Origin of the sequence: Flavobacterium fontis, assembly GCF_900129405.1 — a bacterium.
Lineage (GTDB): Bacteria > Bacteroidota > Bacteroidia > Flavobacteriales > Flavobacteriaceae > Flavobacterium > Flavobacterium fontis.
This window is the reverse complement of record NZ_FQVQ01000016.1, coordinates 1-57,671: the sequence shown is the minus strand read 5'-3', so window position 1 is coordinate 57,671 and position 57,671 is coordinate 1. Positions and strand designations below refer to the sequence as shown.

The 57,671-nt window shown below is 42.7% G+C and carries 54 protein-coding genes and 1 rRNA gene (1 of these 55 running past the window's edge); 24 read left to right on the top strand and 31 right to left on the bottom strand.

Translation table 11 applies throughout. The features are described from left to right. The 4 genes from BUC17_RS12120 to BUC17_RS12105 all read left to right on the top strand — a co-directional run. A protein-coding gene (locus BUC17_RS12120; RefSeq protein ID WP_234977713.1) for an alpha/beta hydrolase crosses the window boundary here: on the top strand, positions 1–27 show its end. The gene continues 783 nt to the left of window position 1, outside the view; only the last 27 of its 810 coding nucleotides appear in the window; the start codon falls outside the window, past its left edge; it ends in the stop codon at positions 25–27. 202 nt (positions 28–229) lie between these two features. Next, a complete protein-coding gene (locus tag BUC17_RS12115; protein ID WP_073364872.1) occupies positions 230–634 on the top strand; it encodes a DUF1456 family protein in 405 nt (134 codons plus the stop codon). 92 nt (positions 635–726) lie between these two features. Next, a complete protein-coding gene (locus BUC17_RS12110; RefSeq protein WP_073364870.1) occupies positions 727–927 on the top strand; it encodes a YgaP family membrane protein in 201 nt (66 codons plus the stop codon). Positions 928–1,038: 111 nt separating this feature from the next. Further along, the gene (locus BUC17_RS12105) at positions 1,039–1,995 is read left to right on the top strand and encodes a hydrolase (RefSeq protein ID WP_143161799.1); all 957 of its coding nucleotides are present in this window, start codon (positions 1,039–1,041) and stop codon (positions 1,993–1,995) included. Positions 1,996–2,224: 229 nt separating this feature from the next. Here BUC17_RS12105 and sucC read toward each other — a convergent pair whose 3' ends face one another. After that, the gene (sucC, locus tag BUC17_RS12100) at positions 2,225–3,418 is read right to left on the bottom strand and encodes an ADP-forming succinate--CoA ligase subunit beta (RefSeq protein WP_073364866.1); all 1,194 of its coding nucleotides are present in this window, start codon (positions 3,416–3,418) and stop codon (positions 2,225–2,227) included. Between the two features lie 338 nt (positions 3,419–3,756). Here sucC and lysA point away from each other — a divergent pair, with 338 nt between their 5' ends. Then, positions 3,757–4,962: a diaminopimelate decarboxylase gene (gene lysA / locus BUC17_RS12095; RefSeq protein ID WP_073364864.1), complete on the top strand. Its 1,206-nt coding sequence runs from the start codon at positions 3,757–3,759 to the stop codon at positions 4,960–4,962. 35 nt (positions 4,963–4,997) lie between these two features. On the opposite strand, the gene BUC17_RS12090 is transcribed toward lysA, so the two are convergent. The 6 genes from BUC17_RS12090 to BUC17_RS12065 form a co-directional block, all read right to left on the bottom strand. After that, on the bottom strand, positions 4,998–5,906 hold the full coding sequence (locus BUC17_RS12090; protein WP_073364862.1) for a YitT family protein: 909 nt from the start codon (positions 5,904–5,906) through the stop codon (positions 4,998–5,000). Positions 5,907–5,983: 77 nt separating this feature from the next. Further along, the gene (pafA, locus tag BUC17_RS12085; RefSeq protein ID WP_073364860.1) at positions 5,984–7,591 is read right to left on the bottom strand and encodes an alkaline phosphatase PafA; all 1,608 of its coding nucleotides are present in this window, start codon (positions 7,589–7,591) and stop codon (positions 5,984–5,986) included. A gap of 3 nt (positions 7,592–7,594) precedes the next feature. Further along, on the bottom strand, positions 7,595–8,533 hold the full coding sequence (locus tag BUC17_RS12080) for an NAD(P)H-dependent flavin oxidoreductase (protein WP_073364858.1): 939 nt from the start codon (positions 8,531–8,533) through the stop codon (positions 7,595–7,597). Between the two features lie 12 nt (positions 8,534–8,545). Further along, positions 8,546–10,144: a S8 family serine peptidase gene (locus tag BUC17_RS12075; RefSeq protein ID WP_073364856.1), complete on the bottom strand. Its 1,599-nt coding sequence runs from the start codon at positions 10,142–10,144 to the stop codon at positions 8,546–8,548. A 55-nt stretch (positions 10,145–10,199) separates the two neighbouring features. Then, on the bottom strand, positions 10,200–11,390 hold the full coding sequence (gene mnmA / locus BUC17_RS12070; protein ID WP_073364854.1) for a tRNA 2-thiouridine(34) synthase MnmA: 1,191 nt from the start codon (positions 11,388–11,390) through the stop codon (positions 10,200–10,202). A gap of 271 nt (positions 11,391–11,661) precedes the next feature. Further along, positions 11,662–12,375: a toxin-antitoxin system YwqK family antitoxin gene (locus tag BUC17_RS12065; protein WP_073364852.1), complete on the bottom strand. Its 714-nt coding sequence runs from the start codon at positions 12,373–12,375 to the stop codon at positions 11,662–11,664. A 267-nt stretch (positions 12,376–12,642) separates the two neighbouring features. On the opposite strand from BUC17_RS12065, the gene BUC17_RS12060 reads away from it, so the two are divergent. After that, positions 12,643–13,653 carry a fasciclin domain-containing protein gene (locus tag BUC17_RS12060; protein WP_073364849.1) on the top strand — a complete coding sequence of 337 codons (1,011 nt, stop codon included), beginning with the start codon at positions 12,643–12,645 and terminating at the stop codon, positions 13,651–13,653. Positions 13,654–13,930: 277 nt separating this feature from the next. Here BUC17_RS12060 and yidC read toward each other — a convergent pair whose 3' ends face one another. The 7 genes from yidC to BUC17_RS12025 form a co-directional block, all read right to left on the bottom strand. Then, entirely contained in the window at positions 13,931–15,820 is a 1,890-nt protein-coding gene (gene yidC / locus BUC17_RS12055; RefSeq protein WP_073364847.1) for a membrane protein insertase YidC, read from the bottom strand. A 36-nt stretch (positions 15,821–15,856) separates the two neighbouring features. After that, positions 15,857–17,467, bottom strand: a complete 1,611-nt coding sequence (locus BUC17_RS12050) for a CTP synthase (protein ID WP_073364843.1) — start codon at positions 17,465–17,467, stop codon at positions 15,857–15,859. 98 nt (positions 17,468–17,565) lie between these two features. Next, complete coding sequence (locus BUC17_RS12045; RefSeq protein ID WP_073364841.1) at positions 17,566–17,790, bottom strand: DUF3820 family protein; 225 nt, start codon at positions 17,788–17,790, stop codon at positions 17,566–17,568. Continuing rightward, positions 17,787–18,194: an OsmC family protein gene (locus BUC17_RS12040; RefSeq protein ID WP_073364839.1), complete on the bottom strand. Its 408-nt coding sequence runs from the start codon at positions 18,192–18,194 to the stop codon at positions 17,787–17,789. The genes BUC17_RS12045 and BUC17_RS12040 overlap by 4 nt, the downstream gene beginning before the upstream one ends. Before the next feature lies 1 nt (position 18,195). Next, on the bottom strand, positions 18,196–20,133 hold the full coding sequence (locus BUC17_RS12035; RefSeq protein WP_073364837.1) for a LysM peptidoglycan-binding domain-containing protein: 1,938 nt from the start codon (positions 20,131–20,133) through the stop codon (positions 18,196–18,198). Between the two features lie 21 nt (positions 20,134–20,154). Beyond that, entirely contained in the window at positions 20,155–21,684 is a 1,530-nt protein-coding gene (gene guaA, locus BUC17_RS12030; RefSeq protein ID WP_073364834.1) for a glutamine-hydrolyzing GMP synthase, read from the bottom strand. 157 nt (positions 21,685–21,841) lie between these two features. After that, entirely contained in the window at positions 21,842–22,408 is a 567-nt protein-coding gene (locus BUC17_RS12025; RefSeq protein WP_073364832.1) for a class I SAM-dependent methyltransferase, read from the bottom strand. Positions 22,409–22,960: 552 nt separating this feature from the next. Here BUC17_RS12025 and BUC17_RS12015 point away from each other — a divergent pair. The 5 genes from BUC17_RS12015 to BUC17_RS11995 all read left to right on the top strand — a co-directional run bounded on the left by BUC17_RS12015 (position 22,961) and on the right by BUC17_RS11995 (position 28,367). Then, on the top strand, positions 22,961–24,463 hold the full coding sequence (locus tag BUC17_RS12015; protein WP_073364830.1) for a rhomboid family intramembrane serine protease: 1,503 nt from the start codon (positions 22,961–22,963) through the stop codon (positions 24,461–24,463). A gap of 108 nt (positions 24,464–24,571) precedes the next feature. Continuing rightward, positions 24,572–25,576, top strand: a complete 1,005-nt coding sequence (locus BUC17_RS12010; RefSeq protein WP_073364917.1) for a DHH family phosphoesterase — start codon at positions 24,572–24,574, stop codon at positions 25,574–25,576. A gap of 10 nt (positions 25,577–25,586) precedes the next feature. Continuing rightward, the gene (gldI, locus tag BUC17_RS12005) at positions 25,587–26,150 is read left to right on the top strand and encodes a gliding motility-associated peptidyl-prolyl isomerase GldI (protein WP_073364915.1); all 564 of its coding nucleotides are present in this window, start codon (positions 25,587–25,589) and stop codon (positions 26,148–26,150) included. Next, the gene (locus BUC17_RS12000) at positions 26,150–27,265 is read left to right on the top strand and encodes a peptidylprolyl isomerase (RefSeq protein WP_073364828.1); all 1,116 of its coding nucleotides are present in this window, start codon (positions 26,150–26,152) and stop codon (positions 27,263–27,265) included. Before gldI ends, BUC17_RS12000 begins: the two co-directional genes overlap by 1 nt. A gap of 13 nt (positions 27,266–27,278) precedes the next feature. Beyond that, positions 27,279–28,367 (top strand): peptidylprolyl isomerase, encoded by a 1,089-nt coding sequence (locus BUC17_RS11995; protein WP_317044520.1) that lies wholly within the window; start codon positions 27,279–27,281, stop codon positions 28,365–28,367. Positions 28,368–28,418: 51 nt separating this feature from the next. Here the strand turns inward: BUC17_RS11995 and BUC17_RS11990 are convergent, their stop codons facing one another. After that, positions 28,419–28,805: a hypothetical protein gene (locus BUC17_RS11990; protein WP_234977712.1), complete on the bottom strand. Its 387-nt coding sequence runs from the start codon at positions 28,803–28,805 to the stop codon at positions 28,419–28,421. A gap of 45 nt (positions 28,806–28,850) precedes the next feature. Then, entirely contained in the window at positions 28,851–30,032 is a 1,182-nt protein-coding gene (locus BUC17_RS11985) for an AIR synthase related protein (RefSeq protein WP_073364824.1), read from the bottom strand. Between the two features lie 414 nt (positions 30,033–30,446). On the opposite strand from BUC17_RS11985, the gene BUC17_RS11980 reads away from it, so the two are divergent. From BUC17_RS11980 to BUC17_RS11970, 3 genes are all read left to right on the top strand, one after another. After that, positions 30,447–31,112: a hypothetical protein gene (locus BUC17_RS11980; protein ID WP_073364822.1), complete on the top strand. Its 666-nt coding sequence runs from the start codon at positions 30,447–30,449 to the stop codon at positions 31,110–31,112. A gap of 11 nt (positions 31,113–31,123) precedes the next feature. Continuing rightward, positions 31,124–31,333 carry a hypothetical protein gene (locus BUC17_RS11975; protein ID WP_073364820.1) on the top strand — a complete coding sequence of 70 codons (210 nt, stop codon included), beginning with the start codon at positions 31,124–31,126 and terminating at the stop codon, positions 31,331–31,333. A gap of 255 nt (positions 31,334–31,588) precedes the next feature. Then, positions 31,589–32,731, top strand: coding sequence for a poly(ethylene terephthalate) hydrolase family protein (locus tag BUC17_RS11970; RefSeq protein ID WP_073364818.1), 1,143 nt, complete (start codon positions 31,589–31,591; stop codon positions 32,729–32,731). Positions 32,732–32,776: 45 nt separating this feature from the next. Here the strand turns inward: BUC17_RS11970 and BUC17_RS11965 are convergent, their stop codons facing one another. From BUC17_RS11965 to BUC17_RS11950, 4 genes are all read right to left on the bottom strand, one after another. Beyond that, on the bottom strand, positions 32,777–33,562 hold the full coding sequence (locus BUC17_RS11965) for an OmpA family protein (protein ID WP_073364816.1): 786 nt from the start codon (positions 33,560–33,562) through the stop codon (positions 32,777–32,779). A gap of 5 nt (positions 33,563–33,567) precedes the next feature. Beyond that, positions 33,568–34,422 (bottom strand): OmpA family protein, encoded by an 855-nt coding sequence (locus BUC17_RS11960; protein ID WP_073364813.1) that lies wholly within the window; start codon positions 34,420–34,422, stop codon positions 33,568–33,570. Further along, entirely contained in the window at positions 34,423–35,277 is an 855-nt protein-coding gene (locus tag BUC17_RS11955) for an OmpA family protein (RefSeq protein ID WP_073364811.1), read from the bottom strand. It abuts the gene before it with no gap. A gap of 92 nt (positions 35,278–35,369) precedes the next feature. After that, positions 35,370–37,559 carry a glutamine synthetase III family protein gene (locus BUC17_RS11950; RefSeq protein ID WP_073364800.1) on the bottom strand — a complete coding sequence of 730 codons (2,190 nt, stop codon included), beginning with the start codon at positions 37,557–37,559 and terminating at the stop codon, positions 35,370–35,372. 183 nt (positions 37,560–37,742) lie between these two features. On the opposite strand from BUC17_RS11950, the gene BUC17_RS11945 reads away from it, so the two are divergent. Continuing rightward, the gene (locus BUC17_RS11945) at positions 37,743–38,720 is read left to right on the top strand and encodes a TerC family protein (RefSeq protein ID WP_073364785.1); all 978 of its coding nucleotides are present in this window, start codon (positions 37,743–37,745) and stop codon (positions 38,718–38,720) included. A 67-nt stretch (positions 38,721–38,787) separates the two neighbouring features. Here the strand turns inward: BUC17_RS11945 and BUC17_RS11940 are convergent, their stop codons facing one another. Together BUC17_RS11940 and BUC17_RS11935 are read right to left on the bottom strand one after the other, a co-directional pair. Next, positions 38,788–39,294, bottom strand: coding sequence for a hypothetical protein (locus tag BUC17_RS11940; RefSeq protein WP_073364783.1), 507 nt, complete (start codon positions 39,292–39,294; stop codon positions 38,788–38,790). A 148-nt stretch (positions 39,295–39,442) separates the two neighbouring features. After that, positions 39,443–41,014 (bottom strand): PKD domain-containing protein, encoded by a 1,572-nt coding sequence (locus tag BUC17_RS11935; protein ID WP_083544970.1) that lies wholly within the window; start codon positions 41,012–41,014, stop codon positions 39,443–39,445. Between the two features lie 164 nt (positions 41,015–41,178). Between BUC17_RS11935 and BUC17_RS11930 the strand changes: the two genes are divergently transcribed. Next, positions 41,179–41,499 carry a hypothetical protein gene (locus tag BUC17_RS11930; protein ID WP_073364779.1) on the top strand — a complete coding sequence of 107 codons (321 nt, stop codon included), beginning with the start codon at positions 41,179–41,181 and terminating at the stop codon, positions 41,497–41,499. Between the two features lie 129 nt (positions 41,500–41,628). Here BUC17_RS11930 and BUC17_RS11925 read toward each other — a convergent pair whose 3' ends face one another. From BUC17_RS11925 to BUC17_RS11915, 3 genes are all read right to left on the bottom strand, one after another. Continuing rightward, a complete protein-coding gene (locus tag BUC17_RS11925; RefSeq protein WP_073364777.1) occupies positions 41,629–42,096 on the bottom strand; it encodes a GyrI-like domain-containing protein in 468 nt (155 codons plus the stop codon). Beyond that, complete coding sequence (locus BUC17_RS11920) at positions 42,096–42,614, bottom strand: hypothetical protein (protein WP_073364775.1); 519 nt, start codon at positions 42,612–42,614, stop codon at positions 42,096–42,098. Before BUC17_RS11920 ends, BUC17_RS11925 begins: the two co-directional genes overlap by 1 nt. 63 nt (positions 42,615–42,677) lie before the next feature. After that, positions 42,678–46,145, bottom strand: coding sequence for a methylmalonyl-CoA mutase family protein (locus BUC17_RS11915; protein WP_073364773.1), 3,468 nt, complete (start codon positions 46,143–46,145; stop codon positions 42,678–42,680). 127 nt (positions 46,146–46,272) lie between these two features. Between BUC17_RS11915 and BUC17_RS11910 the strand changes: the two genes are divergently transcribed. Continuing rightward, positions 46,273–46,983, top strand: coding sequence for a DUF4197 domain-containing protein (locus BUC17_RS11910; RefSeq protein WP_073364771.1), 711 nt, complete (start codon positions 46,273–46,275; stop codon positions 46,981–46,983). A gap of 171 nt (positions 46,984–47,154) precedes the next feature. Here BUC17_RS11910 and pyrF read toward each other — a convergent pair whose 3' ends face one another. After that, positions 47,155–47,967 (bottom strand): orotidine-5'-phosphate decarboxylase, encoded by an 813-nt coding sequence (gene pyrF / locus BUC17_RS11905; RefSeq protein WP_073364769.1) that lies wholly within the window; start codon positions 47,965–47,967, stop codon positions 47,155–47,157. Positions 47,968–48,016: 49 nt separating this feature from the next. After that, on the bottom strand, positions 48,017–49,090 hold the full coding sequence (gene prfA / locus BUC17_RS11900) for a peptide chain release factor 1 (RefSeq protein ID WP_073364768.1): 1,074 nt from the start codon (positions 49,088–49,090) through the stop codon (positions 48,017–48,019). Between the two features lie 131 nt (positions 49,091–49,221). On the opposite strand from prfA, the gene BUC17_RS11895 reads away from it, so the two are divergent. Together BUC17_RS11895 and BUC17_RS11890 are read left to right on the top strand one after the other, a co-directional pair. Continuing rightward, positions 49,222–49,683 carry a DUF6265 family protein gene (locus tag BUC17_RS11895; RefSeq protein ID WP_073364766.1) on the top strand — a complete coding sequence of 154 codons (462 nt, stop codon included), beginning with the start codon at positions 49,222–49,224 and terminating at the stop codon, positions 49,681–49,683. Next, entirely contained in the window at positions 49,680–50,207 is a 528-nt protein-coding gene (locus tag BUC17_RS11890; protein WP_143161798.1) for a DUF6265 family protein, read from the top strand. The genes BUC17_RS11895 and BUC17_RS11890 overlap by 4 nt, the downstream gene beginning before the upstream one ends. Before the next feature lie 83 nt (positions 50,208–50,290). Here the strand turns inward: BUC17_RS11890 and BUC17_RS11885 are convergent, their stop codons facing one another. Continuing rightward, on the bottom strand, positions 50,291–51,757 hold the full coding sequence (locus BUC17_RS11885; protein ID WP_073364761.1) for an aminoacyl-histidine dipeptidase: 1,467 nt from the start codon (positions 51,755–51,757) through the stop codon (positions 50,291–50,293). 98 nt (positions 51,758–51,855) lie between these two features. Here BUC17_RS11885 and BUC17_RS11880 point away from each other — a divergent pair, with 98 nt between their 5' ends. The 4 genes from BUC17_RS11880 (at position 51,856) to BUC17_RS11865 (ending at position 55,059) form a co-directional block, all read left to right on the top strand. Continuing rightward, positions 51,856–52,920, top strand: coding sequence for a DUF3810 domain-containing protein (locus tag BUC17_RS11880; protein ID WP_083544967.1), 1,065 nt, complete (start codon positions 51,856–51,858; stop codon positions 52,918–52,920). Positions 52,921–53,086: 166 nt separating this feature from the next. Further along, a complete protein-coding gene (locus BUC17_RS11875) occupies positions 53,087–53,581 on the top strand; it encodes an RNA polymerase sigma factor (protein ID WP_073364759.1) in 495 nt (164 codons plus the stop codon). A gap of 3 nt (positions 53,582–53,584) precedes the next feature. Then, complete coding sequence (locus tag BUC17_RS11870) at positions 53,585–54,208, top strand: hypothetical protein (protein WP_317044519.1); 624 nt, start codon at positions 53,585–53,587, stop codon at positions 54,206–54,208. After that, entirely contained in the window at positions 54,208–55,059 is an 852-nt protein-coding gene (locus BUC17_RS11865; protein ID WP_073364757.1) for a TraB/GumN family protein, read from the top strand. Before BUC17_RS11870 ends, BUC17_RS11865 begins: the two co-directional genes overlap by 1 nt. Before the next feature lie 4 nt (positions 55,060–55,063). Here BUC17_RS11865 and BUC17_RS11860 read toward each other — a convergent pair whose 3' ends face one another. Both BUC17_RS11860 and BUC17_RS11855 read right to left on the bottom strand, forming a co-directional pair. Beyond that, positions 55,064–55,867 (bottom strand): lysophospholipid acyltransferase family protein, encoded by an 804-nt coding sequence (locus tag BUC17_RS11860; RefSeq protein ID WP_073364755.1) that lies wholly within the window; start codon positions 55,865–55,867, stop codon positions 55,064–55,066. Between the two features lie 32 nt (positions 55,868–55,899). Beyond that, positions 55,900–56,541, bottom strand: coding sequence for an NUDIX hydrolase (locus BUC17_RS11855; protein WP_073364753.1), 642 nt, complete (start codon positions 56,539–56,541; stop codon positions 55,900–55,902). Between the two features lie 38 nt (positions 56,542–56,579). On the opposite strand from BUC17_RS11855, the gene BUC17_RS11850 reads away from it, so the two are divergent. Beyond that, entirely contained in the window at positions 56,580–57,023 is a 444-nt protein-coding gene (locus tag BUC17_RS11850) for a DUF4268 domain-containing protein (RefSeq protein WP_073364907.1), read from the top strand. 556 nt (positions 57,024–57,579) lie between these two features. Here BUC17_RS11850 and rrf read toward each other — a convergent pair. Next, positions 57,580–57,671, bottom strand: a 5S ribosomal RNA gene (gene rrf, locus BUC17_RS11845); the annotation flags it as partial.

The window sequence follows — 57,671 nt, the reverse complement described above, 5'->3', positions numbered from 1 at the left end:
GAAAAAGCGTACCTTTGGCTGTTTTGAGTTTAGTGACTAGTGATTAGTGACTAGTGATTAGTGACTAGTGATTAGTGACTAGTGATTAGTGAACACTGATTACTGATCACTGAATACTGATTAGTGAACACTGATTACTGATCACTGAATACTGAACACTGAACACTGAACACTGCACACTGAACACCGAACACTGAACACTGAACACTGAACACTGAACACTGAAAAAATGAACAACAACGATATTTTTAAAAAACTCCGGGTAGCCTTACAGTTGCGCGATGACCAGATTGTAGCAATTTTGGACTTGGTGGATTTCCGCATTTCGAAAGGCGAATTGGGTAATTTTTTCCGGGATGCGGAACACCCGAAGTACATGGAATGTGGCGATCAAATTCTGCGCAATTTCTTAAACGGACTAATCATTCACTTACGGGGCACAAAAGACGCGCCTAAGAATCCGCTGGAGGTCATTGCCACACACAAGAAAACCCCACCCAAGCAGGAAGTCAGCGACAAACCAAAAGGGCCGACGCCCAAATCCTACGGCAAAAAACCCGTAAAAAAATTCAATGCCAAACCCGTTATTGTGGAGAAAGTCAACTACAAAAACGGCAAGAAGAAAGAAAAGTAACACTTTCGTTTACAACGGTTTGTAACCTAGGTCACGTTTTCCTGTTTTTTATACAATTACCTTTACTTAGAAAATTTAAAAAAACAAAAACGATGAAAAAAAATATGGGTTTTGCAGACCGTGCCATTCGATTAATTATTGCCGCTGCGTTGGTTTTACTTTATACTAAAGGGATTATTTCAGGAACATTAGGGACTCTCGGCTTGGTTTTCGCAGGAGTATTTGCGCTAACGTCGTTGGTGCGATTTTGTCCTTTGTACACATTACTCGGCATACAAACAAGCAAAAAATAATTAACCAATTGTGAATAACTATTGTTGGATTAATACAAAATCAGTGCTTTGCAGCTGATTTTTTTTATACGTTTGATTTTCAAACAATAATGCTACTCTAAAATGAAAATGATGACTAAATCGTTGCTTTTCGTTGCAGCTGTAATTGCCTTTGGATGCAATACAGAAAATGAGGCAACGTCCACTGCAAACGCTCGGGTAGGAACAACTACTACGACTTTAGCAACTACCCCTAAAAAATTCTTATTTGACGCTACCAAAGCGCAAACTGCTGGAAATGCCGATTGGATTTTGGATGCAGATTCGAATCCACAGCGCTTTCCTACACCCGCACAATCGGGTATTACCGCGACAACCCCCGAAAATTTTTGGCGTGGCGGATTATCGGCTTGGGGAGTATCTTTGGTTAAATTGGGCCATACCGTTGAAACTTTACCTTCAGGAACCCCCATTACTTATGGAGGAACGGGTGCGCAAGACTTACGCAACTATGATGTTTACGTGGTAGCGGAACCCAATATACGTTACACCGCAGCGGAGAAAACAGCAATTTTGCGTTTTGTACAAAATGGTGGCGGATTATTTATCATTGGGAATCATAATGGTGCCGACCGAAACAATGACGGTTATGATGCCGTTCGCGTTTGGAACGATTTGATGAGCACAAACTCCGTCAAAACCAATCCATTTGGATTTACCTTTAACACCACCAATATTTCAGAAACCTCCTCCAACCGTTTGAGCGCCACAACAGATCCGATTTTGAATGGAACACAAGGAGTGGTAACCAATATGAAATTCTCAGCAGGTTCTACCTTAACGTTAAATCCCACGGCAAATGCGACAGTTAAAGGATTAATTTGGCGTTCTACTTCAACCCAAGGAAACAGTAATGTAATGTGTGCAACTTCAACTTTTGGAACGGGGCGTGTGGTTGTGATTTGTGATAGTTCACCCGCCGACGACGGTACGGGTACCCCTGGTGATACTTTATACCCAGGCTGGACAGAATTGGTTTCACATTCCCGCTTTCACATGAATGCTTCCCTTTGGCTGGCCAAACTCTAATCGAAGTACTATCCCGCACTAAGGATAGCAGTGGAAAGCCCGGATGCCGGAGTTTACGAAGGCAACGGACTTGCAACGGATAGCCTGACCCCGAGGGCTTAAAACAAGCTTGAAAAGCGTAGTTTTTACCCTTCGGGGGAGTGCCCAAAAAGATAAATGAACCCTTGATACCATAAAAAAATCCCGATACTTTAGGAGCATCGGGATTTTATTTTTTGGCTGTATTTTGTTACGACAAAGCGGCTTTCACTTGATCGGCTGCTTCTTGGAATTGTACGGCCGATAAAATAGGCATTCCAGAGTTGTCGATTAATTCTTTGGCCACCTCAGCGTTGGTTCCTTGTAAACGAACAATGATCGGCACTTTGATATCGTCACCCATATTTTTGTAGGCATCTACTACCCCTTGCGCCACACGGTCACAACGAACGATACCCCCAAAAATATTGATTAAAATCGCTTTTACATTGGGATCTTTTAAGATGATACGGAAGGCGGTTTCCACACGTTTTGCATCGGCAGTTCCCCCTACGTCCAAGAAGTTTGCAGGCTCAAAACCGGCATACTTAATTAAGTCCATCGTGGCCATGGCCAATCCAGCTCCGTTTACCATACAACCTACAGTTCCGTCCAAATCCACGTAGTTTAATCCAGCTTCTTTGGCTTCCACTTCGATTGGATTTTCCTCACGAACGTCGCGCATTTCGGCAATCGCTGCTTGACGGTACAACGCGTTATCATCGATATTTACTTTGGCGTCAACCGCTAAAATTTTATTATCGGATGTTTTTAATACCGGGTTGATTTCAAACAAGGACGCATCGCTGTTGACATAAGCCGTGTATAATGAATCTACGAACTTCACCATTTCTTTGAACGCGTTGCCCGACAACCCTAAATTGAAGGCAATACGACGCGCTTGAAAACCTTGTAATCCAATATTCGGATCGATTTCTTCGGTGAAAATCAAATGAGGCGTTTTTTCAGCCACTTCTTCAATATCCATTCCCCCTTCGGTAGAATACATAATCATATTACGTCCTGTACCACGGTTTAACAATACCGACATGTAGAATTCAGAGACTTCACTTTCGCCTGGGTAATACACATCTTCAGCAATCAATACTTTGTGTACTTTTTTCCCTTCTGGTGGGGTTTGTGGAGTGACCAACATCATCCCGATGATTTGTTCTGAAATTTCGGTAACTTGGTCTAAGTTTTTAGCCAATTTCACCCCGCCTCCTTTTCCGCGGCCTCCAGCGTGAATTTGCGCTTTAACCACATACCAGGACGTTCCGGTATCGGCCGTTAATTGTTTGGCAGCTGCAACCGCCTCTACTGGATTGTTTGCAACGATACCGCGCTGAACGCGAACGCCGTATTTTGCCAAAATCTCTTTCCCCTGATATTCGTGTATGTTCATAGTACTGTAATAAGTTTAGTTGCGCTCGGACACTGTCCGAAATTAAGTGCCACAAATGTAAAGAAATCGCCCCAAACAAAAAAGAAATGTATACTAATTTAGTAAGTTTTTTGGAGCTATTCCCGCTTTCGCCTTTATCTATTTTTTGGCCCCAATCGCAGCGTCGAAAAAGCCAAAAAAATAGGATATCGGCTCTATTGGGGCTAAAAAAATTTCGTTTTCCTAATCCCGCCCATCCTTTGTTAAAAAATTCCCATAAATCCGCACTGTGCTTGACTTCCCGGGAGGTTTACGGTATCTTTGTAAGGTATAATTTAAAATCTATTTTTTTGAACAGCATGCAAACTACAGAGTTACTCGCATTGGCTCAAACCTACGGCTGTCCGCTGTATGTGTATGATGCCGCCAAAATTGAACACCAATACCAACGCCTCACCAATGCCTTTGCCAAGGTAGAATCATTACGCATCAACTATGCGATGAAGGCATTGTCAAACATTTCAATTTTGAAGCTGTTCCGAAAGATGGGGTCCGGACTGGACACCGTTTCGATTCAAGAGGTGCAACTTGGACTACATGCGGGGTTCACGCCCGATAAAATTATTTTCACCCCCAATGGCGTTTCGTTTGAAGAACTCGAACAAGCCGCGGCCTTAGGGGTGCAAATCAACATCGACAATTTATCGGTTTTGGAACATTTTGGCACCAAGCACCCTAAAACGCCGGTATGTATTCGCATCAATCCACATGTTATGGCAGGAGGAAACGAAAACATTTCTGTGGGCCATATCGATAGTAAATTTGGAATTTCAATTTACCAAGTGCCGCATATTTTGCGCATCGTAGAAAATACGGGCATGACCATCAACGGGATCCACATGCACACGGGTTCGGATATTTTGGACATCGAAGTGTTTTTGTATGCCGCTGAAATTCTTTTTGATACTGCCAAACAATTCCAAAACTTGGAATTCCTGGATTTCGGTTCGGGCTTCAAAGTCCCTTACAAAAAAGGCGATATTGAAACCAATATTGAAGAATTGGGGAAAAAGTTGACCAAACGCTTTTTGGCCTTTGAAAAAGAATACGGGAAACCGCTGACCTTAGCGTTTGAACCGGGAAAATTCTTGGTGAGTGAGGCCGGGTATTTCTTGGCCAAAGTCAATGTCGTCAAACAAACCACTTCGACCGTATTTGCGGGAATTGATACCGGTTTCAACCATTTAATTCGTCCGATGTTTTATGGCGCCTCGCACAGCATTGAAAACATTTCCAACCCCAAAGGCAAGGAACGTTTTTATACGGTGGTGGGTTACATTTGTGAAACGGATACGTTTGCCAATAACCGTCGCATCGCCGAAATCAACGAAGGCGATGTGTTGTGTTTTAAAAATGCAGGAGCCTATTGTTTCTCGATGGCTTCTAATTACAACTCGCGATTTAAACCCGCCGAAGTCTTATGGAAAGACGGTCAAGGCCACTTGATTCGGGAACGGGAAACGTTTGAGGATTTACTCCAAAATCAAATTCTTTTGGACTTATAACAAAAAGGCTGTCACGATCGACAGCCTTTCTTTTTTTAATGCAACGGACGTTTTTTGATCATCCCTCCTTTGGTATCTTTGATGGCATGTTGTACAATGAAAGCCCCCTCGTCGACTTTTTGGATTTCCAAGATTAACTTCGTCACCTCCAAACGAGTAACGACGCAGTAAATCACTTTATTTTTATTGGGATCCAAGCCACGACGCCCATAGCCGCTATCGGTATTGTATACGGTAACGCCATGTTGTAAATTGTCGATGATGGCTTGTTTGATTTCCATGGATTTACTCGATACTACGGTCACTCCGATATATTCCTCAATACCATTGATGATAAAATCAACCGTTTTGGAGGCTGCAAAGTAGGTTAACATACTATACATTGCCGTTTCTACACTGAACAAAAAAGCGGCAAAAGCAAACAAAATGACATTAAATACCGAAATAAAATCGCCTACCGTGAGACTTGTTTTTTTACTTACATAGATGGCCATAACCTCAGTGCCATCAATCACCGCACCACCCCGAATGGTGAATCCAATGCCTGCGCCCAAGAAGAAGCCTCCAAAAACGGAAATTAAAAGTTTATCTTGAGTAATCACTTTGAAATCCACAAAATGCACTAAAAGCGACAAGGCTACTATGGCAAGTATGCTTTTTAGGGCAAATTCCCATGAAATCTGACGGGCGCCAACCAAAATAAAGGGGAAATTGATCACTATAATCCACAGCGATAGATTAATTCCTGTAGCCCGCTCGGTCAACAAAGACAAGCCCATAGCGCCTCCATCTAGAAAGTCGTTGGGCAGTAAAAATTGCTTTAATCCAATGGTCGCCATGGCTACGCCGATGGAAATTAAAATCATGTCTTTCACATGACGTTGAAAAACTAGTTCTTTGATGCGTGAACTCTCGTGGTATAGATTTTTAATCAGAACTTTCATAGACGTACTTTTGACCCAAAATACAAAAAAAAGCCCTTTGAATAAAGGACTTTCATGCGTTTAACATCAATTTATGACTAGCGAAAAAGTTCGGGTAAGACTTCGCAACTGGTACCGTTGGGAAACGTAATTTGCAACTTCTGACTCAAGGTTGGAGCGATTTGAGTGATGTATCGTTTTTCATAACTCTGCCCTTGGGGTATTTTCCACCCGAAAAACAATAAGGGCACGTGTGTATCATAAGCATACGGCGTTCCGTGGGAAGTCCCCGTAGGACCATATTCGATAAATCCCGGTTCGTCCAAGACCACAATTTGACCGTTTTCTCTAGGATCATAGCCGCGCGCAATCATCATTTTATAATAATCCCCTTCACAAGCTCCCTGTATATCCTGCTGATTAAAAACGGCTTTTACATGAGGCTGCAGGCGTAAATAGTTCATAAATTGCGTTTCTACGACGGCATAGTCCAAACCTTTTTCTCGAATTTTAACTTCGTCCAAATACACATTGAAATTGGAGTAATTCAAAACAAAATTCTCCCCAAAAGTCGCTTGGGAAAAAGCTTTGAGTCCCGCACCGATTGCCTTATAATCCAAATTAGTTACCGCATACTGCTTGTTGCGCAAAAAAACAGCATTCTCGGCACAAGCGTGGTCGGCAGTGAGGAACACGAGGTATTGATTTTTACCCACGGTTTTATCTAAAAAATCCAAAAAATCGGCAATCGTCTGATCTAAGCGTAAGTAGGTATCCTGCAATTCCATAGAACGCGCCCCCATAATGTGACCCACATAATCGGTAGACGAAAAACTAACGGCGAGGAAATCGGTAATGGCGTCTTTGCCCAGGTTTTCATTTTCAATGGCTTTTTTGGCAAACTCCGCTAAATAATCATTTCCAAACGGAGTAGCGCGCAACACCCCGGCATCATTTTTTTCATACATTGCCTTCAAATCGTAGGGAAAAATGGGCTTCTCCACTCCATACAATTTGCCTTCATATGGGGAATCGTCGGGATCACTTTCATTATACACCTCGGGAGCTTTGTAAAGTTTCCAACCCGCATTGAGGTATTTCATATAGCCTTTTTGCGCATTAAATGCCGTTACCCAATTGGGTAGTTGTGCCCCGTAAAAAGAACTCGAAATAAACTGTCCCGATTTATTATACCAAAACGCCCAATTGGCAAAATGACCCGCTGGTAAAATAGCACCGCGATCTTTAATACTGAGTCCGATAACCTTCCCTTGAAATTGGGTCGCCATACGCAATTCATCGGTAATGGTAGTCGCTTTTAAATTTTTGGGCGACATTAACCCTTCTTTTCCAGCGCCTTCACCCAAAGGGGTCACCGACGCATCATCGGTGCAATAACGCTCTTTTCCGGTGCTACGACTAAACCACTCATTGCTCACAATACCGTGTACAGATGGCGTAGTGCCCGTATACACACTGGCATGTCCGGGCGCGGTGTAAGTGGGCATGTAGTTGAAATGAGCGTTGTGAAAGGTGTAGCCTTGGCGCATCAAGCGTTTGAAACCCGTTTCGGTAAAATCGTTATGAAATCGGTATAAATACTCCATGCGCATTTGATCGACGACGATCCCGACCACCAACTTTGGGCGTTCTTGAGCGTGAAGAGTTCCGATCATTCCAATAATAATTATAATGTATTTTTTCATCGGTTAAAAAAGTATACGTTCTTGTTGCGCCGCCTTAAAATCGCGGATGATTTCGTCTATAATTTCTGCTACGGGTTTGATCTCGTTGAGCAACCCTGCGATTTGTCCAATTTCTAATTCGCCTTCCACCAAGTCACCTTCAAACATCCCGCGTTTGGCACGTGCCCGACCCAATAACGCTTTTAATTCTTCCTCTGAAGGACATTGTTTGTACAAAGCTTGCAAATCGGCATAAAATTTATTTTTCAACAAACGTACCGGCGCTAATTCTTTCAAGGTCAGCACAGTATCACCTTCTTGTGCGTTTATAACGGTTTGCTTAAAGGCATCATGCGCCGAACTTTCGACGGAGGCAACAAATCGACTCCCCATTTGCACCCCATCGGCACCCAAGATCATGGCCGCCAACATTCCTCGTCCCGTAGCTATACCGCCCGCGGCAATTAAAGGAAGTGAGAGTTGGGCCCGTACCATAGGAATCAAGGTAAACGTTGTGGTCTCCTCACGGCCGTTATGTCCCCCTGCCTCAAAACCTTCAGCAACAATCGCATCAACACCCGCCTCTTGGGCTTTGAGGGCAAACTTGGTACTACTCACCACATGTACTACCGTGATCCCGTGTTCTTTCAAAAATGCAGTCCACGTTTTGGGGTTTCCTGCCGAAGTAAATACAATTTTCACACCTTCTTCGACAATGATTTGCATGATCTCTTCAATATTGGGGTAAAGTAACGGAACGTTAACCCCAAAAGGACGATCGGTGGCTTGTTTGCACTTTTGAATATGGGTACGCAGTACATCGGGGTACATCGAACCCGCACCGATAAGTCCCAGTCCGCCAGCATTACTCACGGCACTGGACAATTTATATCCTGAATTCCAAATCATTCCCCCTTGAATGATGGGATAATTTATATTAAAAAGTTGGGTAATACGATTCATTGAAAATGCTAATTACGGTTTTATAAGTTTCCCTGTGATCGTTTGGGTTCCCTCTTGCAACAGGTAGGTGTACCAACCGGCGGGAAAGTCGGCTACGTCAACCGTGGCCTGGTTTGGTGTGAGACGTGTTTCTCGCACTAATTGCCCCAAGGCATTAAAGAATTTTAAAGTGGTAGTTCCAGTTAAATCGCCTTGGAAAGTAACCTCATAATAAAAAGGATTGGGATACACTTTTACAGAAGATTTTCCCCATGACGTTAGTGATAGGGCATTGGATAATGCGGCGGCAAAGTCAGGCACGCCATAACCGTACTCCATCGTAGGATTGGTAAAACGATCGGCAGATTGCTTTACTAAGTCCACGACTTGCTGGTTGGTTAATTGAGGCGCTGCGGCCCAAAAACAAGCAATCGAGCCCGAAATTAGGGGACACGACAAAGAGGTGCCGCTCACATACGTAAAATCGCCTTGGGGAGTGCAAACTGCTGCACCTAGGCCGCGAGCCATCAAGTCGGGTTTTACACGTCCGTCGAAAGTAGGGCCTATCGAGCTAAAACTGGCTCGAAACTCCATCGAGTCCACAGCACCGATGGCCAAGGCATGCGTGGCTTCGGCGGGAACGGCGACATAGGGAGCGGTAGAATTCCCCGAATTACCGGCGCTCACCACGACAACCATTCCTTTGGAAAAAGCTTTATTGGCCCCTTGGGATGCAAAGGCTTGATTGCCCGTAAGGTTGCTGTAGGTGTAACTGTAAGCGGGATTATCATAGCCATAATACCCCAGCGAACTGCTGATGATATCGCAGCCCAATCGATCGGCTTCTTCGGCGGCTTGCACCCAATAACTCTCCTCTACGGGATTCTCCTCCATGACGTCTTCGGTGATAAACAGGTAATAACTCGCTGTGGGCGCTGTACCCACCAATGTCCCGTCGGTAACGGCTGCCATTGAAGAAAGCACTAAAGTTCCATGGTGGTGTAAATCGAATACATTGGTCGATTGCGATACATAATTATAGCCGCCGAGATAGCGATTTTGATTAAATAACGATTGAAAAGGCGGTGCGGTGTCGACCCCCTGAAAACCTGAATCCAATACGGCTATGATTTTCCCAGCCCCGGCATGATTTTGTTGATGCAACAAATGCGTGTTCAACATCGTGACTTGGTTTTGGGCATTTCCATACGAATAAGTGGTTTGCAACGCCATCGTCTTGGGCTGTGCGGTGGGCACTTGTGGGGTGCTTTTGGCATTGAGTTGCGGGTTGGCAAAAACGATGCGCTCTACAAATGGGAAGGAGGCCAAGCCTTGAATCGCCGCCACAGAGCCTCGCACATGAATGCAATTCATCCATTTGGATTGGGCTTTATAAGTGATTCCCGGCACGTTAGAAATAGTTTCAATATAATTGGCGTCAACAGGAACGTCATCGATCGATAACGGAATATTTTGTTGGATTCTTCGGTCCAAAGCGCGCTGCGTTAACATGGTCAAAGGCGCGTCAAAATAAGCTTGGGCATTGGGTTTGTCTATAAAATACACACGAGCATCTTCTTGTGTCCATCCCAACGTTGAGACCCAAAATAGAAGAAGGAACAGGTTTCGCATAGCAATTAGGCTTTGGAACCAAAAATACAAATAATTGCGCGGGACGAATGTTAATTTAAGAAGAAATTACCCCTGAACCAAGTAATTCCTCACCATGATACCACGCCGCGAACTGTCCTTGGGTAATGGCGGATTGCGGTGTTTCAAAGGCAATGTATAGGCCCGATTCAAATTGGTACAAAGTTGCCTTTTGCAACGGCTGACGGTAGCGAATTCGGACTTCAACAGGCATCGATTCTCCGTGGTTTAAGGACAAATCCTCGCGAATCCAATGCACTTCGTGGGGTTGAATGTGAAGCGCTTGACGAAACAAACCGGGATGTTGCTGTCCCTGACCGGTGTAAATTATGTTTTCTTTCACATCGGTGGCGATGATAAATAAGGGTTCGGCGGTACCCCCAACATTCAAGCCTTTACGCTGACCGATAGTAAAATAATGGGCCCCTTGATGTTGTCCCACTATTTTCCCTTGACCGACCATGTAGGTAAACGGTTTCGCTTGCAATTGCAATAACTCCTCTTGGGAAAGTCCTTCAGGTAGGGTTTGTTGGTAACACGGATCGGTGGCTGGAATTTCAACAATCGTCCCTGTCTTGGGTTGCAACTGTTGCTGTAAAAATTCGGGCAAACGCACTTTTCCAATAAAACATAGGCCTTGCGAATCTTTTTTTTCAGCGGTTACTAAGTCCATTTTTGTGGCTATTTCGCGTACTTCGGGTTTGGTCAAATGGCCAATAGGAAACAACGCCTTGGCCAATTGCGCTTGCGAGAGTTGACAGAGGAAATACGATTGGTCTTTATTGCCATCGACACCAGCCAACAATTGGTGGACTTCTTTGCCATTGATGTCAATAGTAGCTTTGCGGCAATAATGACCTGTAGCGACAAAATCGGCGCCCAAATCAAGGGCAATGCGCATAAAGACGTCGAACTTGATTTCGCGATTACATAAAACGTCGGGATTGGGTGTACGTCCGTTTTCGTATTCGTTGAACATGTAGTTTACAATACGCTCTTTGTACTCGGCACTGAGGTCTACGGTTTGAAAGGGAATACCCAGTTTTTCAGCGACCAATAAGGCATCGTTGCTGTCTTCCAACCAAGGGCATTCGTTGGAAATGGTAACAGAATCATCGTGCCAATTTTTCATAAAGAGACCGATGACGTCATACCCTTGTTCTTTCAATACGTAAGCGGCTACGCTGGAATCGACTCCTCCCGACAAACCCACTACCACACGTTTCATAACTATTTTTTTTTGCAAAGGTAACGGAAAAGTTATGAATTACGAATGCTAGGTTAGGGAGCCGTTTTCCTGAAGAAGTTGCCTAGCGTCAAGCAGGGAAAAGCGAAAAATCTAAAGCGGTGTGAAACAGCACGCGGACTTTTGGCGGATAGACCTTTATGAAATTTTGAATTATTAATTATGAATTATAAATTAAGAATTACGTGTTCATTTAAAATAGACGCAATTGCGAGAAGGTAGTCTGAGATTTATAATTTGGGATTTAAAAATTTTACTCTCGATCTTCTTCGCGGGTGATGGGCTTTTTGACAAATTTGCGAACTTTTTGTTTACCCATATCTTTTTTGACCAGTTTGCCTTTTTCCAAAACCTCCCAAATCCCCTCTTTTTTGCCTTTGACAAAGGTTCCTCGGGCAGCAATTTTGTTTTCAGCGGTTCGAAACACTGCGGGTCCGTCGTATTCCCCATTTTTATAATTACTTTCTTCCAATACCAATCCTTGTTCGGTAATTTTGCGATACACTCCTTCACGAAGTCCGTTTTTATACCCACATTCCTCGGCTAGGGCCCCACTTTTGTAAAAAACTTTTCGCGTACCGTTTAATTTACCTTTAACATAAAATTCTAACGTCATAATTTGAGGGGAATCTTCATGGTAAAATTTCCATTCACCTTCCTCCAAACGATTAACGAGTTTGCCTTCACTGACTTTGTTGCCTTTGGGCGTAAACACTATGGTATAACAAGAATTGTCTTTGGGGTTAAACTCGCGTGTGGCGATTACTGCACCCTCTTTAGTATTGTCAAAAAAGCGAAACGTACCCACTTCCTTACCATGTTCAAAGGTACCTTCATAGCGAGGACGACCCGTATCGGCATAAGTTCCCTTCCAAATTCCATGTTTTTTTCCTTGCGCATCCAACTGATTTATCGATTGGGCACAAACCCATTGCACACACAAACAAATGAGAAATAGATAACGCATGTTTTGATATTTTGATATGAAACGAAAAATAACCTCTTTTCGTACACAAAAGTAACAAAGTTGACTAAAATTAAGTATTTTCTTACATTTTACATTTCACATTTGTTTAACGTTAAACCTTAAACAATTCACAAAAGCGAAAACGTTTTCGGGAAACGTTAAACAAAAAAGTTAAGAAATTTACAAAATGTTCTGTTTAATCATTTCGTATTATTGCTAAACAAAATAGACGGCTTACATTCGAAAAAACTTTTTAAAAATTGTCTTATGAAAACAAACAGATTAAAACAATTCGCCTTGATTGCATTCATGGCGTTGGGTCTAACCGCTTGTAGCGATGACGACAACAACAATGCACAACCCGACAACACCATTGCCGGTATTGCTTCACGTACTACTAATTTATCTTCATTAGTAGCTGCGTTGAACCGCGCTGAGTTAACAGGAGTTTTAAGTGGAAGTGGTAATTTTACCGTTTTTGCTCCTACTAATGATGCATTTGCTGCTTTTTTAAGCGCTAACGGGTTTGCTGACGTTAATGCAGTACCTGTTCCTGTGTTAAGAAACTTGTTGTTGAATCACGTTATCGGAACCGAAATTGCGAGCTCAGCGATTCCACCAGCCGTATATGTATCAACTTTGTCTCCTATCAATTCAACTACAGGTGCACCTACCATCAGTATGTTTGTACAAAAAATTGGAACTACGGTAACCATTAACGGAGGTGCTTCTAACGGAGGAACAACGGTAGCTACAGCTGACATTGATGCAAGTAATGGTGTGATTCACGTAGTAAACAATGTAATTGCAATTCCAACTGTTGTTAACCACGTTGTTGCTAACCCACAATTTGATACGTTACAAGCCGTTGTTACCAGTGGTGCTACAGGTGCTTTTGGTGATCAATCAGCCGTATTAGCAGCGTTGAATGGTTTAACCGCTGCTGCTCCTGCTACTGTATTTGCTCCTGACAATGCTGCCTTCACAGCGGCTACTACGGGTACCGGATTTGCAGTAGGCGCTACTCCAGCACAAGTATCACGAGTTTTACAATACCACGTAACCGTTGCTGGAAATGTTCGTTCAAACCAATTGACCAACAACCAATCCATTCCAATGATCACAAATCCTGTTCAAAACACTACTGTAATATTAGGTTCTGGAACCGTTGATATTCGTGATACAGCAAACAATTTAGCCCGCGTTAACCAAGCTGATGTTCAGTGTTCGAATGGTGTTATTCACGGGGTAAACCGCGTATTGCAACCCCAGTTGTAATTCGTAAATTTTCTTCATACTTTGGAAAGACTGTCTTCGGGCAGTCTTTTTTTTTTGGCGCATGAATATCCGAAAGGAAACTACATTCTACAGAAAACATGAAGTTAAACACGCGCATAATTGTTTTACGGATAACATAAACGAAAGCTATGTTCTTGTCTTTGGGTAAAGTTTTCTTCATAAGCTTACCTCATACTTCCCTGTCGTAGAATCCTTGTTTATGGATAGCAAAAAAAAAGGTTGCCCGTAGACAACCTTTTTTCATAATCCATTGAATTTATTTCTTTCCTTTTAACTGCTTTTGTGCTTCGGCTTGTTCCATCATCTCGCGCATCTTGCGTTGAAACTTGCTCTCTTTGGCAGGCTTTTGTTTGTTCTCTTGAATTTGTGCGTGGATTTTATCGCTGTCAATAAAATATTTCTTGATCACCAACATTACCCCTATGGTCACGACGTTGGACATAAAGTTGTACAAACTCAATCCCGAACCATAACTATTGAAGAAAATCAACATCATAATCGGCGAGACATAAATCATAATCTTCATCAACTTCGCCATATCGGGCATCCCCTCTTGCGCGGGTTGAGCCATGGCGGCATTATCCCCGGAGGTCATTTTCATGTAAAAGAAAATGGCAATAGCCGCTAAGATGGGAAACAAGCTGATATGATTCCCATACAAAGGAATATAGAACGGTAATTTTACAATGGCATCAAATGACGATAAATCTTCAGCCCACAAAAAGCTTTTCTGACGCAATTCTATAGCCGCTGGGAAAAACTGAAAGGAAGCATATACAAACGGCAATTGAATCAATGCGGGAATACATCCAGCCATCGGATTGACACCTGCTTTGGAGTATAACTTCATCATCTCTTGTTGACGCTTCACCGGATCTTTATACTTCGTGTTGAGCTCGGTAATCTCGGGACGCAACACCTTCATTTTGGCTTGCGATAAGAAAGATTTGAAGGTAATCGGAGACATGGCCAACTTAATGATGATGGTAAACAAAATAATCGCCCATCCAAAAGCCATCCATCCGCCTAATAATCCGAACAAGGGGACAAAAATGAATTTGTTAATCCAACCGAATATCCCCCAACCCATGGGAACCACTTCATCTAAATTGCGATCGTAATTATTCAAAAGTTGGTAATCTGCAGGTCCGAAGTACCAATTCATTTTATAATCCAATTCGCCTTGCGCCAACTCCAAAGGAACTCGCGTGGTCAATTGCTTGGTAAACACCGTATCTTTTTCGGCATCTTTAACCAAATCATCTGAGGTAAGCTTAGCGGTTTTAAACGGTTTATTGGTCATTAACACCGAAGCAAAGAAATGCTGACGGTAGGCCACATACGTCACTGCCTCTGGATTTTCTTCTTTCCCTTGGCCTTGCCCTACATAATCGTCTTTTCCATCTTCATATTCAAAAATGGTCTCTGTATAGCGATTTTCATACGGTATGCTAATCTCGTTTCGAAAAGTTTTTAACGACCAATCCAATTGCACGGGATCATTTGGAGCCAATACATTGCGTAAACCTTGGGAACGAACATCAAAATCCAACATATAATCCTTGGCTTTCAACACATATTTATATTCCAAAAAGGCATTGGGACCCGCTTTGAGTTTCATCGATAAGACCTGATCGGCACCCACTTTGGTCAGTTGGGGTTCAAAAAACAAGTCTTTCGTTTGCAACACTCGGTTATCGGTGGTTTTGATTTCTAAATTGAATTGGGCGTTTTTCTGATCGACCAATTGTACGAGTTGCCCCGAATTTTTGCGAAACTTTTCAAATTTTTTGAGCGTTACTTGCTGTACTGCGCCTCCTTGATTGGCCACGACGATTTTCACCAAATCATTTTCCAACACAGTTGTTCCGCCTTTGGCTGCGGGCAATGTTGCGGCATAGGCAAACTTACCAAACTTCGATTCGGCTGCTTTTACGGCATTGCTATCGGTCGCCGTAGTATCGGTGGGGAGAGCTGGCGTGGCGGCTGACGTGTCTTTTTTGGGAGTGGATTTTTGAGCGGTGGTCGCTTTGCCCGTTTGGGCTTTTTGCTGCTCCTGACTGGAGTTATACATCATCCAAAGAATCAATACAAAGAGCAGGGCGAATCCGATAACCGAATTCTTATCAAACTTTTTTTCTTCCATTATAATCTACATTGCGCCGGACCTTCAAGCCACAGCTTACATTTTATTTTTTACAATTGCGGCTACAAAGCTAACAAAAATTGGCTGTGGATTTGCAACGGTACTCTTATATTCCGGATGGTATTGCACACCGATAAAGAAGGGATGGTTTTCTAACTCGACAATTTCAACCAAACCGGTTTCTGGATTGACTCCTGAACTCACCAAACCAGCCTCTTGCAGTGCCTCGGCATAACGGTTATTGTATTCATAGCGATGGCGGTGCCGCTCACTAATTTGATCTTTTCCATAAATGCGATGCGCTAAGGTTCCGGACTTCAAATTGCAGGTCCAAGCGCCCAAACGCATCGTTCCACCTTTTTCAGTCACATTTTTTTGACTTTCCATCAAATCGATCACGGGATGTGGCGTATCGGGATTCATTTCGGTCGAATTGGCTTCTGTTAAATGAAGTACATTGCGCGCATATTCAATAACGGCCATTTGCATCCCTAGACAAATTCCGAAGAAGGGCAATTGATGTTCCCGTGCATATTGAACCGTAGCGATTTTCCCTTCAATACCGCGTTCCCCAAAACCAGGTGCAACCAAAATACCATCAATATCTTTGAGCTTTTCGGCCACATTGGAAGCATCGATATATTCTGAATGAATGCTTACCACATTGACCTTCGTCTCGTTGGCAGCACCAGCATGAATAAAGGCTTCTAAAATGGATTTGTACGAATCTTGTAATTCTACATATTTCCCTACCAATCCAATATTTATGGTGTGCTTCGGATTCTTGTGCCGGGTTAAAAAAGCATTCCATTGGTCCAAATCGGGAGCCGATTTTTCGGGCAGGTTCAACTTCTTTAAGGCCACCACATCCAACCCTTCATCCAGCATCAAGTTGGGCACTTCATAAATGGTTTTTGCATCAATAGACTGGATAACAGCTTCCTTGGTTACGTTGCAAAACAAGGCCAACTTTTGCCGTAATTCTGCCGAAAGTTCGTGCTCCGTGCGGCAAACCAAAATATCAGCTTTGATTCCGCTTTCCATTAAGGTTTTAACCGAGTGCTGGGTGGGTTTGGTTTTTAATTCACCCGCAGCTGCCAAATAGGGCACCAAGGTCAGATGAATCACAATACTGTTGTGCTCGCCCAATTCCCAAACCAATTGACGTACCGATTCGATGTAAGGCAAGGACTCAATGTCGCCCACCGTACCCCCAATTTCGGTGATGATAATATCGTATTCCCCTGTTTGCCCCAATAGCTGCATACGGGATTTAATTTCATTGGTAATGTGCGGCACGACTTGTACCGTTTTGCCTAAAAACTCACCGCGACGCTCTTTTTCAATTACCGAAAGATACACCCGACCGGTCGTTACATTATTGGCTTGGGACGTGGGAACATTCAAAAAACGCTCATAATGCCCTAAATCCAAATCGGTTTCCGCGCCATCATCAGTCACAAAACATTCACCATGCTCGTAGGGATTAAGCGTCCCTGGATCGACGTTGATGTAGGGGTCAAATTTTTGAATGGTTGTGCGGTAACCGCGGGCTTGCAATAGTTTGGCTAACGAAGCCGCAATAATTCCTTTACCCAACGAGGAAGTAACCCCGCCGGTGACAAAGATGTACTTTGTAGTATTCATTCGTGGTGTGTTGTGTTGTTGTAATTTTCGGCCAAAAATACAAACTTATCCGCCAATCTGAAAATGGCAAGTCATGCATTTTATCAGGAGTTATCAACCTAACGCGAAGGGGTGCGCAACCGTCGTACTAAATCTTCTAAGCCGTTGACTTTCAATTCATGAACCAAACGCAATTGGGTCCCGAGGGTTCCCGAGGGCAATCGGTTGTTTTGCAGCCATACGACATAATACTCGGGCAAATCAATCAAATACCGCCCTTTGTATTTCCCATAAGGCATTTGAGCGTGGGCTAAATCGAGTAAGGCTTTGTGCTGGGGATTCATGCCGGCCAATGAAAAACGATGTCCTGCGTAATTTCGGGATGTAAACTATAATGAACAGGACAGGTCATTGCGGTGCGCTCTAGAATGGTTTTTGTTTTATCATCTACCGCGATAGCAAAAGTAAAAACAATATGAATCGCCGAAATACGACGTGGATCGGTTCCCATTACTTTGGTTACCTCGGCGGTCGAACCCGCTAAATCCACTCCTAAATCGCGTGCTTTGATTCCCATCACGGTAAACATACAACTCGCCAAAGCATTGGCAACTGTATCGGTGGGTGAAAAAGCCGCTCCTTTCCCTTGATTATCGACAGGAGCATCAGTGATGATAATCGATCCCGACTGCAAATGCTCAGAGGAAGTCCGCAGTTCCCCTTGGTATGTAACGCGTGAGGTAGCCATATTAATTTGCTTGTTTTAATTGTAAATCTTCATCGTAATATAAAATGTAAACGCCCGTATTGGCATAGCCTCCTGAAACTTTACGCGCGTAATCAAAACGATTTTCCAAATGTTCGGTAGCCACTTCTAAAGTCCCTAAAAAACCATTTTCTTGTGAAATGCGCATCAAGGTGTCAAAGGTGACATCAAACCCGCGAATCGCATAGGTATTGGGGAAAACTTTATTCTTTTTGCGGTAAGCAAAATCAAATTGCTCTGCCGTTGGACTATCGTTCTCACGCGTAACGGAAGGGTACATTAATTTCAACTTGGTCAATCGCGCTATCGGAATCTCTTCATAATCCAAAGTTTCATTGGCTTCCAATATGACCAATTGTACTTTAAAGTCTTTTTGAGCGGCCACCATAGAAGCGGTAGTTGTCATGACAGCCCCCGTTTTTTCGGTCGCCAAAATCACATAGTTCATTCGGTCTTTTACAAAATGCTTTTTTATACTGTCGGCAACTACCGAGCCATTATCGGCTACCCCAACGAGTTTCACGCCCTCATAATAATCGCGTAAATACTGCCGCATAGACTGTTTTTTGGGAGAAACCACTGCAATGATATTGCCATTTTTGGCTTGAAGATAATCTAACATAGCTGCTTTGGTGGCATCGGGTAAAGGAGTCGATTGCAATAAATTGCTGTAACTCTTGCCTTCGTCCCGCGATAAAGGGGAAATCACAGGAATCTTTTGCGCTTCCAAGGCAGCCGCTACTTTTTCAACATTGATCTGGTAAAACGGCCCTATGACAGCATCTACTTGTGAAAAATCTTCTTGCTTAAGCAAATCCAAAGCGGCCGTAGTTTGTCGGGATTCTTGCGAATCAAAAATACGAACATTCACATTTAACCCTAGGGTACGTGCCGAATCAATCGCCATCAAAGCCCCCGAATAGAAGTCCAACGTCATGTTCAAAAACTTATCTTTTTTCAACCGTTCCACCACACCTGTTACCGTGTCGTTTTGAATCTTGGCGGCATTAAAAGGTAAAAACAGTACCAACTCCCGACGCTTTTGTCGGTTGGCAGATTGCGCCAGATCTTTTACCCCACTATCGGTGCGGTTTTTGGCAAAAGAAACTTGCATGGGGACTTGCAACACCATACCCTCTTTGAGCCCATCCTTGAGTTCGGGATTCAACCGTATCAAAGCCGCTTCCGATAAGCCAAATTGACGGCTCAAGCTAAATACCGTTTCCCCGTTTTGCACTGTGTAAGCGAGCGTTTCAACAGGCTTAGGCTTGATAGGTTCTGCAACCGTGGTCGCGGGTTTAGAGGTACTTTTCTTTATTTTCAACACTGCCCCTACGGGTAAACTGTCGACGATGGTAGGATTTTGAGCTTCCAACTCGGCCACACTAATTCCATAGCGGGTGGCAATGCCGTACTTGGTTTCTTGCGCCTGCACTACATGGGTATGTTCGGTTGTCGAAGGAGCGGGCATGGGTTTGGGGGTAGGCACACCTTTTTTCAATACCAATACCATTCCCGTTTGCAATCCATTGGTTTTCAATTGGGGATTCAAGGCTTCCAAGGCCCCCGTAGGAAGTCCATACTTTTTGGAAATACTAAAAACGGTTTCTTTTGCTAGTACGGTATGGGTCGCTGGCACAGGAGTTCGCGCTACCGTTGCATTGGGTTTATTCGCTACAACTGCCGGCGTCGGCTTTGTTTTAGGCACCACTGCGTTGGGGGGAAGCACCAATACCATAGCGGGTTTGAGTCCGTTTTTGGCCTCGGGATTCACCTTATAGAGGTCGTAGGGCGTCACTTGATATTTTTGGGCCAAAGAAACTACGGTTTCCCCGGCCACAACTTTGTGCGTTCGGTTTTGTGCGTTGAGGGATACACTGCACAAAATGCCCAGTACCCATCCCCAAAAAATCCCTTTCATTCCGTAATCGTTTTTAAGTCGTTATTCCCATTCAATCGTGGCTGGGGGCTTAGAACTGATGTCATACACCACGCGATTAACCCCGCGCACTTTATTGATAATCTCGTTGGAGATTTTCATTAAAAAATCATAAGGCAAATGTACCCAATCGGCAGTCATTCCGTCGGTCGATTCTACCGCACGCAAGGCTACTACTTTTTCGTAGGTACGCTCATCGCCCATCACCCCTACACTGTTTACTGGTAGCAAAATAGCCCCCGCTTGCCAGACTTTATCATAGAGTCCATGTGCTTTCAAGCCGTCAATAAACAAGGCGTCTACTTCTTGAAGTATGCGAACTTTCTCGGGGGTAATGTCACCCAAAATACGAATCGACAAGCCCGGTCCAGGAAACGGATGGCGTCCCAACAATTCAGCATCGATGCCCAACGAAGCGCCTACGCGACGTACTTCATCTTTGAACAACATGCGAAGCGGCTCCACAATTTTTAATTTCATAAAATCGGGCAACCCACCTACGTTGTGATGCGATTTGATCGTCGCCGAAGGTCCTTTGACTGAAACCGACTCAATCACATCGGGATAAATGGTCCCTTGGGCAAGCCATTTTACATCGGTCAATTGCTGGGCTTCATCGTCAAAAACTTCGATAAAAACCCGACCGATGGTTTTGCGCTTGGTTTCTGGATCACTAATGCCTTCCAAAGCGGTCAAAAAACGTGCCGAAGCATCAACCCCTTTTACATTAAGTCCCATTCCTTGGTATTGCAGCAAAACATTTTCAAATTCGTTCTTGCGCAACAATCCGTTATTCACGAAAATACAATACAAATTTTTGCCGATAGCCTTGTGCAAAAGAACGGCGGCCACGGTTGAGTCTACACCTCCAGAAAGCCCTAAGACCACTTTGTCATTTTGCACTTTCTCGCGCAATTCTACCACAATATCTTCCACAAAGGCATTGGGGGTAAAGTTTTGGGGCACTTGGGCAATTTTAACTAAAAAATTCTCCAACAATTGTTTCCCATCGATGGAGTGGTACACTTCGGGGTGAAATTGAATGGCATAGGTGGGTTCGCCTTCCAAACGATAGGCAGCATTTTCCACATCTTTGGTACTTGCCAAACGAATGCCCTGGGGCGGTAACGATTTAATGGTGTCGCTGTGACTCATCCAGACTTGGGAATTTAACGCGATTTCTTCAAAAAAGTCCTCATCGTCTTTGATGTACGTCAAATTTGCTCGCCCGTATTCTCGGGTTGCGCTCGGAGCCACTTCACCCCCATTGAAATGGGCCAAATATTGTGCTCCGTAACAAACCGCCAACAGGGGGAGTTTACCGCGAATCTGACTCAAATCGGGATGTGGGGCATCTTCGGCACGAACCGAAAACGGACTCCCTGAGAGAATCACGGCCTTGAAAGACGATAAATCTTCGGGCAGTTGGTTGTAAGGAAAAATTTCACAAAAAATGTGGAGTTCACGAACGCGTCGGGCAATGAGCTGCGTGTACTGCGAACCAAAATCGAGAATAAGTACGTTGTGTTGCATGGGTGTTGTGTTGTCGTAATAAGCGACCCGAAGGCCAAAATAATGGTTGCAAAATTAGACAAAATAATGGACATGCCTGAGTTTTACCGAAGGGTTTCACGGCAACTTTTTCACAATTTTAGGCGGTTGTAAACAATCCCCACCCGGGTTATCGCTTCTAATGGAAGAGTTTAAACAAGTTGATCCCCCAAACCACATTACGGTCGTTGTCGTGTACCACGCGCGTTTCAACAAACGTAAATTCCTGAGACAGGTCGGCCACAATCGATTCTTTCAAATCATACAGCGAGACGATCATATAACCATTGGGTTGGGCATACCCGGCATAGCGCACGGCCACTTCCGTGCGGTTATCAAGGTAGTACAGCACTTCGTTAAAAAGGATGATGTCAAAAGTCCCCGGCGGTGTAAAACGATGGATGTCTCCTACTCTAAAATCGCATTTCGGATACTTTTGTTTGCGCGCTTTCAAAATAGCAGTGTCCGAAAGATCAACTCCTAAACAATAGGAATAATCTTCGGGCTTGAGGTATTGCATGAGCGCCCCATACCCACACCCTAGATCCAAAATACGGGGTTCGGGAATAGCACAACTGCGTATCAGACTCACAATCGCATTGTAACGATCGGCCTCACTCCCCATATTGTCCCACTTGCCAATGGCATATTTGTAATTCCATGTGAGTCGCTTGCGCAACCATTTGAGTTTTTTCTTCCAATCCATAGGCTCGGTATCTGTGCGTCGGGGCTAAAATAAGGAAAAAATCTGGATACACGGTGTTGGGTTGCAGTCGCAGTCGCAGTCGCAGTGTTCAGTGTTCAGTCGGGGCAGTGTTCAGTGTTCAGCCATCAGTGTGCAGTAAGCAGTGTTCAGTATTCAGTATTCAGTATTCAGTAAGCAGTATGCAGTAAGCTAAAAAACCATCAACCGACAACCGGCAACCAACAACCGACAACCATCAACCGACAACCATCAACTGGCAACCGACAACCGACAACCGACAACCATCAACCGACAACCGACAACCATCAACCGAAAACCGTCAACCGACAACCGGCAACCGACAACCGACAACCGACAACCGGCAACCGACAACCGGCAACCGACAACCGACAACCGACAACCATCAACTGGCAACCGACAACCGACAACCGGCAACCGACAACCATCAACCGGTAACCATCAACCGACAACCAAATCGGCACATCGCCTCATTGACATATTGCCTCATTAACAAAACCCCCAACTTCGTATCTTTGTCCTTTACTTTCGCTTATGGCTTTTGGTTTTCCTGCACAAGAAGTTCGGTATCTGCCGCAATCAGAGGGTTCAAACACGCTCAACCGGTATTTGGCGTTTCGCGTATGCCGGGAGTTGCGCTGGCCGCTCGTAGCCATTACCGAAACTACAGTCACTGCCACTACCCTCAACTATGCCGGGAGTTGGAATGAAACCTTTACCCTGGAATGCCTCGACGGTGAAATTGCGCTGCGTTCGGTATCCAACGGGAACCAACTCTATGATGGGGGTCGCAATGGGAAAAACATCGATTTGTTTATCAACGCCTTCAATTCCCTCAAAAAGAAAAGCGCTGAAATTCCGTTGGAGGACGCTTACCTCGAAGCCAGTTTGCAAGAACAAGCGGTACTGATTTCGCAGCGGCTGCAACCCACACCAGTTATTAAACAATTTTACACCCCACTTTCGGTACTCATCCCAGCCCCGGGATATACCCTCACGCCCGCGTTGATTGGCATAAATGTGCTTCTTTGGATCATCATGGTAGCCAACGGGGTGAGTCCGTGGAATGCCAACCCTGAACAACTCGTGCAATGGGGTGCCAATTTTACCCTTCATACCCTCGATGGCGAATGGTGGCGGTTGGGAACAGCCTTGTTTTTGCATGCCAACCTGTTTCACCTGCTTTCCAATGCTATCGGAATGGCGCTGGTAGGGTTGTCGCTCGAACCCTTTTTGGGCAAAAAAGGATTGGCCGCCCTGTACCTCAGCACGGGTCTTGTGGCGAGTACGTGCAGTCTTTTTTGGAATGAAAACATCGTTTGTATTGGGGCATCGGGGGCAGTTTTTGGTCTTTTTGGCTTTTTGTGTACGGCACTTGTGTTTCGTTCAATCACCCACCGTATGAACGCCTCGGCATGGATTGCCATCACTATTTTTGTGGGGCTAAATTTAATCGGCAGTTTTGAAGAAGGTATCGACGCAGCAGCGCATTTGGGCGGCTTCGGCGCAGGAATTCTTTGGGCCTTGGGGTACCATGCCTTTCGCACCCAAAGTCTATGGCGACACAGTGTACTCGCCTTGGGTTTTACCCTCATCATCATCGGGGGAAATGCCTATACCTACACTAGCCTTCAGCCACGTATGCAACTCTTTCATTACTGGACGGCCATGGAAGAATTTGCCCAAAACGAGTCCATTGCCATCGATAGTTATCAATATAATGGGGACTCTACCGACGAATACCGCGAGCAATTGGAAGAAACGGGCTTGGTGTATTGGCGTAAAAATAAAACGCTCCTCAATCGCCTCAACGACCCAACACTCCCTAAGAAAGTTCGCGCGTTAACCAAAAATTGTATCACTTACTGTACATTGCACGAAAAATTCATTCGGTATAAGTTAGACCTTATACAAGAAAAAACCTCCGACGAAATGCCTCTTGAAACTATGGAGCTGCAAATTGAATCCATTGGAGAGCGCATTCGCCAACAAATACAAGAAGTCGCTCGAGAATACAAACTCCCCATGCGAAATTAATTTTCGTTTTTTTAAAAGAAAAACAGCCAAAAAACGTTTCAAAAAATACCCTAGGAATTGACGGAAACGCCTTCTTGGATTTCGCAAATTTTAGTACCTTCGCAAGCTATGAATACAAACGATTACTTGGCATTACGTTCGGTTTTAGCTACATCGCAAACCATTGCTATCATTCCCCACCGCAACCCGGATGGCGATGCCATGGGAAGTACACTTGGTTTGGCACACGCCCTACAACAAGGGGGACATACCGTAAAAGTAGTGTCACCCAATGATTTTCCCGACTTTTTAAAATGGTTACCCGGCGCCGAGGAGGTTGCGATTTTTGAGCATGATCGTCCCCGTTGGAGTGCTTTTTTAAAGGAGCAATCGTTGGTATTCACCCTTGATTTCAATGCCTTGCATCGAACTGGCGACATGGAACAGGTGCTCAAAACGCTTCCAGTTCCCATGGTCATGATCGACCACCACGAACGTCCCGACCCTTATGCAAAATTCACCTTTTCGGATACCCGATACGGTTCGACTTGTGAAATGGTGTATCACTTTTTACATCAATTAGGCGAAAGCCAATGGATTAATAAAACGGTGGCCACCTGTTTGTATACAGGCATTATGACCGATTCAGGGCAATTTCGTTTCCCAAAAACCACAGGCGAAACCCACCGTATCGTAGCAGAATTTATCGATTTAGGCGTACCCAATACAGAAATTCCCACCCTATTATACGACAACAATTCCTACGACCGTTTACAACTGCTCGGTCGGGCGTTGCAAAATTTAAAAGTGTTTCCCGAGTACAAGGCTTCTTATGCTACCCTGTCGCAAGAAGAATTGGACACGTTTCATTATGTAAAAGGCGATACCGAAGGCATTGTGAACTATGGGCTTTCAATCAAGGGCATTCAGTTGACAGCGTTGTTTATCGAACACCGCGACGAAGGATTGATTAAAATTTCATTCCGCTCCCAAGGCCCATTCGATGTCAATCAGTTTGCTCGGGACCATTTTCAAGGAGGCGGACACCAGAATGCAGCGGGTGGAAAATCATATGATACACTCGAAGCTACTGTAGCACGTTTTGAAAAATTAATACACCAATACCACCCCTAATTCTATGGCTATGTTTAAGAAATTTGTTTTTTTCATGGTTTTGGCGCTGTTGACTCTCACTGTAGGTTGCCAACAACAACAAGCCCGTCGTCCCGTTTCGCATTCATCAGGAGCATTTATGAAAGCTTCGGTAGAGCGGAACAAAAAACTCATCAAGAATGAGGAAACCAAGATTGATTCCATCATTAAGAGCAATACCAATATTCAATACATTGCCTCCAAAAAGGGTTATTGGTATTACTACGACAAGAAAAACACCACCGACACCTTGCGCCCCAAGAAAGGCGATATTGCTTTTTTTGACTATGAAATCAAGGATTTGGATGGGAATGTAATCTATTCCGATTTGGAACTCAAAGGACAATCGTATCGCGTTGATAAACAAACGATTATTACGGGGCTTCAACACGGATTGAAACTGATGCGAAAAAATGAAACCGTGACGTTTTTGTTTCCCTCGCACATGGCCTATGGCTATCATGGCGACAACCGCCGAATTGGAACAAACGAACCCATTATTTGTAAAGTAACGCTCACTGATTTTAGACCCGAAAATAAATTAAACGAACAATAATGAGACACCTACTCACAGGATTATTCTTGGTGCTTGCCCTTGGCTTTCAAAGTTGCAAAGACGAACATGCGCAATTGAAAGACGGACTCTATGCCGAATTGGAAACAGACAAAGGAACCATTTTGCTGCGCTTGGATTATGAAAATGCCCCGGTTACGGTTGCCAATTTTATCACCTTAGCCGAAGGGACGAATCCGTTTGTGCGGGAGGAATATAAAGATAAAAATCTCTATGACGGCATTCGTTTTCACCGCGTTATTAGCAAAAACAATGGCGATGCCGAAGATTTCATGGTACAAACAGGGGATCCTTCTGGTACGGGTTCGGGTGATGCTGGCTATAAGTTTAAAGACGAAATCTCAAAATTACGTTTCGATAAAGGCGGATTGCTAGCCATGGCCAATTCGGGTCCGGGCACCAATAGCAGTCAGTTTTTTATCACCCTTGTGCCCACGCCTTGGTTGGACGGGAAGCATACAATTTTTGGACGTGTGGAAGGTGACGGTATGAGTGCAGTGGAACAGATTAAGTTGTACGACCAATTGATTAGTGTGACGATTATCCGCAAAGGAGAAGCCGCTAAAAAGTTTGATGCCGTCAAAGTGTTTTCCGATTATTTCCGTGCTGAAGCTGAGAAACAAAAAAAACAAGCCAAAATCGATGCGGCGAATTTAAAAGTGTATGAAGCTGAAAAACAGCGCTTTTTTGCTGATCTTCGTAAAAAAGCTACTGTCACCAAAAGCGGATTGGCCTATTATATATTGGAAAAAGGAAAGGGTGGAAAACCCAATATGGGAGATAATTTGTTGGTGCAGTATGCTGGTTTTTTTGAAAACGGCACACTCTTTGACACCAGCCGTTTGGATTTGGCCAAAAAAATGGGCAATTATAACGCGCAAAAAGAAGGCATGGGTGGCTATGCTCCCCTACCGATGCAAGCCGGAGCCAAAGCTGGAGCCATACCCGGTTTTATGGAAGGTTTGGACTTGATGCACTATGGCGATAAAGTGGTGCTTTTCATTCCTGCAGCACTAGGCTATGGCGAAACTGGAGCTGGAAAAGTAATTCCCCCAAACACCGATTTAATTTTTGAATTAGAATTAGTAAAACCATAATAAAACAACTCAAATGATGAAATCAATATTTAAAGGAATAGGCGTATTGTTGTTATGTACCGTGGTAGCACAAGCACAAACGCCAAAGAAAGCTACCGCAAAACCAAAAGCAAAAGTAACCCAAGCCGTAGCGGCACCTGTAGCCAAGAAACCCGCTCTCGCCGATGGAATGTATGCCGAAATTGACACCCCAAAAGGGAAGATGCTTTTGGAATTGTATTATCAAAAAACGCCTATCACCGTGGCTAATTTTGTGGCATTAGCCGAAGGAACGCATCCCTATGTAACTGGCACCATGAAAGGGAAGAAATTTTATGACGGTTTGATTTTTCACCGCGTTATTAAAGACTTTATGATCCAAGGAGGCGATCCTTCTGGTAACGGTTCTGGGGGTCCGGGTTATGCTTTTAAAGACGAAATCACCGACGATAAATTTACAGGCCCAGGTATTTTAGCAATGGCCAATGCAGGACCAAAAACCAATGGGTCGCAGTTCTTTATTACACACAAAGAGACTGCTTGGTTAAACGGTAAGCATACTATTTTTGGAAAAATCATTACAGGACAAGAGGTTGTCAATACGATAGCTCAAAACGATCCGATGACCAAAGTAACCATCATTCGCCAGGGGGCTGCGGCCAAAGCATTTGATGCACCCAAAGTTTTTAGCGATTACTATGCGAGTGTTGCCTTGGAAGAGCAAAAAGCAGAAGAAGCGCGTAAATTGGCCAATGCGGCAGCCTTGAAAGAGTTTGAAGAAAAAGGGCAAATGACAGCCAGTGGATTGCGTTACATCGTATTATCACCCGGTACAGGAGAGAAACCCGTGGCAACAAGTAATGTAAAAGTGCACTACACCGGTATGTTGACCGATGGTAAAATATTTGACAGTAGTGTACAACGTGGGCAACCCATCGATTTCGGATTAAATCAAGTAATTCCAGGATGGACAGAGGGTGTACAATTAATGCCCGAAGGCGCCAAATACAAGTTTTATATTCCTTACAAACTGGCGTATGGAGACCGCGGCGCTGGAGGCGTTATTCCTCCCAAAGCGGATTTAATTTTTGAAGTTGAATTATTGAAAATCAATAGTAAATAAAAAAGTAAGGCTGTCTACAACGACAGCCTTTATTATTTTACAGCAGCGGATTTACCCTTTAAAACGCCAAATAAATACATCGGAAACCTCATCAATCAAAGCGCCGATTTCAACACGTATCACCTGCCCATATTCAACTTGTAAAGTGAGCCAATTGGACTCGTTAAAATAATTGGTTACAGAATCAAACTCCTCCGTTTCCCAGGAAGAAAAGGGAAGCGCTTCAAGAATTTTAGTTATGGGTTCGCCTATGATCGCATGTCCTAGCAAAGTAGCGTCAGCATGGGAAGTTATGGCATAGCCTAGACGAAAATCCTCATCGGCGTAAAACGTGAGTCGCAATTTATGGGAATCATACAAATAAATAGTATTGCCATCCTCATCTTGAAATTGACGATTAGGCAAACCGAGTTGTGCGACGACATCGTTTGTTTTCATGCCGAAAAGCAATTGGGCAAGACCGTTTTTGGGATCGATTTTCATTTAACTATAGAGAAAAGTGCCCTGAGGCGTTTGGATGGTCAATTGTTTTTGCGGTGCTGCTTCTACTCTACCCACAATTTGAGCCTCAATCCCAAAACGATGGGCTATGGCGATAATAGCGTCGGCCGTTTCGGGTTGCACATACAATTCCATACGGTGTCCACAATTGAAAACTTGATACATTTCTTTCCAATCGGTACCTGACTGTTCTTGTATGAGTTGGAACAATTGAGGAATCGGAAAAAGATTGTCTTTGATAACATGAACTGCATCGACAAAGTGAAGTACTTTGGTTTGTGCCCCACCGCTACAATGCACCATACCATGTATAGCCGCTGCGCCAATTTCGGACAAAATTGCTTTAATCACGGGCGCATAGGTTCGCGTGGGAGAAAGCACTAGTTTCCCCGCATCTAACGGTGTGCCTTCTACTGCATCGGTTAGACCTACCGTTCCAGCATACACCAAATCGTCGGGCACAGCGGGGTCGTAACTTTCAGGAAAAAGTTGTGCAAGAGCATGCGTAAACACATCATGTCGGGCAGAGGTTAGTCCATTACTCCCCATGCCGCCATTGTATTCTTGTTCATACGTAGCCTGTCCGAAACTAGCCAATCCTACAATAACATTACCCGGCTGAATACGCGCATTGTCAATTACCTCGCTGCGTTTCATTCGTGCAGTTACGGTCGAATCGACAATAATGGTTCGCACCAAGTCACCCACATCGGCGGTTTCTCCCCCAGTGGAGTGAATGGTTACTCCGTGTTGACGCAATTCGGCAATAAGTTCTTCTGTCCCATTGATAATCGCAGCAATAACCTCTCCGGGAATCAGATTTTTATTTCGACCAATAGTAGAAGAAAGCAAGATATTATCGACGGCACCGACACACAAAAGATCATCGATATTCATGATCAATGCATCTTGAGCAATTCCTTTCCAAACGGAGAGATCACCCGTTGTTTTCCAATACATATACGCGAGCGAAGATTTAGTTCCAGCTCCATCGGCATGCATGATTAAACAATAGTCGGGATCTCCGGTGAGGTAGTCAGGAACTATTTTACAAAATGCTTTAGGGAATAATCCTTTGTCGATATGTTGAATCGCTTGGTGAACTTCTTCTTTGGAAGCCGATACACCGCGTTGGTGGTACCGTTGTGAGGTTTGCGCAGCCATAATTGTTGTGTTGTGTTGCAAAGGTAGTATTTCTATCGGAAGATTCAAGGGGCTGTTAGGGGCATTACATTACAAAATGCATTTTAGAGACTCGATTTAAACGTTGGAAAACTCATCGTCATAGGATTAAAATCATTTATAAATGTTTGTATACGGTTACATCGGGATTTTTAACAAATAGTACACTTTTTGCACACCCAACTTGAATCTAAACCCACTACTTTTACTCCATTATAAGCCAATAACACAATAGGCCATAGACTCTTATGCATTCGGAAATAGCGCTTAGGGACGTCGATCTACGAAAGGGAAATGAAGATGCAGTTTGGAAAAACAAGGTAGTTTATGGACGGGGAAAAGAAGCCGAACCGATACCCGTAGCAAGATAGTAGGCCCATTTATACACCATTAATTATGAGAAATTTTTTATTTTTTTGCCTAGTAACTCTTTTTGGAGGGACTTCAGTACAAGCACAAACCCAAAAGCTAATCACGCCTGTATTCTGGCAAGCGGGCGTTCAAGCCATTCATCAAGAGGAAATTAAAGGAACAACGGTATTTTCTTTTAGTACGTTTCGACATTTTTTTCTTAATTTAGAAGCTGTAAACTTAAATGCCTATCAATTGCATCGTACTGGAAGTCAATATCGTCTCGTTGCGCTCAATCCCAAAACCAATTTGGGAACCTACCAAGCGGATGTTACCAAAGCAGGGGTATTCCTCACGACACCAAGGTATAAAGGAACGTTGAAAGAAGCTCCAACAACACTATTTACAGAAGACAATCAAATTGCAATATTACTTATGGGTGTTGCTGAAATTGCGGATACCACCACCAAACGACAGGCGTATGAGGATTATGTTACCCAATCGGGAACAGATTGTGCTTTATCTAATACGTATTACTCTGTAGGTGTTGGTCTCAACACAGCGGCAGCAATAAGTCACCTAAATCACATCATTAAAAGACATAAAGCTTTAGGAACATTTGACGATTGTACGGCTATTAGCACTCAAGCAGAAACCCATTGTTTTTTCATCGGTTGTTTCGCCACCTTCGCGTGGTGTTGCACCAGTTAATTTTATATATTATGGCAAAAGTTGGTCCAATCCCAGTAACCTTATTTTTTCTAACCTTATTAGGTCTTCTCATCTATGGCCTACTGTTAGTGCAACGTAATGAGAAAAATCCGCGTGCCCTGTTATTATTTATCGGCATGATCTTTTTCCCATTCCTAGGTCCCTTGACGTACATTTTGTACTATCATTTGGTCAAAAAGCATGTTACCAAAACCACATAAGGTTTTTTGTAAAGTTTAGAGGTATTCCTTTTCTACGCATGGCAGCACAACGATAAAGTTTTTGATGCTTTGCAGGATGCGTTTACCTTTACCTAACTGCCGTTGGAAATCCCAAAGCAGTGCTTGTCCACCCCATAGTAGTAGTGCGCTCTTTTTGACCTACAATTATGGGGCTTGGGACATGTTTACTGTTGTTGTTGATTAAAAAATGTTTGCCGACCGTAAATATTTTGTATTTTGCTGAAAAACAAAACAATGCGTTATATTCTATATTTTCTTTTTGTCTGGATTTCAGTTTCGGCACAACCTTTTGCGATTGGGAGTACCGCGATAACATTTACTGATGTTACACGCAATAACCGGTCGGTGGGCACACAAATTTATTATCCCGCAGTGAGTGCCGGCACCGATACCCCCGTAGCTTCGGGTAGTTTTCCAGTCATTGCTTTTGGTCACGGTTTTGTGATGAATGTAGGCGCTTATCAAAATATTTGGGAACTCTTGGTGCCTCAAGGTTATATTGTAGCTTTACCCACAACAGAGGGTGGATTTTCACCGTCACACCTCAACTTTGCCCAAGATTTGGCTTTTGTGATTACGCAAATTAAAGCGCAAAACACGCAAAATGGAGCCTTCTTTTTTCAACGGATTCATCCCAAAGCAGGCGTCATGGGGCACAGTATGGGCGGAGGAAGTGCACATTTGGCGGCTGCACTCGGTGCACCTATCGATGCGCTATGTACCTTAGCTCCTGCGGAGACCAATCCAAGCGCCATTTCAGCCTCACAAAACATTACACTCCCTTCTCTTGTTATAGCAGGAAGTAACGATTGCATCACACCCCCCAACACCAATCAATTACCTATGTACAATGCTTTACCTTCGGGGACATGTAAAGCATACCTCTCGATTACAGGGGGAAGCCATTGCCAAATGGCCAACAGCAATTTCAATTGTAGTTTTGGAGAAGCTACTTGCGCCCCGGGCCCTACTATTACCCGAAGTCAACAACAAGCAATCCTGCATAGTTATCTACTCCTATGGATGAATGCACAACTAAAAGACAGTTGCAGCGACCGTGACCAATTGCTTCAGTTGCTAAATGCTGCCAACGGAGTTACCGCCCAATGGCAATGTACATCCTGCGCATTGGATTTGGCCAATCTTCCGCAAGAAAAAGGACTGCGACTCGCTAATCCAATGCTATCAACCTTGTCCATTCCTTTACCAGCAACGGCAATACAATCACTGATCTTACGCGATATTCAAGGAAAAATTGTCTTAGAAAAAAACAATTCAGCTACAATTGCAGTGGACTTTCTCGCGGCGGGGACCTACATCCTCGAACTTACTACAAAGTCGGGAGAACGCTACCAACAAAAATTGATGAAACAGTAGGGAGACCAAAGCAGTTTCTACCTTTTTGAAATTAAAACAATTACATCAACGCGCTAAGATGCGAATTTCTACCCGTCGATTGGCTGCTTCTTCTTGGGCATTGCGCTCTGGTATGGGAAAAAGAGGTTGTTGGGTACCGTAGCCTTTGTAGGTCATTCGTTTGCGATCAATTTTATACCGCAACAAATAGGTATAAACAGCTCTGGCACGCGCTTCAGAGATATACGTGTACCGACTTTCAGTATCACAACAAATATGACCTTGAATTTCGATTTTTAAAGTTGGATTTTCCTCCATCACACAAAGCAACTCCAACAGAACAGGTTCGCTTTCGGGCATAAACTTAGCCGAATGATTGTGAAAAAGAATTTGCTTCAAAGCAATCCGATCTCCAACTTTAGCCTGAGCCACAGCGTCCTTCAATACAACGGCGGGAGGTTCCATAGCAGGAGTCGGATTCTGGGGTTGCTCCACTTCATAAAAAAGGGTGACCCGACGATTCTCTTCTTGGCGCGGTGACTGCTTGAAATCTTCCCCAAAACCCCGAATTTCTATATTTTTCTCAACCGAAATATTTTGTTGTTTCAAATAATCATAGACCGCATGCACACGGCGGAGTGCCAATGTATCATTGTATCCATTACTTCCTTTCCAATCGCAAAACCCATACAACTTGGTGACCTTGTAGGCTTTCCCCTCAGCAATCCAAGAATTGAGGTTATGAATTGCTTGCGCATTCAAATCGTATTTGTCAAAATCAAAATAAACGTCAAGCTTTTGCTGCGCATAGAGTGGGCAACAAAAAAACAGGAGAAAAAAAAGGCGAAACATAATCTTTAGATAGCGTGCTTGATTAAAATTTCAACACGACGGTTGGCAGCTTTTTCGGCCTCTGATTTTTCTGGCAAGGGAAAAATGGGGTTGGAACTACCAAATCCTTTATACCCTAATCGTTTGGCATCAATACCGTTTTGGGTAAGATACCTATAAATTTTATGGGCTCTTCGAATCGACAGTTTCGTGTCGTTGGGATCGGGATTGCAACAAATATACCCGTGAATTTCAATCTCCAATTTCGGAAAATTATGCATCACTTCAAGCAATTTGTCCAATAAGGGCAATGACAAGATTTCAATGTCATCACTGTTGAATACGAAGTTAAGATTTTTTATTTTAAAAACGGTCCCAGCCTTAGATTGCGTCAGTTGTGTTTCCAATTGTCCCGCTTCTTCAGCAATTTGTTCCTCTGGAGTCAGTGTTTCTTCAACAAGAGGCGCAATTTGCTCTTTTTTTTCAATTGCGTTAGGTAACACCGAATCTTTAATTTTAGGTAAAGTTTCAACAACTAAATCAACTCTGCGATTTTGAGCATGTGTAGAAAACTCCAATTGGCGTTCCCCGATGACTTTTTGCAAAGCACTTTCGTATGAAATTGACAATTCGTCCAAATGTTGAAGAACTCCATTAATACGACGTTGCGCCAAAGCATCATTGTAGGCAATACTTCCACGAGCATCACAATAGCCTCGAATTTCGATTACTTTGAAATGGGCTAATTGGAAATTAATCACCAATTTCTTTGCTTCCTCCAAGGAGAGCGAACTTTGGTCCACTTCAAAATAGACAGCAATCGTTCTTTGGGCGGAAAGGAAATTAAACAGGAATAAAAAAACGAAAAGGATTTTACGCATCTATTTTTGAGTGATTAAAATTTCAACTCGGCGGTTTTGAGCGGCTTCTTCTTCCGATTTTTCGGGAATGGTGAATTTAGGCTTGGAAACACCAAATCCTTTAACGGTAATTCGCTCGGATGCGATTCCTTCTGAAACTAAAATACGTTTGATTTGGCGGGCGCGATCCAACGATAGGTTTTTATAATCCTTACTTACACAACAAATATGGCCTTGAATTTCAATGTGGAGTTTGGGATTCTTGTACAATACATTGACCAATTCATCGACAGCATTTTTGGAAGTAGGCATCACGGCAAAGGTGTTTTGATAAAAATTGATATCCCGAAGTCGAATTAACGTCCCTACCCGCGCCAACTGGATTTTCTCCTCCAAAGAAGCATTTTCAGGGAAATGCATAGCTTCTTCCTCAATAATTTCAGGTTCGGCAGGTTTCTCCGGCTCGGCAGGTTTTATGCCTAAAATTTCATTTTCACGGGCAAAATCTTTGGGCTGAATAAATAAGATGGTCGCTCTTCGGTTTTCCGCTTTATTTTTGGATTGGGTAAAATTCTCCCCAAAACTGTGGGCTTTGTAATCGGCACGGGTGGCAATTTTTCCCTGGACTTGCTGGTACACAAAATCAACTCGCTTACGGGAAAGCGTATCGTTGTAGCCACTCGAACCATCTTCATCGGTATAGCCTTGAATGGCAAGGATTTTCACCTCTTTATGGGTTTGCATCCATTGTTGTAATCGTTGGGTTTCTTTGGGATTGGTTTCAAATTTTCCACTGTCAAAATACACCACAAATTGTTCCTGCGCCTGAAGCAGTCCAACGAACAGCAGTCCGAGAAATAGTACTAGTTTTTGCATACTCATACAACGAAAATACACAAATTTTAGTGCCCAGAAATAAAAAAACCCGCTATTGCTAACGGGTTTTTATATTTAGATTCAAAATTGTATTATCGCGTAAACAATAACTCACGGTATTTCGTCAACGTCCACATTTCATCATCAACGAGTAATTCCAATTTATCGCAATGCTCACGGATGATATCAAAATACGGTTTAACTTTATCGCAATAGGCTTCCGCTTGTTTTTCAGCTGTCGTCAAATTATTAGCTTTCTTACGCTCTTCAATCATCGCATCGACATTACTATTGATTCCTTCGATGTGAGCGGAAATTTCTTTGATTAATGAAATTTGCTCTTTGGCAATTTTTTCAAAGTCTTTACCAAAGATTTCTTTCAAACCGCGTACATTTTCAATCAACGTATTTTGATAACGAATAGCGGTTGGGATCACGTGATTACGCGCAATATCACCCAACACACGACCTTCAATTTGGATTTTTTTCGTGTATTCTTCCAATTCGATTTCGTAACGAGCTTCCACTTCAACGTGGTTCATGATGTGTAATTCTTCAAACAATTTCACCGCTTCTTTAGAAACTTTCGCTTTCAACGCTTTGGGGGTCGTTTTATGATTGCTTAAGCCACGTTTTTTAGCCTCTTTTTCCCAAGCTTCGCTATAACCATCTCCTTCAAAAAGGATGTTTTTGGTTTCTTTGATGTATTCGCGCAACACATTGAAAATTGCCTCGTCTTTTTTCAAGCCTTTTTTCTCAATTAAAGCATCTACCTCAACTTTGAAATCTTTCAATTGTTTCGCTACAATCGTATTCAAAGTCGTCATGGCATTGGCACAGTTGGCTGACGAACCTACTGCTCGGAATTCAAATTTGTTTCCTGTAAACGCAAACGGCGAAGTACGGTTACGGTCGGTGTTGTCTAACAATACATCTGGAATTTTACCAACCACATTCAATTTCAAATCGGTTTTTTCTTCCGGAGAAAGTTTGCCATTGGTCACCCCCTCTAATTCGGCCAAAACTTTTGTCAATTGTTGACCAATGAATACCGATATGATGGCAGGAGGCGCTTCATTGGCTCCCAATCGGTGATCGTTACTCGCTGAAGCAATTGAAGCACGTAACAACTCTTCATAGCGATACACCGCTTTGATGGTATTGATGAAAAAGGTCAAGAACTGTAAATTGCTCATCGGTGTTTTTCCGGGGGCTAATAAGTTTACACCCGTATCGGTTGCCATGGACCAGTTGTTGTGTTTTCCAGAACCGTTTACCCCTTTAAAAGGCTTTTCGTGCATCAAGACTTTGAAATCGTGACGCTCGGCAACTTTGTACATCACATCCATCAATAAGGAATTGTGGTCCACTGCCAAGTTGGTTTCTTCAAAAATAGGTGCCAACTCAAACTGATTGGGTGCAACCTCATTATGACGTGTTTTTACAGGAATTCCCAACAACATACATTCGTTTTCCAAATCACGCATGTAGTTCAACACACGGGTAGGAATCGAACCAAAATAGTGGTCTTCCAATTGTTGCCCCTTGGCTGAAGCGTGACCCAACAATGTTCTTCCTGTCAACGTAATATCGGGACGAGAGGCAGCTAAAGCGGCATCTACCAGGAAATATTCTTGCTCCCACCCTAAGGTTGGTGTTACTTTTTTTACATTTTTATCAAAATATTTAGCCACCTCAGTTGCGGCTTCATCAATTGCGTTTAAAGCACGCAACAGAGGCGTTTTATTGTCTAACGCTTCTCCTGTATACGATACAAAAACCGTAGGAATACACAAGGTTGTACCGTAGATAAATGCCGGTGAAGTGGGATCCCAAGCGGTATATCCACGTGCTTCAAAGGTATTTCGGATTCCTCCATTCGGGAATGAAGAAGCATCGGGTTCTTGTTGTACCAACTGACTTCCACCAAATTTCTCTACCGGATCACTGCCGTCAAATGAGGTTTCAAAAAAGGCATCATGCTTTTCAGCGGTAGTCCCTGTTAAAGGTTGGAACCAATGCGTGTAATGGGTTACGCCTTTAGTAAGCGCCCATTCTTTCATTCCCATAGCGATATAATCGGCCAATTTACGATCGATTTTTGTCCCGTATTGGACGGCACTTTTTACGGCTTTGTACGCTTCTGGCGTTAGAAATTGCCGCATCGCTTTGTCGTTAAATACATTTGAACCAAAGATGGCCGACTTTTTGTCGAGCTCTTCTACCTTAACTGGTTTACGATTACCAGCAGCTTGTAAGGCCTGAAAACGCAATGTTGACATAAAAATGTGTTTTAAAATGATTATACCCTAAATATTGTGGTGCAAATATATTGATTTTTGACAAATAAAATATTATACCCCTATTTTTTTAGGGGGCTGTTTACAATTTATTAATACTTAAATATTACATAATGTATTTTTGGAGGGATAAGGAAAGAATTATCTTTGTAAAAAAATTGACGTATGACCGTTTGGATTCTCTTTTTTGCTTTAGTAGTTGGTATTTTGGCGTTGGATTTAGGGGTTTTTAACAAGACACCCCATATCATTAGCTCGAAAGAAGCGGGAAAATGGACCGCGCTATGGGTAACTTTATCCTTTTTATTTTCGGGTGTGATTTACTGGTTATACGGCACTGTTTACTTAGCCAATCCCACACAACTTTCACAATCCACTGCAGCGATGAAGTTTATCACAGGGTACCTCATTGAGTTATCCCTTAGTATTGACAATATTTTTGTGATTGCTGTCATTTTTGCCTCATTTCGCATTCCGCAAAAATACCAGCATCGGGTATTGTTTTGGGGCATTTTAGGGGCCATTGTTTTCCGAGGGTTGATGATTGGTTTTGGAGTTGCCATTATCAATAAGTTTACTTGGACAACTTATGTGTTTGGGGCATTTTTAATTTTTACAGCAGCTAAAATGTTGTTTTCTAAAAAAGACGACGAAGCTTTTGACCCGAAACATTCGACGATTTACAAAGTAATTGGAAAAATTATTCCGATCACATCGGAGCACGATAAAGAAAAATTCTTTGTTCGTACGCATCAGGGTAAAAAAGCAGCGACTCCTTTATTTGTGGCCTTAATGCTCATTGAAGTCATGGATGTATTGTTTGCTGTCGATAGTGTCCCTGCGATTCTATCGATAACCTCTGATCCATTTATCGTATTTAGTTCCAATATTTTTGCCATCTTAGGCTTGCGCTCGATGTACTTTTTCTTAGCCAATATGTTGGAAAAATTCAGTCATTTAGAATACAGTCTTATTATCATCCTAACGTTTGTTGGGGTAAAAATGTTGGCCCACGACTATGTCAAACTCCCTGAATGGGCTTCCTTGCTTTTTATTGTGGTCTGTTTGGTAGGCGGCGTGGTATTTTCACTATACAGTGCTTCAAAAGCCGAAGCAGCCAAACCGTCTCGGGATGAAGAATAAAAAAGGCACTCCGAAGAGCGCCTTTTCACTAACCAAACAAACAAACTATAGTAATTAACCTAATTTTCTATGGTAATTTCGTTACGTTTTGGATACCGTAACGGCGAACAACTTCATGGTAGTCGTTGAACGATGTGGAAGTAGCGGCTTGTTTTCCAAAAAAGCCAGGAACAATCACAATACGTAAGACTTGGTTGACACGGAAATTAGGAGATACCCCTGCCAAATCAAAACCGTGCATGAAGATATTTGCATCAAATCGTGTAAAGTCAAAATCATACCCAAAATCCAAAGTCCCGTCGGGGAAGAAATAGGTTTCAGGCATTAATTTCCACACATCCACGCCTCCTGAAACTCCCGCCAAACGATAGACCAATACCATATCAGAATTGAAAATGGGCTGCGGAAATGCAATCAACGTACTGAAATTATTGGAGGGCGTAAATGAACGTGTCACTTCATACACTTGACTAATCGTATCATTGTCTATCGTATCCTCTCGAACTTCATTAACGGTACAACTTTGAAGACTCATCATCCCGATGAAGGCTAACAATAAGGTAATTTTTCGCATAGGAGTCGTGTTTTAAGATTATACTTCAAACGTATTTATACCTATTCAATAGTCGTGCCAAAAATTACCCCTGCTGTATCCCAATTAAGTAGTTGTCTTATTGACAGCATATTACAATAAAAAAGCTCCAACAACGGGAGCTTCTTTCTTATTGCTTAATTATCTTTTGATGAAAAACACCTTCATCAGTTTCCCATTGTACCATATACCATCCAGCAGCCAAATGCGAAATATCAGTGGAATTGGCTACGGGCTTTCCGAGGAGATCCCAAACCACAATTTTTTGAATTTGCGCTGAGGCCGCTCCGGTAATGGAGAATACTCCGGTGGTTGGATTCGGAACAAGTCGTGAATTGCCTTGCGTAAATCCTGTATTTCCTAAGGCTGCAAAAGGATAACAATCGGATACCGCGACACAACCGTTGGTAGAAAGCTGTACGGCGTAATTCCCATCGGCTGTAGGGGTAAATACTTGCCCCGTAGCATTGGGTATCGGGGCATTGTTATTGTCACAATCCAACCATTGGTAGGTTGTACCCGTCAGAGTGCGATCGGCTGACAATTGAGTGTCGGTTACCGTCACGGAGGTTGTAAAGGCATTTTGCGAATCAGAAACAAAAACCGGAATGGTAAAGGTGTTCACTTGATCGGGTTCGCAAAAAGTATTGGTAACTGTAAGCGTTACCTCTTGCAACCCGGGACAAACAAACGTATGCGATGGGTTTTCGAGCGTACTTAAAGGAGTATTGTCCCCAAAATCCCAGCTGGATGCCATGTAATTTGAACTCAAATTCACAAAGTTCACTGTAACGCCATTGTTTGTTGGATTAAAATCGGGTTGCACCGGTACATACGCAAATGCCGCTTGTGGCGTTAGACAACGTTGGATATCCATAAAACGAACGGTGGTGGGAACCCATTGGTTGTTGACCAAATTTCCACTAGCCTCCAAAACAGGAATCTTGTGAGCAGGATCAAACCATTGGTACGAAACAGTTGTGGTGGTGGTCGTTTGTGGAGTCCCATCGACAGTGATTGTGGTTGTTTGCACCAAAGTACTTTTCAATTTCAACACATTGGCAAAAGAGCCAAAAGGTGTAACCAAAGTACCCCACCCTTCTACCAAATTGGTGCGCTGTCCCGTGGATTGAATTTGCACCGGAAAACCAAATGAAGAAAGATTGGCATTAATGGCAAAAGGCTGTGTGGCTGTATCGCCGAAATTCATGGGGAACTGATACAAATCATCGGGGTCTGTGTAAGATACTACAAAGGGGACTGTTGTTCCATTAAGGGTAACTTGCGCGCCAATCATTTTATTTTGAAGGGCGGCATTCGTTTTATTCAAATGATTAACAACATTGGTCAAACCAAATCCTTGTAAAACGAGACCATCGGTAGCCGTATTAGCCAAGTTAAAATTGGCATTAAACTGCGAATTGCAATTAAAAAAGAATCCGTTTAAAAAACACCACACGGTTTTATACCCACTATCGTTGGGATTACTCCAAGCAATGAGTTCTTGCGTTTGAGGAACCAAAGCACTGTAATCCCATGCTATTCCTGCACCTGTCACCGTGTAATCCAATTGTAACGCAGACGGTTCGGGCGTTGTAATATAAAAAGAATCGCCCACCGAAGCGAAATTCGCCGACGTGTAGGTCGCTTGACCATAAAAAACAGCCGTCATGCTGCATAAAAGTAACGTAATGATTCGCATTTTGTTTAAAATTTGCCCAAATATACTAATCCCAAAACAATCCTCCAAAAAAAAGCATAACTAATTGAATATAAGAGAAATTAAATTAAATCCATCTGATAAATATCATATCGAAAGTTAAGGAATGGAGATACCTTTATACTAGTAATAAATTGGTATAACACATGAACAAGACCCTTTTAGTTTTAGAAATTGCCGCTGAATTACATGCGTATATTCAGCAAATTGAAAATTCTGTAAAACGCTACAAGTTAGCAACCGATTTGGATGACGACGACACCTTAGATCCGGAAGATTATGCACGACAATCGGAGGCTGCGGAGATGCAATTGCGGTATGAACAACTGTTGCGACAAGCTAAAGAAATGGAAAACTTTATGATGGAACACGATAGTAACGCGTACGCTATCATTTTACCCGGAGCCTTGATTGAAACAGAAACGTATTACATCTATGTGGGCATTTCTATCCCCTCATTTAAATGAGAAGATAAAACGGTGATTACGTTGAGTGAAAAAGCCCCTGCTTATGCAGAGATGCGGGGTAAAAAAGCAGGAGATACGATTGAATTAGGAGCTAAAAGACATAAAATTTTAGCTATATCCTAGTATGAATTAAAGCACAGGGATAAAAATAAGCTCCTCCGAATCGGGGGAGTTTTTTTGATATTTCTCACTTAAGACTTCAAACTGGGGTCGGTTTTCCCATTGCAATTGCGCTTCAGGGAGCCATTGGGTAAAAATTGAACGAAAAAAATCTGACGCATTTGAACCGTCACCTCGATAGGTAAATACAGCATAACGCCCCGCGGGAATGATTAATTTCTGCATACCATCCGGAATAGTTGTATAGGCATCTACTTCTAAAGCCGCCCATTTTTCAAATGCAGTCTCGGGATCAAACGAGTAACCGGGAGGATTGACCTGAATGTTAAACAACTGATTGCTTTTTACATTCTGAATTTCATGACGCCTTGGCATAAACGATTGCCAAAGTTCGCTCACCTGATAATCCAAAAAAGACATGGTACGAGCAATGCCAACCAATTTCTTTTCGGGCAATTGTATGATCTGAGGCTGCATTATTTTCGTTTATCGAAAAAAACTTTTACCCCGCGAAAGGCACTGTAAGCAAATAGCGCATAGAGTAATAGTCCAGCGATAATTGTATAATGTCCAGCAGATTGCCCTTTGGACTCTAAAAACATAAAATAGGTAATGCCTAGGTAAAAAATATAAATTGTAGCAGGAACAGCAATTAGAGTCATCAAACGCATGGCCCACGGTTGTTCATCTTTCGCATAACGAGCAATGATGCCGATTACAACCATTAAGGGTAATATGGTCAATTTAACTGCAAATGATTCTTGTGGAAGGATAAAATAGGCATACAAAGGGACAATCATTGCAGTATGTATAACCAAAAAAGCAAAAGCAAGGACATCCATCCCCATCGGGCGATTCTCCTTCAAATACGCTTTAATAGCGGTGCGTACTTCCTCTTCGGTAAAACCATCCCGCACCAAAAACCGAATCGTATTGGTGTAGGTGTAATTTTTGGAAAGATAGTGCGCTACTTCTTGGTGTAAATCCTTTTGCATAGATGTAAAATTATAAAAAAACAGACAGGCAATTTACCTGTCTGTACGTATTTAACAGCTGTTTTACATATTTCTTCGGTACTGCCCTCCTACTTCAAACAAACCGGCTGTGATTTGACCCAAGGAACAGTACTTGGTGGCTTCCATCAATTGGTCAAACATATTACGGTTGTTAATAGCGGCCTCTTGCACCTGAGCGATGAGTTCTTTAACTTTTACACCATGTGCCCCGTGAAGATTTTGCAAGGTTTGAATTTGCACTTGCTTTTCCTCTTCTGTGGCACGAATGACCTCAGCGGGTAAAACGGTGGGCGAACCTTTTGAACTCAAAAACGTATTTACGCCAATAATTGGGTATTCGCCTGTATGTTTCAAGGTTTCGTAATACAAACTCTCTTCTTGAATTTTACTGCGTTGGTACATGGTTTCCATGGCACCCAACACCCCGCCACGTTCTGTAATGCGATCAAATTCGGCCAATACCGCTTCTTCAACCAAATCGGTTAATTCTTCAATGATGAACGAACCTTGAATCGGATTTTCGTTTTTCGCCAATCCCAATTCTTTATTGATAATCAACTGAATCGCCATGGCACGACGAACCGATTCTTCGGTAGGGGTTGTAATCGCTTCATCATACGCATTGGTATGCAGCGAGTTACAGTTGTCGTAAATCGCATACAAAGCTTGTAAAGTTGTACGAATATCGTTAAAGTCAATTTCCTGTGCGTGTAGTGAACGCCCTGATGTTTGAATATGGTACTTCAACATCTGTGCGCGTTCGTTGGCGCCGTATTTGAATTTTAAAGCTTTCGCCCAAATTTTACGCGCTACACGTCCAATTACGGCATACTCAGGATCGATACCGTTGGAGAAGAAAAACGACAGGTTTGGACCGAAGTCGTTGATATTCATCCCACGACTTAAGTAATATTCGACATACGTAAATCCATTGGCCAACGTAAAGGCCAACTGCGTAATGGGATTCGCTCCTGCTTCAGCGATATGATAACCTGAAATGGAAACCGAATAGAAGTTACGTACATTTTTATGAATAAAATATTCCTGCACATCCCCCATTAAGCGTAAAGCAAACTCAGTTGAGAAAATACAAGTATTTTGCGCTTGATCTTCTTTTAAAATATCGGCTTGAACGGTACCTCTAACTTGCGATAAGGTTTGTGCCTTTATGGTTGCATAAACCTCAGCATCCAAAATCTGGTCGCCAGTAACGCCCAACAACAACAAGCCTAAACCGTTATTTCCTTCGGGTAAAGTACTCTCTTTTTCAGGATGAAAAGGATTATAGGCTTTCCCATCGGCACAGATATATTGTGGACGACCTACACCTTTGGCATCATATAATTCTTTCAAACGGGCTTCTACCAAATGTTCCAATCCGTTTTCACGAATGTATTTTTCACAATTTTGGTCGATGGCAGCATTCAAAAAGAATCCCAATAACATCGGCGCCGGACCGTTGATTGTCATCGATACCGAAGTTGCAGGATGACTTAAATCAAAGCCCGAATATAATTTTTTGGCATCGTCCAAACAGCAAATCGATACGCCCGCGTTTCCGATTTTCCCATAAATATCGGGACGGTGATCGGGATCGTTTCCATATAAGGTTACCGAGTCAAAAGCAGTAGACAAGCGTTTGGCAGGCATGCCCAAACTCACATAGTGAAAACGACGATTGGTACGCTCGGGTCCGCCCTCACCGGCAAACATACGAGTTGGATCTTCGCCCTCGCGTTTGAACGGATATAATCCTGAAGCATACGGAAATTCACCTGGAACATTTTCCTGCAAACACCAACGAAGCAAATCACCCCAGGCTTGGTATTTCGGCAACGCGACTTTGGGAATTTGGGAATGGGACAAACTTTCGGTATGCGTTTGGATTTTAATTTCCTTATCGCGCACCTTAAAGCTGTACACTGGATTTTTATATTTATTAACTTTTTCTTCCCAAGACAACAAAACTTCCCAGTTGTAGGGATCTAAGTTCATCTTTACACGATCAAATTCTTTGACCAATAAATTGACCAATTGTTGCGCATCTTCAGCCGCTGGGCTAGCTACTTCAAGTCCGGATTTGTTCATCACGGGCACTTGACCACTCACCGATTCTATCGTTTTGTAGATACCATATAATTTTTGGGCAACTTCAACTTGAATGCTCACCGTTTGGTCATAACTGCGATTATTTTCAGCAATTTCCGAAAGGTAGCGGGTACGGTTGGGTGGAATTACATAGATTTTTTCACTCATTTCACGGGTAATCGTGAAGGTGGACTTTAAATTTGCCCCTGTCTTCTCCACAATTTTATCCATGATGGATTTGTACAACGCATTCATTCCAGGGTCATTGAACTGAGAAGCAATGGTACCAAAAACGGGCATGGTTTCAGGATCAACATCCCATAAATTGTGGTTGCGTTGGTATTGTTTTTTAACATCGCGAATGGCGTCTAAAGCTCCGCGTTTGTCAAATTTATTAAGAGCTACTAAGTCGGCAAAATCCAACATATCGATTTTCTCCAACTGTGTCGCCGCCCCAAATTCGGGGGTCATCACATACAGAGAAACATCCGAATGATCTAAAATTTCGGTATCGCTTTGACCAATTCCAGAAGTTTCCAAAATAATCAAATCGTAGCGCGCCGCCTTCAACACCTCGATGGTTTCGGCGACATATTTGGATAAAGCCAAATTCGATTGACGTGTGGCTAAGGAACGCATATAAACGCGAGGGTTATTGATTGCATTCATACGAATACGGTCACCCAAAAGTGCGCCACCCGTTTTCCGTTTAGATGGGTCGACTGAAATTAATCCGATTGTTTTTTCGGGAAAGTCAATCAAAAAACGACGCACGAGTTCGTCTACCAACGACGATTTCCCTGCACCACCGGTCCCTGTAATCCCAAGCACAGGAATGGCAACTTCTTGATTACGCTCATAAATAGCCTCCAAAGCGGGTTTGGCAACCGTTGGATAATTCTCAGCGGCAGAAATCACTCGGGCTATAGCGCGTGGATTTTTGTCTTCCAAATGATTGAGTTCGCCATTCAACACGTCGCCAACAGGAAAATCAGCCCGTTGTACCAAATCGTTGATCATGCCCTGAAGTCCCAAAGCGCGACCATCATCGGGGGAATAAATACGTGTGATGCCATAGGCTTGCAATTCGGCAATTTCTTCGGGTAAAATTACACCGCCGCCGCCGCCAAAAATCTTGATATGCCCAGCTCCTTTCTCTTGCAACAGGTCGTACATGTATTTGAAATACTCATTGTGTCCGCCTTGATACGAGGTCATGGCAATCGCATTGGCATCTTCTTGAATGGCCGTATTCACCACTTCTTCAACACTGCGGTCGTGTCCAAGGTGAATCACCTCACATCCCGTTGCTTGGATGATTCGGCGCATAATGTTGATCGAAGCATCGTGACCATCAAACAAAGAGGCTGCGGTTACAATTCTTACTTTATTTTTAGGAATATAGGGTTGCGCTTGTTCCATTTTAAATTGTAAAAGGATTTTAAGTGCGCAATTTACGAATAATATAATTTTTCTACCCTATGCTGTTAATTGAAATAATGTTAACATTTACGGCACTATCTTTGAAGGTATTTAAAAAAAATAAAATATGAAATCGATACTTTACTTGGCTACTTCCCTTTACATGATGAGTTCTTGTTTGGAGCTTCCTGCCTTAGCCGCTTCCCATTCACACCAATCAAGCCATAATCAATTGGACTTGGCTGGTGGATTGAAAGAAGCGTTAGACCACGGCATCCGCAAACAGGTTGTAAAACTTACGGCTGTGGATGGATTTTACAAAAATGAGTTAGTAAAAATTATGATGCCCGAGGAATTGCAGCGGGTAGATAAAGCGCTACGAAAAGTAGGTCTGGGTAGTTTGGCCGATGAAGGCGTACTGATGTTGAATCGAGCGGCTGAAGATGCGGTGAAAGAAGCCACACCTATTTTTGTGAATGCGGTAAAAAATATAAGCATTGCCGATGCCAAGTCAATAATTATGGGAGACAATCGCGCAGCGACAACCTTTCTAGAAACCCAAACCACGCAACCGCTTTACACCCAATTCAAACCCGTAATTCAACAATCGTTTGCCAAAGTTGGAGCAGATAAGGTTTGGAATCAAATTATCAGTAAATACAACGGACTCCCTTTGGTCAAAAAAGTGAATCCCGACTTGACCGATTATACCACTCGAAAAGCCTTAACGGGTGTGTTTACGATGATCGCTTTGGAAGAACAAAATATTCGCTCCAATCTTAATGCACGGCCCACCAAGTTATTGCAACAAGTGTTTGCTTTACAAGACCGAAAATAAGCCTTAAAATTGTCTTAATTTTTTAGTTATCAATAACATAAGAATAACAATCTATTAACACAGCCGCACTCAAAATAGTTGGATATTTGTATTGAAATAATGATTTATTATTTTGTTTGGTTTAGGTTAGTTAAGAAAAAGCCGGTTTTCTGTTGAAAATCGGCCTTTTTTTTATGCTAACAATGTAGCCATTTGCTGTTGTAGTTTCAAGGCTTCCCCTCGGGCCTTTTCGGCAAAATCAACTCCCGAAGACGCATAAATAATGCCCCGCGACGAATTGACCAACAAGCCGATCTGACTGTTTTTGCCATAATGCCATACGGCTTCCAAACTTCCGCCTTGTGCTCCCACACCGGGAACCAAAAGAAAACTATCGGGGATAATGCGACGGATATCTTGCAAATACTCGGCCTTGGTAGCCCCTACCACATACATGAGGTGGTGACTGTTTTTCCAATTCTTTGAGGTTTCAATTACTTTTTTATACAACTCTTGGGCATCCACTTGTTGTGTTTGAAAATCAAAGGCTCCTTCATTGGATGTGAGTGCCAAAAGAATCGTATGCTTATTTTCAAACTCCAAAAAAGGTTCTACCGAGTCTTTCCCCATGTAGGGCGCCACGGTCACCGAATCAAAGGCCAAATCTTCCAAAAATGCTTTTGCATAGCGTCCTGAAGTATTGCCAATATCCCCTCGTTTGGCATCGGCTATGGTAAATTGCTCGGAATAATTTGTATTCAAATAGGAAATCGTTTTTTCCAAAGCCATCCATCCTTTTACCCCATACGCTTCATAAAAGGCCGTGTTGGGTTTGTATGAAACACACAAATCATGAGTCGCATCAATAATCGCTTTGTTGAATTCAAAAATCGGATCATCGGTTTCTAGTAAATGGGGTGGAATCTTATCGAGGTCCACATCCAAACCAATGCATAAAAACGATTTCTTTTGTTGTATTTGCGCTACCAATGCCGCGGTTTCCATAGTGAAATTTTGTTATAAAAAAAGCCCAACGACACCGTTGGACTTGAGGTTAAAATACTTCGCTTTCTTTAAGTTTCTCGGTATTGGCGACCAATTGTAATTCGTCAATAAACTTTTGAATATTGCCATTCAGCACGCCATCCATATCAAAAACATCCATTCCAATGCGGTGATCGGTCACGCGTCCTTGAGGGAAATTATACGTGCGAATCTTAGCCGAACGGTCACCCGAACTCACCTGAGAATTTCGCTTTTTCGCATCTTCTTCTTGCTTTTTGGCCAGTTCCATTTCATAAAGACGGGAACGCAATACCGAAAGTGCTTTGTCTTTATTTTTATGTTGTGATTTTTCGTCTTGACATTGTGCTACCAATCCTGTGGGAATGTGAGTCATACGCACAGCCGACTTGGTGGTATTTACCGACTGACCTCCAGGACCTGATGAACAGAATAAGTCGATGCGAACATCATTCATGTCGATATGTACATCAAATTCTTCGGCCTCGGGCAAAACCATAACGGTAGCCGCAGAAGTGTGTACACGTCCTTGGGTTTCTGTTTTGGGTACCCGTTGTACACGGTGAACTCCTGCTTCAAACTTTAAAGTGCCGTACACATCTTCTCCCGATACTTCGAAAATAACTTCCTTGAATCCGCCTGAGGTTCCTTCGTTAAAATCAACTACTGAAGTTCGCCAACCTTTATTTTCACAGAATTTCGTATACATGCGATACAAATCGCCTGCAAAAAGCGATGCTTCATCTCCACCTGTACCGGCGCGAATTTCAACCATGACATTTTTGGCATCTTCAGGATCTTTGGGAATCAACATAAACTTGATTTCCTCCTCCAGCTGGGGCAAACGTTCTTTGGCTTCATCGAGTTGCATTTTGGCCATTTCTACCATTTCAGCATCTGAACCATCGGCGAGAATCTCATTGGCTTCAGCAATATTATCGGTCAATCGAACGTATTCATCGCGTTTTTCAACCAACGCTTTCAAGTTTTTATACTCTTGATTCAATTGTACGTAACGCTTCTGATCGGCAATGACATCCGGTTGAATAATCAAATCGGACACCTCGTCGAACCGTTGTTTTACATATTGCAAACGCTCTAACATAATGTAATATTCCTTTTTTTGGACTGCAAAAATACAATAATTTGCGAATGGAATTGCAATTATTTCATGAGGCGCGTTTGACTTTACCCTATGAATCATGATTATTTTTGTAGTATTGTAAAAAATAAAACATGAAGCTGCTTGCCTTTCTTCTCGTCCTTATGTTCTTTTTGGGGAGTTGTCAAAACGACACCGATGGTCCGAATTGGCTCCTCGGTTCTTGGCGCAATACCACAGCAAGCATGGATGCCCAAGAGCATTGGAAAAAAGTGGATGCTACAGTCTACGAAGCTGAGAGTTTTATACTTGTACAAAACGATACTGTTTTTCATGAGCATGTCGATTTGGTCAAAACAAGTAAAGGATGGGATTATATCGTTTCGGTTCGCGGTCAAAATAAAGAAAAACCGGTTTCCTTTTCTTCAACCTATATAGGAAAAGATTCGTTGGTATTTGAAAATTCAAAACACGACTTTCCGAATCGTATTGTGTATAAAAAAATAAAGGCCGATAGTTTGGTTGCTACTATCTTTGGCACGCAAAATGGGAAAGCCACCTCGGAAATCTTTCCTTTTAAAAAAATAAAACCATGAGAAAATTAATGTTCTGCCTTTTGGGCATTGGCCTTATCACCCTTTCGTGCAAAAAATATGATGCTTTGGGACGTAAAATTCAATTTGAAGAGCGTTATAAAGCGTCCTTTTTGGAGGGAAATTGGACGTTAACCGATTCGTTGGGTGTGATGGAAATGCAATGGAAAGAAGCCGACGACAGCACCTATACGGGAACCTGTTTGTTTATTCATGGGGAGAAAAAGGACACCTTACACCGGGAGCAAATGGAAGTACAACAACGCAAAAACTACCTGATTTATACTACGACGGTTCAGGGAGAAAAAGGAGAAACCCCTATTGCTTTTCAAATGACACAAGATACTGACAGCACGATAACCTTTGAGAATCCGGACAACGACTATCCGAAAAAAATTGTCTATCGTTTATTGCGTAACGGAAAACTGCAACAAACCGAAAGCGGTCAAATTCGTAAAAAGGCGCAAACGCAAACGTATCTTTGGTCGAAGGGAGTCCCCCCTAAGGAGAGTAAAGACGATAATTAATTTTAACCATAAAAAAATCCTGGAACGCCATGGCTCAGGATTTTTTATTTTTTCGTGTTGACCTTAATTTTTAGGGCTAACGACTAACTGCTTTTTTCGGGAATAGTTGCTAATATTTCGAGTAAATACGTCCAAAACTTTTGAGAAGACGAAATGCTAGCACGTTCGTCGGGACTATGCGCACCGTGAATGGTGGGCCCGAAAGAAATCATATCCATCTTAGGGTAATTCGTGCCTAAAATTCCACACTCCAACCCCGCATGACACGCGACCACCCGTGGTTTTTGACCGTTTTGTTTTTCATAAATAGCGACCAAAACCTTCAATATTTCCGAATTTACATTAGGGGTCCAACCGGGATAACTCCCCGAAAAAGTCACTTCACAACCGATTAATTCAAAGGCAGAACGAAGCGCATTGGCCAAATCAAATTTTGATGTTTCTACGGAAGAACGGGTCAAACATTGAATCGTGATTTGACCCTCTTTCACAATAACACGCGCAATATTGTTGGAGGTTTCCACCAAATCCGCCATATCGGCACTCATTCGATACACCCCATTGTGGGCCGTGTAAAGGGCGCGCAACAATCCTTCTTGCACCCCTAAATCCATAATTTTGGCAGGAAGTGCCGACTTTTCAATGGTAACTTGAAGTTGAGGCTCGGTGGTTTTGTATTCCGCTTTAATCTCGTTGATAAGTTCCTGCATTTCAAAAGCAAAAGCCTCTTCATACATCGCAGCGATAATCACTTGCGCCACACTTTCTCTTGGAATGGCATTGCGCAAACTTCCCCCATTGATTGCGGCGATTTGTAAACCAAAATTTTCAAATCCATCAAACAACAATCGGTTCATAATTTTATTGGCGTTACCCAATCCTTTGTGGATATCCATGCCCGAGTGTCCTCCTTGCAACCCTTTTACGGTTATTGTATACCCAAGGGAGCCTTCGGGAACGTCCTCTTCGTTGTAGGAACGAGTCGCCGTTACATCCACCCCGCCAGCACATCCAATATCAATTTCATCGTCTTCTTCCGTATCGAGATTTAACAAAATTTCCCCTTGAAGAATTCCTCCTTTTAAGTTCAAAGCTCCTGTCATTCCAGTCTCTTCATCAATAGTAAAAAGCGCTTCAATCGCGGGATGGGGAATATCTTTGCTTTCTAAGATGGCCATAATCGCAGCTACACCCAGGCCATTATCAGCCCCAAGCGTGGTTCCTTTGGCGCGCACCCAATCACCATCAACATACATTTGAATACCTTGCGTATTGAAATCAAAATCGGTATCATTATTTTTTTGGTGCACCATATCCAAATGCGCTTGCATCACAATCGGTTTTCGATTTTCCATGCCGGGCGTCGCGGGTTTTCGGATAAAAACATTTCGAATTTCATCTTCAAACGTTTCTAATCCTAAACTTGCTCCAAAATTTTTCATGAATTCAATCACGCGCTCTTCCTTTTTGGAAGGACGTGGCACCGCATTTAAATCGGCAAATTTATTCCAAAGGGCTTTGGGTTCTAGTTGACGTACGTCTTGACTCATAGTATAAAAATTATTTTTAGTGCCATTACAGCGTTTCAAAAATACAAAGAATGTTGGGTGTAGCCTAAGATTACCGTACATTTACCCTAAAAAAGAGGGTGAAGCTACGAACGTACTGGGGATGGTATGCGGTGCTCTTGCAACTGTTCCTCTTATCCATACTTGGGCAATTTCCAGAAGCAATTGAACGCTATTACAGTCAGGGCATCTATCGTTATATCGATGCATTTTGGCGTTTTTGTATGGGTGATATCCCTTTTTCGGTTGGCGATGTTTTGTACACCTTGCTTATCCTCAAAATCGTTTGGTCATTGTGTCGCTGGAAAAAAACAACCTATGTTCAAAAATGGATAGCGATAGGGCAATGGAGCGCAGTCGTTTTGGCGGTTTTCCAACTCAGTTGGGGATTGAACTATCATCGACAAAAACTGACCGATAAATGGAACCTTAATCCGCAATACACGCCAGAAGAATTGGTAACTTTTACCCGACAGTTGAGGGATGAAACCCATCGCATTCATTTGCAAATTACCCAAAATCCAAAAGAAAGCGTTCGCGTTCCTTACGGTATAGATTCTCTATTTCTAATGGCTCAGAAAGGATATCAAGCGTTACAGCAACGGCATCCTGATATCAACTACGGACAACTTTCTGTCAAAAAAAGTCTGCTGAGTACCCCACTCACATACATGGGCTTTTCGGGTTATTTCAATCCGTTTACCCACGAGGCTCAAGTCAATTCGTTGCTTCCATCGTATCAACGCGGCAATGTCATTTGTCATGAAATGGCGCATCAAACGGGGATTGCAAGTGAGAGTGAATGCAATTTTATTGGATTCTTAGCAGGGTATTATCAAACTAATCCCTACCTACGCTACAGTGTTTGTACCGCGGCGCTTCGGTATTGTTTGGGCACGTTACAAGCAACACATCCCGAGCTTTCCAAAGCATTGTATCAATCGTTGCATGCGGGTGTAAAAGCCAATTTGGAGGAGAGTAAACTGTTTTGGAAAAACTATGATACGGTTATCCACAAAGGCTTTCATGGGTTTTATGACCATTTTCTCAAAGTAAACCAACAGTCCGATGGAATGGCGGGATACAGCAAGTATGTGGGGTTATTGATGGGGTACCAAAAAAAGACCTTTTTTCTGAAAGATTAATAATTTCTTTACCCAAGAAACACACCAAAAACCTCATTTTCAAAGTATTTTAAATATAGATACTAATAAAATTTTAAATAAAATAGTTAGATGAAAATCCTACAATAAATTTGAAAATTAACTACGTCATTGTAACAAAAAAGACCTTCACATCACTAATACTTCCATGAATGAATCGCTAGAAACATCATTTGTAAAACAACTCACGGACCACCAAAACATCGTCCACAAAATTTGTCGCCTCTATACCAATAATGAAGAGGCACACAATGATTTGTTTCAAGAAATCACGATTCAACTTTGGAAAGCATTTCCAAAATTTAGAGGAGAAGCCAAATTTTCAACATGGGCTTATCGCGTGGCCTTGAATACAGCCATTACGCTGTATCGAAAAAGTACCCGAACCGTTGCCACCGTTGACTTTGAAAAAGCGAGCTATTTTATCAAGCAAGAGGATTATAATCCCGAGGAAGAAGAGCAATTAAAGTTGATGTATCAAGCGATTCACCAACTTAACGACATTGAAAAAGCATTGATTTTCATGTATTTGGAAGACAAAGATTACAGTGAAATATCCGAAACACTCGGAATCAGCGAAGTCAATGCCCGTGTGAAAATGAACCGAATTAAAGGAAAATTAAAGAAAATATTAAATCCGTAACCAATGATGAATGAATTGGATTTATTAAAAAAGGATTGGAACAAACAAACAAAGCCTTTTCCACAATTACAAGAGTCGGATATCGCTGCGATGATTCACAAGCGATCTTCATCGATTGTAAAATGGATTTTGATTATCAGCATATTAGAAGTAACGCTTTGGACGGCGATTAGTTTGTTTTTTAACACCGACGAAGTGATGGTTAAAAATCATACCGAATATATGATTCCCTACTTCAAAATAATCACCTATGTCAACTATGCGGTGGTCGCGGCGTTTATCTATGCCTTCTACGTCAATTATAAAAACATTTCAACTTTACGTTCGACCAAAAAATTGATGCAAGACATCTTGAAAACACGACGTACCGTAAAATACTATGTTTGGTATAACCTAATCATGATTGGATTGAGTGCAATCGCAGGATTTGTTTTGGCTTTTGTTGCCAATCCGCAAATGCAAAAAATTAGCCACAATCCCAAAGCTATGGTGATCACGATCATCATTTTAGTCGTCTTCTTGCTGGCGTTCTTTGGTATTGCAGCCTTGTTTTACTACCTCATTTATGGTACGTTAATGAAACGTTTGTTCCGAAATTATAACGAATTGAAAAAAATTGATTTGTAATGAAAAAATTTGCGCTACTCCTTGGTCTATTGTGCTCGGTGTGGAATTATGCACAAACCCCCAAAACATTATTGTGGAAAGTTTCTGGGAATGGATTAACCCAACCCTCGTATGTGTTTGGGACCATTCATATTACCTGTGATGCAACGTTAAAGCCAAAGGTATTGGACGCCTTGGAGAAAACACAACAAGTTTGTCTAGAATTAGACATGGACGACCCAAGCCTACAAATGGTCATGATGGCTGGGATAAACATGAAAAATGGGCAGCGTTTGGATTCCTTGCTTTCTGCCAAAGACTTTGCAACGGTTGATGCGTTTTTAAAGAAACACTTGGGATATTCCGCCAAAATGGTAAATACCATGAAACCATTTATGGTCACCGCCATGTTGTACCCAAAAATGTTAACCTGTCCTATGCAATCGGTGGAACAAGAATTGATGAAAGTCGCAAAAAGTCAGAACGAAGCCATCATCGGACTCGAAAAAGTGTTGGAACAAATGGCCGTTTTTGATGCCATTCCCTACAAAGAACAAGCCCAAGAACTGGTAAAATTGGCCGAAAAAGGAATCGAATTCAACGGCTCAGAAACCGAAAAAATGTTGGCCTGTTACGCCAAAGAAGACCTCGATGCGTTGATGGAATTATTCAAAAGTTCAGAAACCCAATTTTATGCCCAATTCGAAGAAGAACTCCTCAACAAACGCAACCGAAATTGGCAATCGCGATTACCCAAAATCATGGCAGAAAAGCCCACGTTTATTGGGGTAGGAGCCGCACATTTACCAGGCAAAGAAGGCGTTTTACAGCTGCTTAAAGATTTAGGCTATACCGTAGAACCTGTATTGTAGCATCTTACCAGCGACGCAATTCATTTAACCGTTCCTGTTCTTCCAAAACTTCGGCGGGTATGACTTTTAAAAAAGAAGGGTGTTGCTCAATGGCATACTCAATTTTTTCAACGATTTCCTCGATGGATTCTTGGTCGTAATCTATTTCAAGGGGAGGTTTGATCGTGAACGATTGTAAAATGTTTTTCTTTTTAATCCGCAACCCTTTTTTATCAAAAGAACGTCGGAATCCATCGATTACGATAGGTACAACCAAAGGTTTATGCTGTTTTATGATATGGGCAGTCCCTTTACGAACGGGTTTAAACGACTTCGTGGTCCCTTGTGGAAAAGTGATGACCCACCCGTCAGCCAATGCTTTCATGATGTTTTCTGTATCGTTGGGATTGACCGCTTTCTTTTCATCAATATCTTTCCCGCCCGAACGCCAAGTTCGCTCTACCGTTATGGCCCCCGCATAAGCCAATATTTTGGGCAATAATCCCGAGCGCATGGTCTCGCCCGCCGCTACATAATATACATTGAGTTTGGGATTCCACAAATAACCAACATTGCGAATGTTATTTTGACGTCCGCTCAAACTGGCATTAAAGACGTGAAACATCGCTACAACATCGGCAAAATAGGTTTGGTGATTGGAGATAAACAATACATTTTGTTCCGGCAACTGACGTAAGATTTCAGAACCTTCAATTTGCAGCTCATTGAATCCGCGATACCGACGATGCGTAATTACACCTGCAATACGGATAAGCCATTTTTTTAAAAATAAGATATGTCCAAACGGATTGCGTTTTATCAAGTTCATAGCGCCAAAATGGGAGCTAAAGATACGAAGAATTATACGGATAACAAGGCCTTAAAACTGTCTTTCAATTCACTCACCATCATGGCTGTGGCGCCCCAAATAATTTGATTCTCAATTTGAAAGGCTGGCACTTCAATAGATTTGGAATACGAAGTCGCCAAACGCATAGTTGTTACATTCGCATCTTCCAACAAATGCGATAATGGAAATTCTAAAATCTCAGACACTTCCTCAAGTTGCAACACAAATTGAGGACGTTCATGTCCGTAGGCAAGAAAAGGGAAGACTTGAAAATTACTGGGTGGAATGTACACCGAAGTTATCGGTTTTATCAAGGAAACGTGTTCCGGTATAATTCCTACCTCCTCCTGAGCCTCTCGTAATGCCGTGTGCCACAAAGAAACATCCTCTGTCTCGACTTTACCGCCCGGAAAAGCAATCTGTCCCGAATGCACTCCAGGATATTCATTTCGACGGATAAATACAGCATGCATGACCGCTTCAATGGGATATAAATAAATTAAAACAGCAGCTTGACGCGCATTGTCAGGAATATTTCCAGCATAAAGTGCCCGACGGCGTTCCTCGGGTACCACTTTGGCATGGGCAGAAAGTGCAGGTAAAGGTAGCTGTTGAAGTAGAGGAAGTAAAGCTTGAAAAGTGGTAAACGTCATAACCCGTAATTATGTTTAAATTTACCAAAAAAAACGGCATGTATAGTAAGGAAGAAAAACAACTTTTAAAACGTGAATTTTGGGCTACCTTTGGCACCAATTACCCGCGAAAATGGATGCTGTATGACACTCAAATTAAAGATGTTAGCTTCAAATTCTATGTTGATAATCGTATCGCACGGGTGCAACTGGATATCGAACCCCGCGATGCTGAAAAACGAAAAATATACTATGAAAAAATTGAATCGTTACGAACGCTTCTACGAGAAGAACATCTTCCCAACGCCCTTTTTGAAAGGCATTTAACCCTAGAAAACGGAAAAATAATCAGTCGCATTTGGGTTGAACTTGAGGGCGTAAACATGAATCGAAGAGACGATTGGGACCGAATTCATCGCTTCTTCGCCACCCAAATGCATGCCTTCGAGGAATTTTTTAAAGAATACGAGGACTATATCCGCGATCTCGATCTAAACACCTAACCGAATCGCAACTCATAATTCATAACTCATAATTCATAATTCAAAATAATTCTTTTAGCGTGCCCCTGCGGGTCGGGCAATCCGTTGCAAGTCCTCGCTCCGTTGCCCTGCGCTGTGGGCTTTCCACTGCTGTCCCTCACGCGGCTGCGTGCGCTTTTACAACCCTAGTTAGAATTTACCAGGCAAGTAATCCTATCGCATTCCCCCCCAAAAAAATACCTGCCAATGGGCAGGTTCTACGTATCATTTATAATTTATCATTCACAATTTATAATATAATAAAAACCCGCCAATGGGCAACCAATCATTTATAATCTATCATTCACAATTTATTATATAATAAAAACCTGCCAATGGGCAGGTTCTACATGTCATTTATAATTCATCATTCACAATTTATAATAAAAACAAAAAGACCTATACACTACTGTAAAGGTCTTTCAAAAAACAAGGCGGCGACCCGAGGCTTTAGCCGAACTGGCGAAGCAATCGACCGGAGGGACACGCCGCACCGATAAAAAAAATGAGGCCCTTCAAATTGAAGGGCCTCACTAAAACAAGGCGGCGACATACTCTCCCACAGTTATGCAGTACCATCTGCGCTGTCGGGCTTAACTTCTCTGTTCGGAATGGGAAGAGGTGAGCCCC

Excerpts from the sequence above, each read along its gene's own strand:
- BUC17_RS12010 (WP_073364917.1), top strand. The coding sequence starts at position 24,572 with ATGAATACAAACGATTACTTGGCATTACGTTCGGTTTTAGCTACATCG.
- BUC17_RS11995 (WP_317044520.1), top strand. The coding sequence starts at position 27,279 with ATGATGAAATCAATATTTAAAGGAATAGGCGTATTGTTGTTATGTACC.
- BUC17_RS11850 (WP_073364907.1), top strand. The coding sequence starts at position 56,580 with ATGTATAGTAAGGAAGAAAAACAACTTTTAAAACGTGAATTTTGGGCT.
- gldI (WP_073364915.1), top strand. The coding sequence starts at position 25,587 with ATGTTTAAGAAATTTGTTTTTTTCATGGTTTTGGCGCTGTTGACTCTC.
- BUC17_RS11970 (WP_073364818.1), top strand. The coding sequence starts at position 31,589 with ATGCGTTATATTCTATATTTTCTTTTTGTCTGGATTTCAGTTTCGGCA.
- BUC17_RS12080 (WP_073364858.1), bottom strand. The coding sequence starts at position 8,533 with ATGAATCGTATTACCCAACTTTTTAATATAAATTATCCCATCATTCAA.
- BUC17_RS11890 (WP_143161798.1), top strand. The coding sequence starts at position 49,680 with ATGAGAAAATTAATGTTCTGCCTTTTGGGCATTGGCCTTATCACCCTT.
- BUC17_RS12060 (WP_073364849.1), top strand. The coding sequence starts at position 12,643 with ATGAAAACAAACAGATTAAAACAATTCGCCTTGATTGCATTCATGGCG.
- BUC17_RS11945 (WP_073364785.1), top strand. The coding sequence starts at position 37,743 with ATGACCGTTTGGATTCTCTTTTTTGCTTTAGTAGTTGGTATTTTGGCG.
- BUC17_RS11990 (WP_234977712.1), bottom strand. The coding sequence starts at position 28,805 with ATGAAAACAAACGATGTCGTCGCACAACTCGGTTTGCCTAATCGTCAA.
- lysA (WP_073364864.1), top strand. The coding sequence starts at position 3,757 with ATGCAAACTACAGAGTTACTCGCATTGGCTCAAACCTACGGCTGTCCG.
- guaA (WP_073364834.1), bottom strand. The coding sequence starts at position 21,684 with ATGCAACACAACGTACTTATTCTCGATTTTGGTTCGCAGTACACGCAG.
- BUC17_RS12050 (WP_073364843.1), bottom strand. The coding sequence starts at position 17,467 with ATGAATACTACAAAGTACATCTTTGTCACCGGCGGGGTTACTTCCTCG.
- BUC17_RS11895 (WP_073364766.1), top strand. The coding sequence starts at position 49,222 with ATGAAGCTGCTTGCCTTTCTTCTCGTCCTTATGTTCTTTTTGGGGAGT.
- BUC17_RS11965 (WP_073364816.1), bottom strand. The coding sequence starts at position 33,562 with ATGTTTCGCCTTTTTTTTCTCCTGTTTTTTTGTTGCCCACTCTATGCG.
- BUC17_RS12000 (WP_073364828.1), top strand. The coding sequence starts at position 26,150 with ATGAGACACCTACTCACAGGATTATTCTTGGTGCTTGCCCTTGGCTTT.
- BUC17_RS12015 (WP_073364830.1), top strand. The coding sequence starts at position 22,961 with ATGGCTTTTGGTTTTCCTGCACAAGAAGTTCGGTATCTGCCGCAATCA.
- pyrF (WP_073364769.1), bottom strand. The coding sequence starts at position 47,967 with ATGGAAACCGCGGCATTGGTAGCGCAAATACAACAAAAGAAATCGTTT.
- BUC17_RS11940 (WP_073364783.1), bottom strand. The coding sequence starts at position 39,294 with ATGCGAAAAATTACCTTATTGTTAGCCTTCATCGGGATGATGAGTCTT.
- BUC17_RS11985 (WP_073364824.1), bottom strand. The coding sequence starts at position 30,032 with ATGGCTGCGCAAACCTCACAACGGTACCACCAACGCGGTGTATCGGCT.
- BUC17_RS12090 (WP_073364862.1), bottom strand. The coding sequence starts at position 5,906 with ATGAAAGTTCTGATTAAAAATCTATACCACGAGAGTTCACGCATCAAA.
- BUC17_RS12065 (WP_073364852.1), bottom strand. The coding sequence starts at position 12,375 with ATGCGTTATCTATTTCTCATTTGTTTGTGTGTGCAATGGGTTTGTGCC.
- prfA (WP_073364768.1), bottom strand. The coding sequence starts at position 49,090 with ATGTTAGAGCGTTTGCAATATGTAAAACAACGGTTCGACGAGGTGTCC.
- BUC17_RS11870 (WP_317044519.1), top strand. The coding sequence starts at position 53,585 with ATGATGAATGAATTGGATTTATTAAAAAAGGATTGGAACAAACAAACA.
- BUC17_RS11855 (WP_073364753.1), bottom strand. The coding sequence starts at position 56,541 with ATGACGTTTACCACTTTTCAAGCTTTACTTCCTCTACTTCAACAGCTA.
- BUC17_RS11860 (WP_073364755.1), bottom strand. The coding sequence starts at position 55,867 with ATGAACTTGATAAAACGCAATCCGTTTGGACATATCTTATTTTTAAAA.
- BUC17_RS11885 (WP_073364761.1), bottom strand. The coding sequence starts at position 51,757 with ATGAGTCAAGACGTACGTCAACTAGAACCCAAAGCCCTTTGGAATAAA.
- BUC17_RS11910 (WP_073364771.1), top strand. The coding sequence starts at position 46,273 with ATGAAATCGATACTTTACTTGGCTACTTCCCTTTACATGATGAGTTCT.
- BUC17_RS11875 (WP_073364759.1), top strand. The coding sequence starts at position 53,087 with ATGAATGAATCGCTAGAAACATCATTTGTAAAACAACTCACGGACCAC.
- BUC17_RS11930 (WP_073364779.1), top strand. The coding sequence starts at position 41,179 with ATGAACAAGACCCTTTTAGTTTTAGAAATTGCCGCTGAATTACATGCG.
- BUC17_RS12040 (WP_073364839.1), bottom strand. The coding sequence starts at position 18,194 with ATGGCTACCTCACGCGTTACATACCAAGGGGAACTGCGGACTTCCTCT.
- yidC (WP_073364847.1), bottom strand. The coding sequence starts at position 15,820 with ATGGAAGAAAAAAAGTTTGATAAGAATTCGGTTATCGGATTCGCCCTG.
- BUC17_RS12035 (WP_073364837.1), bottom strand. The coding sequence starts at position 20,133 with ATGAAAGGGATTTTTTGGGGATGGGTACTGGGCATTTTGTGCAGTGTA.
- BUC17_RS11975 (WP_073364820.1), top strand. The coding sequence starts at position 31,124 with ATGGCAAAAGTTGGTCCAATCCCAGTAACCTTATTTTTTCTAACCTTA.
- mnmA (WP_073364854.1), bottom strand. The coding sequence starts at position 11,390 with ATGAAACGTGTGGTAGTGGGTTTGTCGGGAGGAGTCGATTCCAGCGTA.
- BUC17_RS11935 (WP_083544970.1), bottom strand. The coding sequence starts at position 41,014 with ATGCGAATCATTACGTTACTTTTATGCAGCATGACGGCTGTTTTTTAT.
- BUC17_RS11950 (WP_073364800.1), bottom strand. The coding sequence starts at position 37,559 with ATGTCAACATTGCGTTTTCAGGCCTTACAAGCTGCTGGTAATCGTAAA.
- BUC17_RS11960 (WP_073364813.1), bottom strand. The coding sequence starts at position 34,422 with ATGCGTAAAATCCTTTTCGTTTTTTTATTCCTGTTTAATTTCCTTTCC.
- BUC17_RS11915 (WP_073364773.1), bottom strand. The coding sequence starts at position 46,145 with ATGGAACAAGCGCAACCCTATATTCCTAAAAATAAAGTAAGAATTGTA.
- BUC17_RS11980 (WP_073364822.1), top strand. The coding sequence starts at position 30,447 with ATGAGAAATTTTTTATTTTTTTGCCTAGTAACTCTTTTTGGAGGGACT.
- BUC17_RS12110 (WP_073364870.1), top strand. The coding sequence starts at position 727 with ATGAAAAAAAATATGGGTTTTGCAGACCGTGCCATTCGATTAATTATT.
- BUC17_RS12075 (WP_073364856.1), bottom strand. The coding sequence starts at position 10,144 with ATGCGAAACCTGTTCCTTCTTCTATTTTGGGTCTCAACGTTGGGATGG.
- BUC17_RS11920 (WP_073364775.1), bottom strand. The coding sequence starts at position 42,614 with ATGCAAAAGGATTTACACCAAGAAGTAGCGCACTATCTTTCCAAAAAT.
- BUC17_RS12025 (WP_073364832.1), bottom strand. The coding sequence starts at position 22,408 with ATGGATTGGAAGAAAAAACTCAAATGGTTGCGCAAGCGACTCACATGG.
- BUC17_RS12115 (WP_073364872.1), top strand. The coding sequence starts at position 230 with ATGAACAACAACGATATTTTTAAAAAACTCCGGGTAGCCTTACAGTTG.
- BUC17_RS12105 (WP_143161799.1), top strand. The coding sequence starts at position 1,039 with ATGACTAAATCGTTGCTTTTCGTTGCAGCTGTAATTGCCTTTGGATGC.
- sucC (WP_073364866.1), bottom strand. The coding sequence starts at position 3,418 with ATGAACATACACGAATATCAGGGGAAAGAGATTTTGGCAAAATACGGC.
- BUC17_RS11955 (WP_073364811.1), bottom strand. The coding sequence starts at position 35,277 with ATGCAAAAACTAGTACTATTTCTCGGACTGCTGTTCGTTGGACTGCTT.
- pafA (WP_073364860.1), bottom strand. The coding sequence starts at position 7,591 with ATGAAAAAATACATTATAATTATTATTGGAATGATCGGAACTCTTCAC.
- BUC17_RS11865 (WP_073364757.1), top strand. The coding sequence starts at position 54,208 with ATGAAAAAATTTGCGCTACTCCTTGGTCTATTGTGCTCGGTGTGGAAT.
- BUC17_RS12045 (WP_073364841.1), bottom strand. The coding sequence starts at position 17,790 with ATGAATCCCCAGCACAAAGCCTTACTCGATTTAGCCCACGCTCAAATG.
- BUC17_RS11925 (WP_073364777.1), bottom strand. The coding sequence starts at position 42,096 with ATGCAGCCTCAGATCATACAATTGCCCGAAAAGAAATTGGTTGGCATT.